The organism is Streptomyces sp. NPDC057565 (assembly GCF_042801455.1).
Taxonomy (GTDB): Bacteria; Actinomycetota; Actinomycetes; order Streptomycetales; family Streptomycetaceae; genus Streptomyces; species Streptomyces yanii.
The window spans coordinates 1-51,311 of sequence record NZ_JBHVFU010000054.1; the positions used below are offsets into that span (position 1 = coordinate 1).

The 51,311-nt window shown below is 68.2% G+C and carries 51 protein-coding genes and 4 pseudogenes; 29 read left to right on the forward strand and 26 right to left on the reverse strand.

Features of this window, described 5'->3' with window-relative positions; translation table 11 throughout:
• Positions 1-274: 274 nt before the first annotated feature.
• The 3 genes from ACFU8W_RS42020 to ACFU8W_RS42030 form a co-directional block, all read right to left on the reverse strand.
• A complete protein-coding gene (locus ACFU8W_RS42020; protein WP_384049556.1) occupies positions 275-457 on the reverse strand; it encodes a hypothetical protein in 183 nt (60 codons plus the stop codon).
• A 70-nt stretch (positions 458-527) separates the two neighbouring features.
• A complete protein-coding gene (locus tag ACFU8W_RS42025) occupies positions 528-773 on the reverse strand; it encodes a tetratricopeptide repeat protein (protein WP_384049694.1) in 246 nt (81 codons plus the stop codon).
• The gene (locus ACFU8W_RS42030; RefSeq protein ID WP_384049558.1) at positions 770-1,405 is read right to left on the reverse strand and encodes a MerR family transcriptional regulator; all 636 of its coding nucleotides are present in this window, start codon (positions 1,403-1,405) and stop codon (positions 770-772) included. The genes ACFU8W_RS42025 and ACFU8W_RS42030 overlap by 4 nt, the downstream gene beginning before the upstream one ends.
• Positions 1,406-1,562: 157 nt before the next feature.
• On the opposite strand from ACFU8W_RS42030, the gene ACFU8W_RS42035 reads away from it, so the two are divergent.
• Positions 1,563-2,903, forward strand: a complete 1,341-nt coding sequence (locus ACFU8W_RS42035; RefSeq protein WP_384049561.1) for a DUF3533 domain-containing protein — start codon at positions 1,563-1,565, stop codon at positions 2,901-2,903.
• A 112-nt stretch (positions 2,904-3,015) separates the two neighbouring features.
• The gene (locus tag ACFU8W_RS42040) at positions 3,016-3,540 is read left to right on the forward strand and encodes a MarR family winged helix-turn-helix transcriptional regulator (protein ID WP_384049564.1); all 525 of its coding nucleotides are present in this window, start codon (positions 3,016-3,018) and stop codon (positions 3,538-3,540) included.
• A gap of 302 nt (positions 3,541-3,842) precedes the next feature.
• Here the strand turns inward: ACFU8W_RS42040 and ACFU8W_RS42045 are convergent, their stop codons facing one another.
• Positions 3,843-5,252 (reverse strand): LCP family protein, encoded by a 1,410-nt coding sequence (locus tag ACFU8W_RS42045; protein WP_384049567.1) that lies wholly within the window; start codon positions 5,250-5,252, stop codon positions 3,843-3,845.
• A gap of 59 nt (positions 5,253-5,311) precedes the next feature.
• Between ACFU8W_RS42045 and ACFU8W_RS42050 the strand changes: the two genes are divergently transcribed.
• Positions 5,312-5,479: a hypothetical protein gene (locus ACFU8W_RS42050; RefSeq protein WP_384049570.1), complete on the forward strand. Its 168-nt coding sequence runs from the start codon at positions 5,312-5,314 to the stop codon at positions 5,477-5,479.
• Positions 5,480-5,598: 119 nt separating this feature from the next.
• Here the strand turns inward: ACFU8W_RS42050 and ACFU8W_RS42055 are convergent, their stop codons facing one another.
• The 4 genes from ACFU8W_RS42055 to ACFU8W_RS42070 form a co-directional block, all read right to left on the reverse strand.
• A complete protein-coding gene (locus ACFU8W_RS42055; protein WP_384049572.1) occupies positions 5,599-5,748 on the reverse strand; it encodes a hypothetical protein in 150 nt (49 codons plus the stop codon).
• A 168-nt stretch (positions 5,749-5,916) separates the two neighbouring features.
• Positions 5,917-7,089 (reverse strand): ATP-binding protein, encoded by a 1,173-nt coding sequence (locus ACFU8W_RS42060; protein WP_384049574.1) that lies wholly within the window; start codon positions 7,087-7,089, stop codon positions 5,917-5,919.
• 788 nt (positions 7,090-7,877) lie between these two features.
• Positions 7,878-8,675, reverse strand: a complete 798-nt coding sequence (locus ACFU8W_RS42065) for a hypothetical protein (RefSeq protein WP_384049577.1) — start codon at positions 8,673-8,675, stop codon at positions 7,878-7,880.
• Positions 8,676-8,789: 114 nt separating this feature from the next.
• The gene (locus tag ACFU8W_RS42070) at positions 8,790-9,404 is read right to left on the reverse strand and encodes a hypothetical protein (protein ID WP_384049580.1); all 615 of its coding nucleotides are present in this window, start codon (positions 9,402-9,404) and stop codon (positions 8,790-8,792) included.
• A gap of 381 nt (positions 9,405-9,785) precedes the next feature.
• On the opposite strand from ACFU8W_RS42070, the gene ACFU8W_RS42075 reads away from it, so the two are divergent.
• Complete coding sequence (locus tag ACFU8W_RS42075; RefSeq protein ID WP_384049582.1) at positions 9,786-10,049, forward strand: hypothetical protein; 264 nt, start codon at positions 9,786-9,788, stop codon at positions 10,047-10,049.
• Between the two features lie 243 nt (positions 10,050-10,292).
• Here ACFU8W_RS42075 and ACFU8W_RS42080 read toward each other — a convergent pair whose 3' ends face one another.
• The 3 genes and pseudogenes from ACFU8W_RS42080 to ACFU8W_RS42090 all read right to left on the reverse strand — a co-directional run.
• Complete coding sequence (locus tag ACFU8W_RS42080) at positions 10,293-11,177, reverse strand: helix-turn-helix domain-containing protein (RefSeq protein WP_384049585.1); 885 nt, start codon at positions 11,175-11,177, stop codon at positions 10,293-10,295.
• A 23-nt stretch (positions 11,178-11,200) separates the two neighbouring features.
• Positions 11,201-12,010, reverse strand: coding sequence for an alpha/beta fold hydrolase (locus ACFU8W_RS42085; RefSeq protein ID WP_384049588.1), 810 nt, complete (start codon positions 12,008-12,010; stop codon positions 11,201-11,203).
• A gap of 510 nt (positions 12,011-12,520) precedes the next feature.
• Positions 12,521-13,129, reverse strand: a pseudogene (locus ACFU8W_RS42090) (transposase family protein); the annotation flags it as partial.
• A gap of 69 nt (positions 13,130-13,198) precedes the next feature.
• On the opposite strand from ACFU8W_RS42090, the gene ACFU8W_RS42095 reads away from it, so the two are divergent.
• Complete coding sequence (locus tag ACFU8W_RS42095; RefSeq protein WP_384049590.1) at positions 13,199-13,405, forward strand: hypothetical protein; 207 nt, start codon at positions 13,199-13,201, stop codon at positions 13,403-13,405.
• A 66-nt stretch (positions 13,406-13,471) separates the two neighbouring features.
• On the opposite strand, the gene ACFU8W_RS42100 is transcribed toward ACFU8W_RS42095, so the two are convergent.
• From ACFU8W_RS42100 to ACFU8W_RS42115, 4 genes and pseudogenes are all read right to left on the reverse strand, one after another.
• On the reverse strand, positions 13,472-14,077 hold the full coding sequence (locus tag ACFU8W_RS42100) for a DUF4352 domain-containing protein (protein WP_384049593.1): 606 nt from the start codon (positions 14,075-14,077) through the stop codon (positions 13,472-13,474).
• 181 nt (positions 14,078-14,258) lie between these two features.
• The gene (locus ACFU8W_RS42105) at positions 14,259-14,864 is read right to left on the reverse strand and encodes a hypothetical protein (RefSeq protein WP_384049596.1); all 606 of its coding nucleotides are present in this window, start codon (positions 14,862-14,864) and stop codon (positions 14,259-14,261) included.
• A 156-nt stretch (positions 14,865-15,020) separates the two neighbouring features.
• Positions 15,021-15,267, reverse strand: a pseudogene (locus ACFU8W_RS42110) (prolyl aminopeptidase); the annotation flags it as partial.
• A gap of 105 nt (positions 15,268-15,372) precedes the next feature.
• Entirely contained in the window at positions 15,373-15,990 is a 618-nt protein-coding gene (locus ACFU8W_RS42115; RefSeq protein WP_384049599.1) for a CGNR zinc finger domain-containing protein, read from the reverse strand.
• Between the two features lie 87 nt (positions 15,991-16,077).
• Between ACFU8W_RS42115 and ACFU8W_RS42120 the strand changes: the two genes are divergently transcribed.
• The 5 genes from ACFU8W_RS42120 to ACFU8W_RS42140 all read left to right on the forward strand — a co-directional run bounded on the left by ACFU8W_RS42120 (position 16,078) and on the right by ACFU8W_RS42140 (position 19,929).
• A complete protein-coding gene (locus ACFU8W_RS42120; RefSeq protein WP_384049602.1) occupies positions 16,078-16,866 on the forward strand; it encodes an MBL fold metallo-hydrolase in 789 nt (262 codons plus the stop codon).
• A 132-nt stretch (positions 16,867-16,998) separates the two neighbouring features.
• Positions 16,999-17,415 (forward strand): ester cyclase, encoded by a 417-nt coding sequence (locus ACFU8W_RS42125; RefSeq protein WP_384049605.1) that lies wholly within the window; start codon positions 16,999-17,001, stop codon positions 17,413-17,415.
• Positions 17,416-17,564: 149 nt separating this feature from the next.
• Entirely contained in the window at positions 17,565-17,744 is a 180-nt protein-coding gene (locus tag ACFU8W_RS42130; RefSeq protein WP_384049608.1) for a hypothetical protein, read from the forward strand.
• Positions 17,745-18,069: 325 nt separating this feature from the next.
• A complete protein-coding gene (locus ACFU8W_RS42135) occupies positions 18,070-19,617 on the forward strand; it encodes an ISL3 family transposase (RefSeq protein ID WP_384049696.1) in 1,548 nt (515 codons plus the stop codon).
• Positions 19,618-19,761: 144 nt separating this feature from the next.
• On the forward strand, positions 19,762-19,929 hold the full coding sequence (locus ACFU8W_RS42140; protein ID WP_384049611.1) for a hypothetical protein: 168 nt from the start codon (positions 19,762-19,764) through the stop codon (positions 19,927-19,929).
• A gap of 93 nt (positions 19,930-20,022) precedes the next feature.
• Here the strand turns inward: ACFU8W_RS42140 and ACFU8W_RS42145 are convergent.
• Positions 20,023-20,279 (reverse strand): annotated as a pseudogene (locus ACFU8W_RS42145) (methyltransferase domain-containing protein); the annotation flags it as partial.
• Between the two features lie 210 nt (positions 20,280-20,489).
• On the opposite strand from ACFU8W_RS42145, the gene ACFU8W_RS42150 reads away from it, so the two are divergent.
• On the forward strand, positions 20,490-21,407 hold the full coding sequence (locus tag ACFU8W_RS42150; protein ID WP_384049614.1) for a pyridoxamine 5'-phosphate oxidase family protein: 918 nt from the start codon (positions 20,490-20,492) through the stop codon (positions 21,405-21,407).
• Between the two features lie 40 nt (positions 21,408-21,447).
• On the forward strand, positions 21,448-22,557 hold the full coding sequence (locus ACFU8W_RS42155) for a hypothetical protein (RefSeq protein WP_384049617.1): 1,110 nt from the start codon (positions 21,448-21,450) through the stop codon (positions 22,555-22,557).
• A gap of 170 nt (positions 22,558-22,727) precedes the next feature.
• Here the strand turns inward: ACFU8W_RS42155 and ACFU8W_RS42160 are convergent, their stop codons facing one another.
• Positions 22,728-22,952, reverse strand: a complete 225-nt coding sequence (locus ACFU8W_RS42160) for a hypothetical protein (RefSeq protein ID WP_384049699.1) — start codon at positions 22,950-22,952, stop codon at positions 22,728-22,730.
• Positions 22,934-23,155 (reverse strand): annotated as a pseudogene (locus ACFU8W_RS42165) (transposase); the annotation flags it as partial. The gene ACFU8W_RS42160 and the pseudogene ACFU8W_RS42165, both read right to left, overlap by 19 nt.
• Before the next feature lie 162 nt (positions 23,156-23,317).
• Between ACFU8W_RS42165 and ACFU8W_RS42170 the strand changes: the two are divergent.
• A complete protein-coding gene (locus tag ACFU8W_RS42170; RefSeq protein WP_384049620.1) occupies positions 23,318-24,346 on the forward strand; it encodes a LuxR C-terminal-related transcriptional regulator in 1,029 nt (342 codons plus the stop codon).
• 52 nt (positions 24,347-24,398) lie between these two features.
• Here ACFU8W_RS42170 and ACFU8W_RS42175 read toward each other — a convergent pair whose 3' ends face one another.
• Complete coding sequence (locus ACFU8W_RS42175; protein ID WP_384049623.1) at positions 24,399-26,249, reverse strand: hypothetical protein; 1,851 nt, start codon at positions 26,247-26,249, stop codon at positions 24,399-24,401.
• Between the two features lie 68 nt (positions 26,250-26,317).
• Positions 26,318-28,108: an amino acid adenylation domain-containing protein gene (locus ACFU8W_RS42180; protein ID WP_384049625.1), complete on the reverse strand. Its 1,791-nt coding sequence runs from the start codon at positions 28,106-28,108 to the stop codon at positions 26,318-26,320.
• Between the two features lie 158 nt (positions 28,109-28,266).
• On the opposite strand from ACFU8W_RS42180, the gene ACFU8W_RS42185 reads away from it, so the two are divergent.
• On the forward strand, positions 28,267-29,079 hold the full coding sequence (locus tag ACFU8W_RS42185; protein ID WP_384049628.1) for a phosphotransferase: 813 nt from the start codon (positions 28,267-28,269) through the stop codon (positions 29,077-29,079).
• A 21-nt stretch (positions 29,080-29,100) separates the two neighbouring features.
• Here the strand turns inward: ACFU8W_RS42185 and ACFU8W_RS42190 are convergent, their stop codons facing one another.
• The 4 genes from ACFU8W_RS42190 to ACFU8W_RS42205 are packed head-to-tail and all read right to left on the reverse strand — an operon-like array spanning position 29,101 to position 32,934.
• On the reverse strand, positions 29,101-30,357 hold the full coding sequence (locus ACFU8W_RS42190) for an MFS transporter (protein ID WP_384049631.1): 1,257 nt from the start codon (positions 30,355-30,357) through the stop codon (positions 29,101-29,103).
• Positions 30,358-30,370: 13 nt separating this feature from the next.
• Entirely contained in the window at positions 30,371-31,234 is an 864-nt protein-coding gene (locus tag ACFU8W_RS42195) for a hypothetical protein (protein WP_384049634.1), read from the reverse strand.
• Complete coding sequence (locus tag ACFU8W_RS42200; RefSeq protein WP_384049637.1) at positions 31,231-32,388, reverse strand: hypothetical protein; 1,158 nt, start codon at positions 32,386-32,388, stop codon at positions 31,231-31,233. The genes ACFU8W_RS42195 and ACFU8W_RS42200 overlap by 4 nt, the downstream gene beginning before the upstream one ends.
• 15 nt (positions 32,389-32,403) lie before the next feature.
• Positions 32,404-32,934 carry a hypothetical protein gene (locus tag ACFU8W_RS42205; RefSeq protein ID WP_384049640.1) on the reverse strand — a complete coding sequence of 177 codons (531 nt, stop codon included), beginning with the start codon at positions 32,932-32,934 and terminating at the stop codon, positions 32,404-32,406.
• A gap of 383 nt (positions 32,935-33,317) precedes the next feature.
• Here ACFU8W_RS42205 and ACFU8W_RS42210 point away from each other — a divergent pair, with 383 nt between their 5' ends.
• The 15 genes from ACFU8W_RS42210 (at position 33,318) to ACFU8W_RS42280 (ending at position 48,014) form a co-directional block, all read left to right on the forward strand.
• Positions 33,318-34,607 (forward strand): hydroxymethylcytosylglucuronate/cytosylglucuronate synthase, encoded by a 1,290-nt coding sequence (locus tag ACFU8W_RS42210; protein WP_384049643.1) that lies wholly within the window; start codon positions 33,318-33,320, stop codon positions 34,605-34,607.
• Positions 34,591-35,778 (forward strand): DegT/DnrJ/EryC1/StrS family aminotransferase, encoded by a 1,188-nt coding sequence (locus ACFU8W_RS42215; RefSeq protein ID WP_384049646.1) that lies wholly within the window; start codon positions 34,591-34,593, stop codon positions 35,776-35,778. Before ACFU8W_RS42210 ends, ACFU8W_RS42215 begins: the two co-directional genes overlap by 17 nt.
• Positions 35,775-36,596, forward strand: a complete 822-nt coding sequence (locus ACFU8W_RS42220) for a phosphotransferase family protein (protein ID WP_384049649.1) — start codon at positions 35,775-35,777, stop codon at positions 36,594-36,596. The genes ACFU8W_RS42215 and ACFU8W_RS42220 overlap by 4 nt, the downstream gene beginning before the upstream one ends.
• Before the next feature lie 51 nt (positions 36,597-36,647).
• Entirely contained in the window at positions 36,648-37,640 is a 993-nt protein-coding gene (gene blsE / locus ACFU8W_RS42225; protein WP_384049653.1) for a cytosylglucuronate decarboxylase, read from the forward strand.
• Between the two features lie 79 nt (positions 37,641-37,719).
• On the forward strand, positions 37,720-38,586 hold the full coding sequence (locus ACFU8W_RS42230; RefSeq protein ID WP_384049656.1) for a hypothetical protein: 867 nt from the start codon (positions 37,720-37,722) through the stop codon (positions 38,584-38,586).
• Positions 38,587-38,649: 63 nt separating this feature from the next.
• The gene (locus ACFU8W_RS42235) at positions 38,650-39,816 is read left to right on the forward strand and encodes an aminotransferase class I/II-fold pyridoxal phosphate-dependent enzyme (RefSeq protein ID WP_384049659.1); all 1,167 of its coding nucleotides are present in this window, start codon (positions 38,650-38,652) and stop codon (positions 39,814-39,816) included.
• Complete coding sequence (locus ACFU8W_RS42240) at positions 39,809-40,606, forward strand: dihydrodipicolinate synthase family protein (protein WP_384049662.1); 798 nt, start codon at positions 39,809-39,811, stop codon at positions 40,604-40,606. Before ACFU8W_RS42235 ends, ACFU8W_RS42240 begins: the two co-directional genes overlap by 8 nt.
• 210 nt (positions 40,607-40,816) lie before the next feature.
• Complete coding sequence (locus tag ACFU8W_RS42245; protein WP_384049665.1) at positions 40,817-40,975, forward strand: hypothetical protein; 159 nt, start codon at positions 40,817-40,819, stop codon at positions 40,973-40,975.
• Between the two features lie 127 nt (positions 40,976-41,102).
• Complete coding sequence (locus tag ACFU8W_RS42250) at positions 41,103-41,759, forward strand: hypothetical protein (RefSeq protein WP_384049668.1); 657 nt, start codon at positions 41,103-41,105, stop codon at positions 41,757-41,759.
• Between the two features lie 59 nt (positions 41,760-41,818).
• Positions 41,819-42,607, forward strand: coding sequence for a hypothetical protein (locus tag ACFU8W_RS42255; protein ID WP_384049671.1), 789 nt, complete (start codon positions 41,819-41,821; stop codon positions 42,605-42,607).
• Positions 42,604-43,356: a thioesterase II family protein gene (locus ACFU8W_RS42260; protein ID WP_384049674.1), complete on the forward strand. Its 753-nt coding sequence runs from the start codon at positions 42,604-42,606 to the stop codon at positions 43,354-43,356. Before ACFU8W_RS42255 ends, ACFU8W_RS42260 begins: the two co-directional genes overlap by 4 nt.
• 66 nt (positions 43,357-43,422) lie before the next feature.
• Entirely contained in the window at positions 43,423-43,710 is a 288-nt protein-coding gene (locus tag ACFU8W_RS42265; protein WP_384049677.1) for a phosphopantetheine-binding protein, read from the forward strand.
• Positions 43,703-45,265 carry an amino acid adenylation domain-containing protein gene (locus ACFU8W_RS42270; protein WP_384049679.1) on the forward strand — a complete coding sequence of 521 codons (1,563 nt, stop codon included), beginning with the start codon at positions 43,703-43,705 and terminating at the stop codon, positions 45,263-45,265. The genes ACFU8W_RS42265 and ACFU8W_RS42270 overlap by 8 nt, the downstream gene beginning before the upstream one ends.
• Before the next feature lie 17 nt (positions 45,266-45,282).
• On the forward strand, positions 45,283-46,728 hold the full coding sequence (locus ACFU8W_RS42275) for a condensation domain-containing protein (protein ID WP_384049682.1): 1,446 nt from the start codon (positions 45,283-45,285) through the stop codon (positions 46,726-46,728).
• A gap of 26 nt (positions 46,729-46,754) precedes the next feature.
• Entirely contained in the window at positions 46,755-48,014 is a 1,260-nt protein-coding gene (locus ACFU8W_RS42280; RefSeq protein WP_384049685.1) for an aminotransferase class I/II-fold pyridoxal phosphate-dependent enzyme, read from the forward strand.
• A 255-nt stretch (positions 48,015-48,269) separates the two neighbouring features.
• On the opposite strand, the gene ACFU8W_RS42285 is transcribed toward ACFU8W_RS42280, so the two are convergent.
• Positions 48,270-50,750 (reverse strand): Helicase associated domain protein, encoded by a 2,481-nt coding sequence (locus ACFU8W_RS42285; RefSeq protein ID WP_384049688.1) that lies wholly within the window; start codon positions 50,748-50,750, stop codon positions 48,270-48,272.
• A 340-nt stretch (positions 50,751-51,090) separates the two neighbouring features.
• A partial coding sequence (locus tag ACFU8W_RS42290; protein WP_384049691.1) for a hypothetical protein occupies positions 51,091-51,311 on the reverse strand: 221 nt, incomplete at its 5' end.

Genomic DNA, 51,311 nt, shown 5'->3' on the forward strand with positions numbered 1-51,311 from the left:
CTGATGACCAGGACGACAAGAGCCGTGTAAGGGGCGACTTTTACGCACGGTTCTGTGAGAGCCGAGGGGTGAGATCCCCCTCGGCTACTCGGCAGGGCTGTGGTAGCAGAGGTGTCCCGTCTCCGTCGATCTGGTCCCGGCCTCAGATGGTCTGGTCCGCGGAGGCTTTGTCATCGCTCATTGCCGAGTAGATGGTCACGAGCGATGCGACGTCCGTGGCGCGGGCGCGACGAGTCGGCGCTCTCCTGGATCGAAGCCACCGACGGGCGGTGGACTACGGTCGCGCGTCACAGAACTCGGCGTCGACGACCCGCTGCTCATGCACGTTCCAGTCCCCGTTGAAGTTGAGCGCCAGGGCGTGCCTGCCGTCCGCGGTGGTCAGGGCCTCCGATATCGAGCCCTGGATGCCGCCGTTGTGACCCCACACCTCGACACCGCAGGACAGCTTCAGCCTCATGAGGCCGAGGCCGTAGGAGAAGCCCGGCGCCTGTTCGAGGGCCGCCTGACGCCGAGCAACAACTGACCACTCAACAACCAAGATTAGCCGTTAAATTGACACACCCGGCCCAGGCGTCGGTGGGGTCGATGTCGAGTGCGGCGGTGAAGTCGGTGATGGCCTGGTCGTAGTGGTCCGCTTGCTGGTGTGCTTGGCCGCGGGCGCCGAGGGCCCAGGCGTCGGTGGGGTTGAGGTCGAGTGCGGCGGTGAAGTCAGTGCTGCAATCGGCCCTGGGTGCGATTCGAGTCCCGGCGGCACGGGCTCGCTTCCGAGTCAGGCCGGCTGAGCCAGGGTGCGCCTGTGGCGCAGCTCGCCCTCCTGGGCGAGTCGACGCAGCAGCGCCAGGACTGGTTCGAGCAGCAGGATCACGATGGCCGCTCGTTCGGCCAGCTGTTCCGGTGCGTCGATCCCGTCGAGCTGTTCGAGGTCGAGACGGGCGACGGACGCGGCAAGCCTCGCGTAGGGGAGCAGGCCGTCGTTGCTGTAGGGGACGCCGAGTCGGCTGAGTTCCTGGAGCCCCGCGGCTAGTGCGTGAGGGTGGGGTGAGTCGTTCGAGATGTCCCACTCCATGGCGCTGAGCAGTTGCTCCACCTGTTGGATCTGCTCGGAGTCGACCTCCGCGTCGCCCGACTCCGTCGGGATCGGTAGCGCGTGGTGCAGCACGCCGAGGGTGGGCCGGGATTCCTCCGGGTGGTCGACCGCCGCCAGCACGTCTCGGGTGGCCGCGATGGACAGGCCTCCGCGGGCAGTCAGCGCCCGGATCAGGCGCAGTCGCTGGACGTGTTCTTCGCCGTACTCGGCAATCGTGGCGCCCATTGAACGTCCGGGGGGCAACAGGCCCTCGCGCAAGTAGTACTTGATTCTGCCCACCGGAGTCCCGGATCGGCGGCTCAGCTCCGAGATCTTCATGCGTTCCCTCGACTCTCTGCTGGTGTCAGTGTCCCAGGTGCTGGAGGTTGACCCTCATTTTGGAAAGTGTTACTTTCTAGTACTGGAAAGTGCAAGTTTCCAGTTTGTCGCCCATACCGGCGGCCAGCGCATCACCGCGCACACAGAGGAGAAGTGCATGGCCAGTTCACCCACCCACGCCCGCACCAGCGCACGGCACTTGCTCCGGGGGCGCCGCCTGTGGATCGCTTCCACAGCGGTGATCGGCTTGCTGTCCTTCCTGCTCTCGCTGCTCTACCTCGGCGCGAACAGCAACCCTGTCGGGGCGATGCACGACCTGCCGATCGCTGTCGTCAACGCCGACCCGGGGGCCGTGCACGCGGGCCAGAAGATGAACCTGGGTGCGCAGATCACCAAGCGGGTTGCCGACGCCCCACAGCTCAAGGGCAAGGTCACCTGGAAACAGGTGGACCGTGCCGAGGCAAAGCGACTCATGAGCCAGGACAAGGTGTTCGGAGCATTGGTCGTCCCGGAGAACTTCTCCGCTTCCGTGCTGGGGCTCGCGGCCCCACGCAACGCCTTCCCGTCACAGCCGATGCTGGAGATCCTCACCAACCCCGCGGCCGGCAGCTTCGGCTCGAATATGGCCGAGCAGGTCAACCGTGAGGCCGCACACAACGCCTCGGTCGCTCTGGGTAAGCAGCTGGGCAAGCAACTGGCCCACCAGGCCGCCCGGGCCGAAGCGGCTGGGAAGCATGTCACGACACCGAGCGCCCCCGAGCGGCTGCTGCTCGCGGACCCGGTCAAGGTCGCCGTGGCCGAGGGGCACCACCTGGGCAACCACAGCGGATTCGGCCTGACCGCCTTCTTCTACACCCTGGTGCTGGTACTCGGTGGCATGCTCGGCGCGAACGTGATCCACATGCAGGTCGACACCGCTCTCGGCTACGTCGCCAAGGACATCGGCCCCTTCCGCACCGCCGAGCCCGTCCGACACCTGAGCCGCACTCGCCACTTCCTCGTCGGCTGCGCACTCATGGCCGGAGTCTCCCTGGTCACCTCGGCGCTGGCGATGGCCGCCGCAGTCGGGATCATTGGCATCGACGCCTCACACCTGCTGCTGCTCTGGATCTTCGGGGCCTGCGCGACGATGGCGATGGGTTGCACGGCGCTCGCCCTGCTGGCGGTTCTGGGCACCCCCGGCCCGCTCGTCTCGATGCTCGTGCTGATCGGCCTCGCCATCCCATCGGCGGGTGCCACCATCCCGCTGCAGGCGCTGCCGTCCTTCTACCGCTTCCTCGCCGAATTCGAACCGTTCCGCCAGGTCCTCGACGGGGTCCGGTCGATCCTCTACTTCAGCGCCCACCTCGACGCCGGACTCGGCCGAGCCTGGATCATGACCGGCGTGGGGCTCGCGCTCTCGCTGCTCCTCGGACTGGGCCTGACCCGTCTCTACGACCGCAGGGGCCTGCACCGCACCGCGCAGCTCGAGTCGGTCGCGTTTCCCACGGCTGCCTGATCCGCTCCCGGGGCAGGCAGCAGCGCTCCCGTGTCACGCCCGCCCCGGGATTTTTTTTCCCCGCGACCGGCTCCCCCCAGGGAGCTCCGCCTGATCCCTGAACGGCCCGACCATGCCTGCCCCTGTCGCCCGTCACGAGTTCCCGCCCCTGCTGGACCAACTGCACCGCACCCTCAGTCTGGCCCGGGCCAGACTGGCCGACGTCCTGGCCGAGTTCGGTCTCACCCTGGCCACCTTCGACACGCTCCGAGCCTTGCACCACGCGGGCCCGCCGTACCAGCTGGCCATCAGCCGGCTGGCAGTGTGTGGCTCCCTCAGTGCCTCCAGCATGACCCGGCGCGCCGACCGGCTGGAGGAACGAGGCCTGATCGTGCGGGAGCCCGGTCTGGAGGACCGCAGGGCCGTGTCTGTCCGACTCACCGTTGCGGGACGACAGCTCCTCGACGAAGTGCTCGACCGCTATGCCGAGGAAGAGCAGCACCTGCTGGCCCCGATGCCTGACAGCGAACGCCAGATGCTGACCGTCCTCCTCGGCCGCGTGGAGGACTCGATATCAAGCAGCTCACCGCGGCACTGGGCATGTCCTATGGAGGAGCCGCCCACTATCTGTAGCCAGGCGGACGGAGCCGGTTCGTGAGTGGTGCTATGCGGTTTCACCAGTTTTCGACCTCAAAGCCGACCTCGACCTCCGAAGCTGGTGCGAATCTGCATCTCAATGTCACCGGTTTCTGTGCTGGTGACACCAGTGCCCTCCAGCGTTGGTGTCAGGGCGGTGAGCTGGGGGTTCGCCGTGCGATGTGGGGTGGTGGTGACATCGGGGTGCAGTTTTTGCGGTGACGACTCGTGAGGTTGCTGCAGGTCGCGGCGTGTCCTTCCGGTGCAGATTCGCACCTGTCGCAGACGCGGAAGCACAGCTCGCTGGTCTCTCGATGTGGTGCCCTATCGCAGGTCGTCGACGTCCAGTTCGGCGCCGGCCACCAGGGTGACCTCGCCCGCCGGGGCGGCGGCGTCCTCGACAGCGTGCGCGCCGGGTACCTGGGACGCGAGGACCGCGGCCCGGTCGGCGAGGCCCGGGGGATAGGTGACCGTGGTGCGGCCGGGGTGCGGCGCGTTGCCGGTGCCCGTGACGGTGAACCCAGCCTCGCGCAGTCTCTCGGCGACCGCGGCGGCCTTCCCCTCGGCGTCCGATCCGTTGAGGACACGCACGTGCACGGAGGACGCGTACAGCGGATCTTTCGCGTCCGCCTCCAGGCTCTTCTTGTCGATCTCCCTGTCCTTGGCCAGGGCGGTGAACACGGTGGCGGCCTGCGGGTACTGCCACACCACATTGGCCTTGTCCGTCGGGACGTCGGCTTCGCGCGGATAGCTGGGAACGGTGAGGAACGTCAACCGGTCCTCGGGAACGCCCTTCAGCTCGGACGCGAGGCCGGTGAGGGCTTTCGCACCGGCCAGTTCGTCGTCCGTGGTGAGGGACTTGGTGAGGGACTGCAGCAACTTGTAGAGAGCGACGGGGTCGGTGATCTTCGACTTGGCCTTCTCGGCCAACGCCGACATGAACTCCTGCTGGCGGCCGATGCGTCCGGTGTCGGAGCCGTCGCCCACGCTGTAGCGGGCACGCACGTAGCCGAGCGCCTTCTCGTCCCTGATCGTCTGGCAGCCGGCCTCCAGATCGAGGTGGGCTTTCTTGTCGTGGATGGCCTGCTCAGGGCAGACCTCTATGCCGTCCAGGGCGTTGACCATGCCCTTGAACCCCTGGAATTCGACCGACATGAAGTTGTCGATGCGCAGACCAGTATTGGCTTCGATCGTCTTGATGGTACAAGCGGCGGCGTCGGCCACCTCGCCGCCTGTGCCGCCGAGCGAGAACGCCTCGTTGATCTTGAAGTGATGGACCTCGGAGGTCGTACCGTCGCCCTTGTCGCAGGCCGGTATTCGCACCCAGGAGTCGCGGGGTATGGACACGACCGCGGCCCACTTCCGGTTCGCGGGGATGTGCAGGACCATCAGCGTGTCGGAGTGCATGGTGCCCCCCTCCATGCCGCCGTACCGGGCGTTGGCCCCGGACCTGCTGTCGGAGCCCACGACCAGGATGTTCCGCGACCCGGGACTGAGGTTCTCCGGGCGGTCGTCGCCGAGCTTGCCGTCGAGGGCGGCGCCGTGGATGTTGCCGTCGAGGTCGTTGTAGATCCACGCACCGGCACCGCCGGCGCCGAGGACGCACACGGCGCCGATACCGGCGGTCCAGGCAACGATCCGGCCCCGCCGCGTCAGCCCGTCCGACTTCCCGCCCGCTCGCCTACGCGAGCGCCCGGCCGCCGGAGCACTCTTTCGTCCGCGTGTCCCACCCATGTGAATCGCCCCCCGCGCCCCGCCCCGACCACCCGGCGTGGCCGGACACCAGACGCCCCATGTCGATCACCGGACTTTATACGATCGTTTCGAACGTGCAGCTTTTGGTGCAGCGAGGTGCGATGTGTCGGTTTGGTGTCAGTGGGGTGGTGTCAGTGATGGTGCGTCAGTTCGTTGGGTTCGTGCTGGTGGTGTGGGTGGGTGACGCGGGTGTCGGTGACGTGTAGGTGGTGTGAGGCGTGGCTGTCGCTGTCGTGGTCTGGTACATCCCCGAGTGCCTCACTGTCATGGAAACGGTGTTTCTGAGCCACCCCTGCCGACCCCGGATTCGTAGCACCCAGGCCGTCTATACCGCCCAGTCGTATCCGAGGTCGGCGAGGGCGGCGAGTTGGTCGGCGGTGAGTCGGTGGCGGCGGGTTTTCTGGTTGGTGAGGAAGACGCCGAGTCGTACGGAGGTGCCGTCGGGGAGTTCTTCGACGTGCTGCCTTCCGACCACGGTCTTCCCCTCGCGCTGGATGTAGCTGGAGGGCTGCTACGCCCCGTGTGAACGTGTCGGAGCCCTTCCCTGCCCCAGCCTTCGGACCGCTCCGCGCCGATGCCTTGTGGGTCCGTACAGCCGGTTTCACGCCCAGGGCAGCGAGCCGCTGTTGCGGTTCGCTGCTGCTCAGCCCCGGCGGGCGCCCTGGACGATCCGGCCAATGACGGCCACGGCCTGTTCCGGGTGCCCCTCCAGCCACCTGCCGAGGTGTTCCCGGACGGCCTCAGCGAGGCAGGCGCGCACTGCGGTGTTGCCCAGCCGGCCCATCGTGGCGCCGAGGAACTCGGGACGGTCCAGCTTCACCGACACGACCGCCGTCAGGCCCTCGCCGATCCGGTCAGCGCCGAGATCGGGGTCCGCTGCCGTCAGCAGCTGCTGCTCTCGGGCGTACGTGTTGACCGCGGCCGCCACCCCGTCGCGGAAACCCGTCACGTGCGTGCCGCCCTCGGGGGTGGGCCGGCCGTTGGCGAAGCTCCGGACCCGCTCCGTGGGGGAGTCGCACCACCGGAGGGCCACCTCCACCGTCCCCGCCATGTGCGTGTCCTCCCGCTCAAAGCCGATGACGTCTGGGTGGACGGGGGTCCCGGCCCCGCGCTCGAGGAAGGCGACGAAGTCCCGTGCCCCGCCAGGGAACTGGAACCGTTCCGACCGGGACTCGCCCGGGGAGCGTTCGTCGGTCAGCGAGATGTCCAGGCCCCGGTTGAGGAAGGCCAGTTCCCGGAAGCGCTCCGCCAGCACGGCGAACGAGCACTCCACCGTTTCGAAGATGTCGACGTCGGGCCGGAAGGCGATGGTGGTTCCGCTTCCGGTCGCCGGCCCCGCGGCGGTGGGCGGGGTGACCGCGACGCCGCACGCGTACTCCTGGACCCAGCGGACCCCCTCGCGCCGTACCTCAGCTGTCAGGCGGCTCGACAGGGCGTTGGCGACGCCGAGCCCGACGCCGCTGCCGAAGGGGCTCACGGCTACGGCGTGGCGGCCGCCGGGTTCCGCCCCGGCGTGCAACCGGGTCAGCAGGGTTTCGAGGCTGGGCCCGCCGGTGTCCCCGGCGGCCTCGACGGGGACACCCGGCCCGTCATCGGCTACACGCACGCCGCCGTCGGGCGTGAGGGCGACGTCGACGGAGTCGGCGCGACCGGCCAGGACCTCGTTCACCGCCCGGCCGACGACCTCGAAAACCAGCTGGCGCAGACCGCGTTCGCTGGTCGAACCGACCCACATCCCGGGCCGCTTCCGAATGGCCTCCACCCCCTCAAGCACCTCAATGTGGGTGGCGTCGTACCTGTTGGTTTCCTTGCTCATGAAGTCCCCCTCCGATGATGTCCAGCAGAGTTCCCCACCCTAGGCCGATTGCCGGAAAACACCAGGTCAAAAGCGTTTCATCGAGGGCGTAGACAGGCGGTTGAGCGCCTGCCCGGAGATCGTCGGCAGGGAGACCGCGAACCACGGCCAAACCGCGGCCGGGGGCCCGCCGAGGCCGCGTACGACCCCGTTCCCGGCGGTCCAGAGGCCCCCGATTCCGATGCGTCACACGCCTCCCGGAGCACCGCGCTGGGAGTTCGCCAGGCGAACCACCATCGCGGCGACACCCTCCAGTGCCTTCACTGCATCGCCCTGATCCATGTGCTCGTCGTCCGCGGTGAGTGCAAGGTGTTCGCGAGACCGCTCAGCGGCAGTTACGGCTCCGCGTCAGTTGGGATAACTGGGAGGCGGCAGACGGAGCGTCCGCCGGTGATCTCGACGGTGGTGCTTCCCCTCGGCGGCTGCGCGGAGACGCTGCGTCTGCTGGCTCCTGAGGGCCCCTTTGTTTGCGCCTCAGAGACTGGAGCCGATGGCTGCCCGTCGCTATCCGCTGGATGTTCGTGGCTCAGGAGCTGTCGAGCTGGTCGCCCAGGGATACCAGCCGACCGTCACCCCTGTACGTACAGAAGCCCCCAGAGCGGTCAGCTCCGGGGGCTTCTCGTGTGGTGGGGCGTGCGCTGGACCACGCTTCGACGCTGTCGACCAGCGCACGTGCCCGTTGCAAGTGGCGCCTCCCTCTGAACGCCGTTGCCGGGGCTCAGCCCAGCCCCGTCCGCACCGGTACGGCGTCAGTAGCCTGGGTACCTACCCAGGAAGGCGCCGATGGCCAGGGTGATGACAAGGCCTTCGACGCCGAGTCCGAAGAGGAGGAGGACCACGGCGAGGGCTGCGTCCCCGACCGTGCTGGACCGCGTTCCGCAAACAGTCACGAAGTGAGGTTTGTTCGGGTGGTAGGCGACCTGGACGGTCGGGTCGCTGCTCCTGGTGTACACGCTGCGGCTCACGCCGTGCAGGTCCGTGTACACGTACGTCCCGAACCTGCCACCCAGGACGTGCGCGTTTCCGACTCTCCCTGCCTCCACGGTGATGCCGTGCCGGGGCAGGTACCACTTGCGGTACACACTGTCCGCCCCCATGGCGCCAAACGCGATGATCCCCGCACCGAAGGGGCCGACCAGCAGGATTTCGAGCGCGATGATCCACTCCCCGTGGATCCCGACGGCGAGTGCTAGGGCGAAGAAGAAGAGGCCGATGGCGAGCGCCCAGATCTTTCGCCTGCGCTTTCGCCGGTCCTCGCGGGACTCCGTCAAGGCACGGGCGGTGACCAGGGTCGAGCCGTCGACCGTATCGGCCTCCTCGGTGCGCATAGCCAGGGCCGCGTTGACGGCGTCGGCGAACAGGGTCACGGCGGCCTCGCACCAGGGCCTGCTCGTCTCCACCTGATCGACGGGCTGCCGATGCTGCGGCCAGACGAGCAGGTCTTCGAGACGATGCTCCAGGGCCGGCGCAACCAGCAGCTCGCGCGGAACCTGTCGCCCGGGTACGTCTCCGACCAGGAGAGGACGGTTCGGGCCTTCACCCGGCACGCCGATGTCCTGTCATGGCAGTGGACGCCGCAGCACGTCGACGAATGGTCGGCGGACCTCCGCTCCGTCCACGGCTGTGTCCGATCCAACTACCAGGGCTCCGTACGGCATGAATCACACCACGTCGGGCCATGGACTGTCCGTTGGCGTGGCACTCCTCGGAGGGCGTCCGTTGACGTAGTACTCCTCGGAGGGCAACGAGTCCCATTCAGTATTCGCGCCGTCGCGCGTCACCATGAACAACGGACGCGATCGCAGGACCTGCCCGACCAATTGCCCGCGCATGACGACCCCGGGATCATCCGGTCCTGCGTAGCCCTCGGGCATGTAGCGAAAGCGCACGTTCATCGCCTCGGCATACGCGATTGCGTCGCTCTCCAGCTCCGCCATGTCTCTCCCGACCAGCGGGAGTCCGTCGTACGCGACCTGGGGACCGTGCACGGCGTCGGCAGCGATGCAGAACAGCCCCACAGCTTGGCTCACATAGGCCGTGACGGCAGGTGGAGAAGGAGCGACCCCGCGACGGTGGACTTCGGCCTTCCAGGTTGGCGAGAAGATCGCGGGGCCGCGTGCACAATCGCTGACCTTCGGCTGACCGAGAATCTCAGCCGCCTCGACCACTTCGTTGACGGTCATACCGAACCGAAGTGGCCCGACGCCGACAGCCGGCGAATAGGACCACTCGTCCCGTTCGGTGACTCCGAAATCGGCTTCGGTCTCGAACGCCATAGTCGCTCCTCTAGAGACACCTGAGACTTGCCGTCGCCCATCATGCCAATCGCCGACCAGCAGACTGCCGGGTGCCGCCGAGCTCGCGCAGATCACTCAGCGCAAGCCCCATCTCGGCTCGGCCGCGAATACGCGACACCTGAACATGCGAGCTCACCAGTCCCGAGGCCGGGCTGGAAGTTTTCGTGTTGTTGTCCGGCGGGATTCTCGTTTCGGTGTCCAGGTGGGGGTGGATGCGGCTGAGTGGCTGATTGGCGTTGTCTTACGGGGTGTTTGGGTTGGTGGGGGAGGGCGTTGGGGCTGGACAGTGAGGTGAGGGTGGGTGGTCAGTGGTTGAGAATCGGCTGGTCAACAGGATGAACGCTCCGAACCTCCGGCGGCATGCACGTGGAGTGCACGGCATACTTCGGATTCACCGCGAACGGCAGCTCGGACGACGGTCGCGAACGGTTCATCAGCACGCCGATCTCGCCCACCTACGCCGCCCAGATCCTCCAGCTACAGGAGCAAGGTGCGACGGACGAAGACCTGAATCCGATCGTCGCCGAAGCCATAACCGAGTCCTATTTCACAGAATGGGGCACCCGAGCTGCGGGCCTGCGCGCCGATTTCACGCACGTGTCATCCCTCGATATCCAATTCTGACCACACTGAATTCACAGCCTGCTATAAACGTGTGACTGAGCCGAAGCACGACAGCTGTCACCAAGGCAGGCGTGTCGTCACCGGGCCGCCGGGCGGGTCACACCGAGCTGCACACCGGGGCCGCTGTGCAGCTGTCCTGTCGCGTTGAACCTGTCGGATTCCCACCCGTTCTCGTTTGTGCTGTCCGCTTCTCATCCGGGCACGTGCTGAGAGACGATGCCTCGTCTCTCGTGGGACCTCAGTTCAATTCGCCGGAACCTGATGGCTCGAAGACGTCGACGGTGTCAGGTCCGCGAACGAGGTCGGCCACGCGACGTCATCGATGGCGAGCCACGGCGCAGCGGCTACGGCGGTGGGTGTCACCCCGGTGAACGCTTTGACCTCGCGGTGGAGGTGGGCCTGGTCGACGTAGCCGCTTTCGGCCGCCACCTGGGCGGCGGCGTTACCCGCCGCGAGGAGATGGGCGGCGTGATCGAAGCGCACCAGCCGGGCGGCGTGCTTGGGCGTGAGGCCGATCTGGGACCGGAAGCGGGACCACAGGCGCTTACGGCTCCATCCCACCTCGCTCGCAAGGCTGTCGACGCGCACCCGTCCCCGGCTGGTGAGCATCAGCCACCAGGCAGCGGCGACCTCTGGATCAAGCGACGGGCGGGCGCTCATCCGTCGGCCAAGGGCATCCGCTGCGATCGTGAACCGCTCGTCCCACGACGTGGCGGCCCGCAGTCTTTCCTCGGCTCGCCCGGCGTCGCGGCCCCAGACATCCTCCAGGGTGACCACCGTCCCGCTGAGGTCGGTCGATGCGCCGAACACTGCAACCGCCAGGACCGGCGACAACCGGATCTGGAGGCACTCGATCCCCCCGGCCGCCCGGTCTCCGAGCCGAAGGTCGCCCGGTACCAGTCCAACGACCGTGCTGCCGCATTCGCGCCGGCCGTGGGCGTCGCAGACAAGGCTGTCGCTCAGGTCCACGAACAGAGTGACTGAGGGGTGCGCGACCATGGCGATATCCACGCGCGCCGGAGCACGTTGGCGGAACCCAGCCATGCTGACCCCTGGCAGCCGACCCGGTTGCCGGGGCACGGCGACCTCCACCGACGCCCAGTCAGGTGGTGATTCGGTGGACTTCACAGCACCAGGCTAGGCGATGGGTGTCAGCGGCCCGTCGCTGCGAAGCGCAGCAGCAACTCGCTGGTCGCCTCCGGCGCTTCGAGCATGGGGAAGTGCCCGACGTCGGGCAGCTGCTCGACTCGCGCGTTCGGCACCGTGTCGTAGTGGTGCGCCGAAGACGGATCCCAGCGGGGGTCGGCAGCGCCGAAGATCACCAGAACCGGGACGTCGAGTGCGGTCAGGCGCATGGGTACGCTCCGCTCGGCGATGTACGCGCTGTTTTGGCGCAGCACCGTCCTGAACGTGCGGTAACCGATGCCCCGTACGTCGGCGACCAGGTCGTTCGGGACGTCCACCGGGCGGTTGCACACCGCGGTCACCCCCCGGCGGAGCATCGCGTCGGAACGGACTCTCCATAGAAGCGGGCCGAGCGGCGGGTCGATCAGGACCCGAAGGAGGACGGGCTGCGGAAGGAGCGCGTCGGGACTCGGGCCACTGCTGATCAGTGCGAGCGAACCCACCAGGTCCGGGCGCTGTTCGGCGAGGGCGGTGGCGATGTACCCGCCGCTGGAGTGCCCGGCCACGGTGACCGGACGAAGGCCGAGCTCATCGAGCGCCGCGGCCAGCCTGGCTGCCTGCTCAGGCACGTCGTACGACGGCGCGGGCGGGGACTGACCGTGGCCCGGGAGGTCGATCCGGATGACGTGATACCGGCTGGCCAGTGCCGGCATTACCGGGCCCCAGGAGCTGCCCGAGGCCCCTGATCCGTGGATGAGCACTAGCGGCGGCGCCTCCCGCGGGCCGTCGTGGACCACGTGCATCCCGTGCAAATGCTTACCGTCGTAGATAGCCATACTCGGGAGGCTGCCGGGGCTGCCGGCCCTCGGTCTTGTACAAATGTCGTCACGGGGCCGAGCATCGCCAGGACTTCCGTCTCCACGGCGAGCGGGACTTCCGCGAAAGCCAGGCCGTTTGAGATCGGCGGCCATCGGCAGTCTCGAACTACCTGGCATTCATGCAGTTCAACGTGTCCCTAATGTACCAGTTGCACCGCGACAGGACAGCAGCTCAGGCGATCGGGCGGAGCCCAGGAGCCGGTGACACTACCGTGCTTCGCGAGCTGTTGGTGACAGGTAGCGCGCCGGCCTGGTGACAACCGCTGTGCTTTGCCCGATTGGAAGTTTTCGTGTTGTTGTCCGGCGGGATTCTCGTTTCGGTGTCCAGGTGGGGGTGGATGCGGCTGAGTGGCTGATTGGCGTTGTCTTACGGGGTGTTTGGGTTGGTGGGGGAGGGCGTTGGGGCTGGACAGTGAGGTGAGGGTGGGTGGTCAGTGGTTGAGAATCGGCTGGTCAACAGGATGAACGCTCCGACCAGGCCGGGAGTGCGCTCTGGCCGCGCTCCCGGCGGTGCGGGATGACGAGTCCGGTGCCCGGGTAGCCGCCGTCGGCGATCGTGAGGGCATTGCCGACGGCGGCCTTGGCGCCGGACTCCTCCCATGCCTTGCAGTCGTTGCGGTTCCCGGCGAGCGGCCGGCCGACCACAACGACCAGGCGCGTGTCGGCGTCGATGACGACCTGGTGGTTGGTGGAGTACCGGTAGTTCTTCGACCGCTCGGCGATGGTGTGGTCACGGGTGGGGACGAGGGTGCCGTCCACGATGAGCACGGTGTCCTCGGCGAACCGCTTGCGGGGCTGGAGCGCGAGCATCGGTCCGAGGTGGTCGATGATGCGGTCTGCCGCCGACTTGGATACCCCGAACAGCGGGGCGAGCTGCCGCATGGTCAGGTTCGTGCGCCAGTACGCCGCGACCAGCAAGGCCCGGTCCTCCAACGGAAGGCTCCATGGCCTGCCCTTGCGGACCGCGTCCGCACCCTCGCGCCGTAGCACCGTCACCAGCTTCCCGAAGGCGCGCGGGCTCAGCCCGGTAAACGGGCCTATCCAAGACGGCTCCGATGCCGTGATCACACCAGCCACAGCGAGATCATCCCAGCCGCCCTACTATCCGATCCGAAGAGATGAGCGCCATCGAGGGGGCAGATAGAGATGATCGCAGCACGCATGGCAGCAGCAGTGCTGATCACATGGGCCGCGCTGATCGCGCTCCTACTTGTGCCGTCGCCCCTGCCAGAGCATTGGCGCTACTACATCTACTCTCCAGCGAGCGTGGGCCTGTGGCTGCTGGCCATGCTCGTCGCACCCGTCGTGGTCTGCACCGTCAAGTGGCCGTGGATCAAGTCGGGCGGCAGGTGAACCCCGACTCGCATACGAGCCCGCTGACCGCCTGGTCATCAATTAACGGGACAGCCCTTAGCAAAGTCAGGAGTGAAGCTCCCATTCCTGCGGCTTGTCGAGGGAAGGAGGGGCGTAGAGGGCCTTGACGGGGCGGATGTCCTGGGGCACGACGAACATGATGTTCCCGATGACGCAGTCGCCTGGCCTGAGGCTGGAGTCGTTGACGAACTCCGGTTTCGGGCCGCCTGTAATGAACGTCGCGTCGTATCGGGTGCCGTCCTCGGCTTCGAGCTTCCAGGTGTTCGTGTTGGCGGTGATGTTCCCCTTCACCGCGCAGACCTTGACCTCCAAGGCGTCCCAGGCGTCATCCGGCGTACCGGCGCCCAACTCGTAGGGGGTCCGGTCGGCCCTGGTGGAATGGATGTAGTTCGAGACGGCGACGAGGACCTCGATATCGCCCTGGTCCGGTGAGCTGAATCGGTTGGTGAACGAGTCGCCGAGGATGAGCGCACCTTCTGCGGACGGCGTCGGCGCTGCTGAAGTCGCGGCGCTGGTGCTGGGTGTCGCACTGGCCTTCGGTTCAGTCGGCTCGGGAGCGACGGTTCCTGAGGCTGAGCAGCCGCATACGGTCAGGACGAGGATGATGGAGCTAGCGGCTCTGCTTAACACGATCCGTGCGGGCGTCAGCATCAAGTCTCCTGGGATTTAACAGAATTGAAGGTTTGTCAACCTATAGCGGAACTGTCAGCGTGTCGCTACGCACCCCAGGGTTGCTTCGACCAACGGTGCCGAAGCGGGCACGGCACTCGGAGGTGTCGCGTTGCTTGCAGGCGGCCCGCCTCGATCCTCCTGTCGTCAAACGATGGCGAGCTCAAGCGGCCAGGGCTATACCCTGCGCGTCACCGCCGTCCCCGCCATGCATCACGGGCTCCTCGCCCGCCGCCTGCGCCTGGCGCACGGCCATGGCCCGCGTGGTCAGCCGGTAGTCCCTCACCGCCCGCAGGCCGGCGTGGCTGACGTAGAAGCAGCGGCCCGCGCGTTTGGCCGCGGCAGCCGCCAGACGTGCCGCGTAGAACCGCTGGTCGCCCAGCGGAGGCAGCTCGGACTCCAGCAGTGTCCCGGCCTCCCGGCGCCGTAGCCCGCTGCCGTAGAGCAGGTCTGCGAACGCCGCATCCCGCCCGTCGTTGCGTCCCCGCCACGCCGGATCCTCGATCCCGTCCGGCAGCATCCCCCGCAGGCCGACATCCCTCCAGAGCCTCCAGGCCCGCGGCGTCAGCCACTTCACATCCGACGTCCGGACATCCGCCGGGGCCAGCTCCGGGACCTCCGCCATCGAGCCGTCCCGCGTACGGACCGAGCGCAGACGTACCGGGTTCACCGCGACGTATCGCCGTGCCGTCGCCCAGTCGTAGAGCATCCGCAGGGCCGCAAGCTCCCGCCCCTGGCTCTGTTCACGAGAACGGGTTCTGGCACACATTCCGTGAGCGATCTCAAGTCCGGCCTCACCGGACCCCGGTGAGGCGTGGTCCGCGCAGCTCACATGACGCGCGCGCCTCCTGCTGGCGAGAACCAGCGAGATCTTTCACGGAATGTGTGCCAGAACCCCGTTCTCGCGGACAGAGCCAGGTTGGCGGGGGTTGGCGGCGTTGGGGATGGAGCGTCCGCTGCCGCGCTGGTCGAACAGGACGATCCGGTAGGTAGTACCCGGGGTCGAACAGGCGGCGCTGCTCGGGCCGGGTGCCGGCGCCTGGGCCGGCGTGGACGACGAGCGCGGGCTTGCCGTGGGGGTTGCCGGAGGTTTCCCAGTAGACGAGGTTGCCGTCGCCGACGTCGAGCATGCCGCTGTCGTACGGCTCGATCGGTGGAAACAGGCTGGTCATCGCGGGGTGTCCTCTCCGTGTTTGGCCGGTCCTGATTCCGGAATCACCTGATAGAGACTCACGGAAAAGAAAATTATTTCCCGTGATGTTTTGTGGTGGGGTGTGTCACGCCGAGGCGCTGTTGCGCCGTGCGTAGGCGCGGGCGGCGCGGGCGCGGTCGCCGCAGCGGGTGGAGCACCAGTGGCGTCGGCCGTGGGTGCGCAGGAGGAACCGGTCGCAGGGGGCGGAGCCGCAGGCGGCGAGGAGGTCGGCGTCGGGGCCGGTGAGCAGGTCGGCGGCGTCGGCGGCGAGGGTGGCCAGCGCGTGGTTCACGGTTTGGTCGGTGGGGTGTGCCTGAATGCGGCGCAGTCCCTGCGCGCCGTCCCAGGCGAGCAGGGGCGCGGTGGGTACGGCCGTGAGTGCCTCGTTCACCGCCCGAAGGGACTCCTCGGGCGGGGTGGTGCCGTCGATGCGCGCGCCGAGCAGGGTGCGGATGTGGCCGCGCAGGGTGCGCATCCGCTGTGCGCACACCTCGTACAGCTGTACATCCGGAGTGGTCAGGTCGTGGGCGGCGAGCCAGCGCATGGCGGATTCGGGGGCGGCGAGCAGGTCGTAGCTCTGGCCGGCGGGCAGGGTCGCGGCGGTGTCGGCGAAGTCCAAGGAGGCGTGCCGGTCGGCACCCGGAGCTGGGGGCAGAGCGGTCTGCGCTGTGTCGGTGGCCAGGGCGTCGTCCATGCCTCTCATGGTAGCGCTTGCGTTTTTCCATGACGTCTGCTTAGCCTGGCATCACGGAAAACGCAGAGTTTTTTCGTGAGATACGAAGGAGACGTGATGTCCCAGCTCAACGCCGATCAGTTTCCGGTCCGCACGTTCGGCGGCCCGACCACCCTGTTCGAGTACGGCGGCCTGCGCTTCCTGACCGACCCGACCTTCGACGGCCCCGGCGACTACCCCTCGCCGGGCCCGATCCTGACCAAGACCGCCCCCTCCACCGCCACCCCCGCCGAGCTCGGCCCCATCGACGTGGTCCTGCTCTCCCACGACGAACACGCTGACAACCTCGATGCCTCCGGCCGGGCTCTGCTTGCCGACGTCCCCCTCACCCTGACCACCCCCGGCGGCGGCGAGCGCCTCGGGGAGAAGGCCAAGGGCCTGGTCGACTGGGAGACGATCGAGTTGGAGCGCCCGGGCGGCGGCACCATCACCGTCACCGGTGTCCCCGCCATCCACGGCCCCGGCCCGCGCGAGGAGGTCGAGCCCCTCTCCGGGCAGGTCGTCGGCTTCGTCCTGACCGGAGAGGGCCTGCCGACGGTCTACGTCAGCGGCGACAACGCCTCCCTCGACGCCGTCAAGGAGATCGCCGAGCGCTTCGCCCCGGTGGACACCGCCATCCTCTTCGCCGGCGCCCCCCGCTTCCCCATGCTCTACGACGGCGGACTGATCGTCCTGGACAGCGCGCAGGCCGCCGAGGCCACCCGGATCCTCGACGCCCGCCGTGTCGTCCCGGCCCACCACGACAGCTGGGCCCACTTCACCGAGGGCCGCGAGGACCTGGAGGCCGCCTTCACCACCGCCGGCCTTGCCGACCGCCTGGACCCGGACTGGATCCAGCACGCCTGAGCGGGGACCGCCGTTCAGGAACCAAGACCTCACACCGGTCGGGGCCCGCAACGCGCCGGGCCCCGACCTCGGGCAACAACCTCTGCGGCGTCCCACGGCGCCGCCAGCAGTACCACAGGAAAGGCCAGTCACATGTCCACCGAGACCAACACGGAGCTCGTGCGCCGCTTCTACCAGGCCCTCGAGCAGGGGGACTACGCCACGCTCACCGGCATGTTCCATCCGGACTTCGTCTTCTATCCCCAGGTCGGCACCCCCAGGCCGGGCGCCGCAGGGTTCATCGACGCGGAGAAGAAGCACGTCGACGCCTTCCCCGGCATCCGTCTGACGGTCGTCCACACCGTCGCCGAAGCCGACAAGGTCGGTGCCTACGTCGTGGTCGAGGGCAAGCAGGGCGGCGACTACTACGGCATCCCCCCACGCGGAGCGCACATGCGCTTCTCGATGTTCAACCTATTCACGTTCAAGGACGGAAAGATGATCGAGAAGCGCGCCCACTACAACCGGGCCGACATCATGGACCAGCTCACGGTCGGCTCCGCCGCATAGCGACACCGGACTCCGCGGGCCACGCCCCCCGCTTCACGCCACCCCCTTGGTGAAGCCGCTTCGCCTCCGCCGTCGCCGGGCCCGCCAACCACACCAGGCCGGGCGCCTCGGCGCCCGGCCCACCATCCAGCACCACCAGGAGCATCCCCATGGCCACCACCAAGGCCACCCGGCACGGGACCGCACCCGCGCCGCTCTCCCTCCTCGACACCGCGCTCACCGGCGCCGGCTACACCGCCACCTGCGATGTGTCGGTTTGGTGTCAGTGGGGTGGTGTCAGTGATGGTGCGTCAGTTCGTTGGGTTCGTGCTGGTGGTGTGGGTGGGTGACGCGGGTGTCGGTGACATGTAGGTGGTGTAAGGCGTGGCTGTCGCTGTCGCTGTCGCTGTCGCTGTCGTGGTCTGGTACATCCCCGAGTGCCTCACTGTCATGGAAACGGTGTTTCTGAGCCACCCCTGCTGGCTTTGTCCATGAGAACGGGTTCTGACTCACTTTCCGTGAAGCGCGCACGCTGAGTGACGGCTGGCGTTTGGCTCGACCTCCGGGAGGTTGCCTGAAAATGACCAGTGCCGGTCTTGGTGTGGTCGACAGTGCGGCGTCATGGAAGAGACATTGTTCCGGCTGGAGGAACTGTTGTTCCCGTCCGGCTTGGACATGGCGGTGCTGTCGGTTGATGTGAACGACGAGGCCGTAAGCATCGGGGCCCGGAGTACGGCGGCTGGGGCAGTGTGTCCTGACTGTGGGAGGCGGTCGAGCCAGATACACAGCTCCTACCTGCGGTTTCCCGCTGATGTACCCAGTGCGGGACGGCGGGTGGTCCTGTGTCTGCGGGTCCGTAGGTTCTTCTGCCCGGACGCTTCATGCGGACGGCGGACGTTCGTCGAGCAGATGCCGGGGCTGACCCGGCGGCACAGCAGGTGGACCGAGCGCCTGCGTTCGACGCTGGCCGCGGTCGGCCTCGCACTCGCCGGCCGGGCCGGTGCCCGGATGGCACGGGTTTTCGGCGTGTCCGTCAGCCGCAGCACAGTGCTGAGGCTGCTCGGTACGTTGCCCGAGCCTGAGGTGCCGTCCCCTCGGGTGGTCGGTGTCGATGAGTTCGCGACGCGCAAGGGTCGCGTCTACGGCACGGTTCTGGTCGATTGCGAGACCCGCCGACCGGTGGATCTGCTGCCTGACCGTGAGGCATCCAGCCTGGCCGCGTGGCTGGCGAAGCGGCCGGGGATCGAGGTGATCTGCCGGGACCGTGCTCCGTTCTTCGCGGAAGGCGCCACAGCCGGGGCACCCCAGGCAACCCAGGTCGCCGACCGCTGGCATCTGTGGCACAACCTCGGCGAAGCCGCCGAGCGGACCGTCGCCCGCCACCGCCAGTGCCTGCGCGTCCTCGTCCCTGAACCGGCAGGAGACGAGGGCGACGAGCCCATGCCCCTCGAAGGAACGTCGGGCTCGCCCTGGAAGAGCGACCGGTTCGCCAACCGCGTCCGAGTCAGGCATGCCACCGTCCACGCACTGCTGGAAGCCGGCCACAGCCGCCGGTCCATCGGCCGCCAGCTCCACATGACTCACCGCACGGTCAAAAGTCTTGCCGACGCTGCCAAACCCGAAGACCTCTTCCGCGGCCAGTGGCAGTACAACCGGCCCTCCGCCCTGGACGAGTACAAGCCTTACCTGGACGGCCGGTGGAGCGAGGGCTGCACCAATGCATGGAAGCTCTGGGAGGAGATCATCCCACTCGGCTACCAGGGCAGTTACGGCATCGTCAGCGCCTACATCAGGAAGAAGCGCACCTCACCCCGCCCCGTCACCGCACAACCGCCGGCACCCCGCGTAGTGACCAGGTGGATCCTCAGCCGCCCGGAATCCCTGTCCGAAATAGAACAACTCCGACTCAATGCAGTACTGGCCAACTGCCCCGAACTCGATGCCCTCACCGGACACGTCCGCTCCTTCGCCCAGATGCTTACCGAGCGCCAGGGCGAACGACTCCCCGAGTGGCTCGACGCGGTCCGCAAGGACGACCTGCCCAGCCTCCACACGCTGGCCGCGGGGATTGACCGCGACCGCGAGGCCGTCATCGCGGGCCTGACCCAACCCTGGAGCTCAGGCGTCGTCGAAGGCCACGTCAACCGGATCAAGATGCTCAAGCGCCAGATGTTCGGCCGTGCAGGCTTCGCGCTCCTCCGCAAGCGAGTTCTCCTCGCATAACTACCTGGCCGAGCATCACGAGCATCCGGATTCTGGTCGTGGATGTCGCGCGAGTGCCAGGATGCGTGTCGGAGCACAGACGGATACGGAGGGGAACGTATGCGACCGACGTTGGCAATGCGTGAGTGGAGTACACGGCGCAAGATGACTGCTGCTGCGACGCTGCAAATGCTGTGGCTGGGTGTGCTGATTACCGCCCTCATCATCTGGGACCTCTCGCTCTCCGTCTCCGTCACCATCGCGATATGGGCCGGTCCGGCCCTGGGAGGAGTGGTCGGTACCTGGGCCGCCTCGAAGACATCTGCTAGGTGACGATCAGTTACCGCTTCACGGAAAGTGAGCCAGAACCCGAGAACGGGCAGCAGATGTTCAGCTCCCTGGGCAGTACAGGGACGGTCACTGCCTTCCCACCTCCGTTCTGTGCGAGCAGGTCGGCGGGACCGCGCGGAAGGAGCAGGCGGCCACGATCCGGTCGAACGATGTTTCGGGCCAGTACCGTACAGCCCGTCCGCCACGGCGAGAGTCGGTGTGTAGCCGCAGCCGTACAGCGCGCTCGCCGCCTGGTCGAGCCGATGGGGGTCCACCTCGATGCTGGTGACGTCGGCAGAGCCGAGCCGTTCGCGGGCGAGCGCGGTGGAGTAGCCGGTCCCGGTGCCGATCTCCGCCGTCAGCGCTGGGTGTCTGCTGGCGCCGCTGCGCCTGCACCACCCCACCCACGAAATCCGCAGCTTCCGGCGGGTTTGATGGCGGCCGCGGCTCGGTGACACGTTCTCACACCATGCCAGTTCTTGCCTCCGGAAGCCTCTTGATCACCACTCGATCCGTGCCTAATGTCGCGTACACCGCTGTCGTACAAATCGAATCGGGGGAAGATGCCACGGGATTCCGATCGGCCGGCGATTTTTCATTCGGGTGAGCTGACTGCTCAGATCCGGGCCGGCCAGACAGTCGAAGCAGAATGTCTCGGACCAGTCGTCAAGCCGTTCCTCGCGGAAGGCGGACGATCACTCATAGATTCCGCACGCATTGCCGTGGCAACGACGATTGGTCCGAACGGCGCACCGATGCTGTCGCTGCTCGCCGTCGATGCCGGGGCATTCGGCGCGCTCGGTTCGTCGGGTCTCACGATCCCGCACGCGGCCGTCAGCCCCGAGGACGCCTTGTTCGACAACCTGCGACGAGATCGGCGGATCGGTCTCGTGTACCTCGATCCGCACACCCGTCGACGCTTCCGGGTCAACGGTGAGGTCGTGGACTCCCGCACCGACCCGCTCGAGGTGTCCATCCTCGAAGCGTTCCCCAACTGCAAGAAGTACCTGGTCCGTCAGCAGTTGACGACGTCAACGCAGGTCTCTCCGAAGGCGGCGACCCGCGGCCGGTCGATCACCCGGGTCGACGCCGCCCTGCTGTGCCAGACATCGCTGGTCTTCGTCGGCACCGCAAATCCGCAGGGCCAGCTCGACGCGGCGACCCGCAGCGGGGACCCGGGGTTCATCCGCGAAGTCGCACGGAACACGTTCGAGTTCCCGGACTTCGCCGGAAACGCCATGTACCAGACCATCGGCAACCTCCTGCTGGAGCCGCGGATGAGTATCGGCTTCGTCGCCGGTAACGAGTTCGTCGTGTTGACCGGCTCGTCGACCACGCACTGGGAGGACGAGGCGGAACGATCGGGAGGCAACGGCCGCTTCTGGCGCTTCACGCCGCGTTCCTGGCGGCGGGTACCGCTTCCGGTGCCGGTGGAGCTCAGCGGTTACGACCGGTCCCGACACACCCCCGTCCTCGATTGACCACCTACCCCTGACGCCCGCACCACTGGGAGGAATCCGCGTGTCCGCAGCGCACGACCTGACCGACAAGGGTCAGCCGCCGTCGCCCGGCCGAGTCTGGGAACTCTGCGAGTTCTACATCCTCGGCTTCGACGTCTCCCGGCTGCTCTACGGGGACGACGGCCGCCCACTCGGCGAGCGGTACGCCGCGGCCCGGGTACGCGAAGGCGTCCCCTATGCCATGCGCCGCTGCCCGTACTCCGGCTCTCGGTCCGGCTACGAGATGAACGTCTCAGCGCTGCGCAGCATGCAGGCCGATTGGCCCGACGTCCTCGAGGGCGTCGCGGAGATCCGCGAGGCCTTCCACCGTCGGTACAGCCACGAGGAGTTGGACTGGCGCTGGGTGTGGGTGTTCGGCCGGGTACTCACCACGCTCCCGACCCTGTACGCGCGGCGGTCCGGCGAAGGAAGCCGCACCGTCATTCCGCGGCGCATCGCCAGTCTGTACAAGCCGAGCCTCGGCATGGCGATGACGCCTGAGTACATCATGCTCGCAGGGGGCGACTACAAAACGGCGCCGAGTCCGGACGAATTCTTCCGGGAGACCGAGGACCGCGGGGTGTTCCTCACGCCGGACGCCGCGTGCTCCGGCCCTGTGCGTCATGTCCGGGAGTTCCTTGAGGTCTGTCTGGGGCCACGCCGCGCGCCGCGTTTCCGGTGGGTGGCGGACCTGGTCGACCTCGATGACCTCATCAGCTACAGCTGGGCGAATACCGAGCTCGAGCTCGCGAAATACCGCTTCCTGCTGGCTCTCTCCTTGCGTGATGGGCCGGACTGGCAGGACATCTTCGATTCACCGGCTCCGTCGTCGTTCGATAATCGCGCCCTGGACGAGCTCGCCGCCCAACTCGATGAAACCATCGCGTACCTTGGATTCTCCGAAAGAATCGTCGAACTCGGTCGACGCGACGTCACATCGTTTGCGGAATGGTGTGAGCTCTTCTCCGACCTGCTCGTGCCCGTGCTTGACATGGTCCACGATGGTTCATTGCGACCGACGCTGGACACGACGGACGTGCGTTTGATGGCCCGCCATCTCAGTCGCAGTTGGAGATCATCCGGTATCGACGCTGGACTTGAACTCGCTCGTGTACCCGTAGCGGGGCTCTGACCTCGATTCTTCCGGGGCTGATGGCGACGTTGCGAGCGGCTGGCTGCCCGATATGTCCCGCGCCGCGTCGGGACTGGCCGTCGCGTGACGCTGCGAGGGCGTCTGGTTTCACGGGCCCGAGGGTGGTGCGGTTCTCTCCTCTCCGGTGTCGTCGGGGTGGTGGCCGGCTGTCAGGTGAGGGCCGGGAGCTGAGTGCCCCGCTGCCAGGCGGTGGTGAACGCTGCTGCCCAGGGCCAGGTGCGGTCGAGGTGGCGGGTGCGCCTGCGGGCGTGGGCGGTGAGCCGGGCGGGCAGGTGGTAGAACTTCGTGCGGAGTGTCTCTGGCTCCGCGGTGGCGAGTTCGGGCTCGTCGTGGAGGAGGAGCCGGGTCCATGCAAGGTGCCGTTGCGCTGCCATCGCCGGAACAGGTCATAAGCTCGGTCCCACGGCCCGTAGCGCTCAGGGAGATCCCGCCACGGCGCCCCGGTCCTGGTCCGCCACCGTATGCCGTCGATCAGCTGCCGATGTGTCCAAATCCGAGGGCGGCCGGGCTTCTTTCCCGCTGGCAGCAACGGCTCCAGACGCTCCCACTGGTTGCCCGTCAGATCACCACGTCCCACGGCTCGCGATCATCCACGACCTTGATCAACTTTCGCAACAAGCCCTAGTATGATCAACGCATGACCTTGATCTACTTCTGAGACAGACGCTAGGTAGGTACTCAACCCATTTCGGTGTGCCGGTCATCATGGTTCCGGCCGACCACGGCCCAGGGGGATGCCATGACGATGCCACACGCCGTGACAGCAAGTGCCGAGAGGCTCTACAGACTGCTGGTCGAGAGCGGCGGCTCGGCACCGCGCGACACCCTGCTCGGCGGCGAGTCGTCGGTCGGCGCCGACACGTTCACCGAAGCCGACATCGACATCCTCGTTGCCCTGCACCTGGTGATTGTGGAGTCCGGGACGGGCGTGGTGTCGGTGCTCAACCCGCGGCTCGCGGTCACCGTTTCCGTCGCCCAGCGCGCCGCGGAGATCAGCAGGCTGCACACCGAATCGGAGCAGGTTCGCGCGGGGATCGAGGGCCTGCAGGAGGCCTACGACTCGCTGGGTGGCCTTGGCGACCAAGCGCAGGCGGTCGAACGGAGCAACGACCTCCAGCTCGTCCGCTCGCTGCTGAGCCACGCCGCGCAGAACTGTGTCAGTGAGGTGCTCACTGCCCAGCCCGAAGCGCTACAAGAGAGCGCCATGGCCGACAGCCGTCCGCGCGACCTGGCTCTGCTGCAGCGCGGTGTACGGATGCGGACGATCTATCCGCACACCGTTCTGTCGAGCCCGGGGGTGCAGCGCCACTTCTCGATCATGCAGGCGGCCGGGTCCGAGATCCGGACCGCCTCTGGGATCATCGAACGGGTCGTCATCTTCGACCGCGAGGTTGCCTTCCTGGCCGACCGGAGGGACCGCGGGGGCGGCGCCGTCATCATCCGCGAGCCCGCAGTCGTGGAGTACCTGTACCAGTCACTCGAGCAGACCTGGCGGCTGGCGACGCCGTTCGTCTACACCCGGGTCGGCTACGGGGAGACCATCGACGACATCAAGGCCGGCATCCTCCGGCTCATGGCGGCGGGTGCCAAGGACGAGGTGGTGGCCAAGCGCATGAACATGTCCACGCGCACCTGCCGTCGTCACATCTCCGAGATTCTCGCCGAGCTGGGAGCCGACAGTCGTTTCCAGGCCGGCATGCTCGCCGCCAGGCTCGGCTGGATCGACACGTCCTGGACCGAGGGCGCCCGGCAGGACACCGCTGTGTGACAGGTCTGCCGCGGTCCGCGCAGATCGGCGATTGCACTCTCATGGAAGATCCTCAAGAGAGAGCCGGGCCCGGCCGGACCCCGAGGTTGTGGCGGGCGATGCTGATGCTCAGGTCCTGGACCGCGTACACCGTGTAGTAGTACATCTGCGGGACGACCGACGCGCCCAGGGTCAGGGTGAACCCGTCTGTGAACACACCGTCCGTCTCGATCGCGGTGGAGCGCAAGGGGGCGTGGAGGGCGTAGTCGGTGAGATAGGGAGGGGCATAGAAGCCGTAGTGCACGGTGCCGTTCCGTGCCTGGGAGATTTCGAGCTGCACGGTCACCGACGCACCCATGTACGTGCTCACGGGTGACCTGGTGATCACGGCCGGAGCGTGAGCGGGACGGAAGTCGCCATCGCCGCAGCGCAGGCACCCGACGACCTCGACGTCCGGGATGACGCGGCTCTTGCCCGTCCGGAGGAACTTCTGCGCGATGTCTCCGCAGGTGTCGCACGCCACCTGTTCGGGCGTCGAGCGCACCACGCTGCGATCGGCCCAGTAGTCGGGGTAGTCCATCATCGGATCGTCCGGGTCGGCCGCGATCCTTTGGGCGATGGAGCGGTCCAACGCAGCCAGATCACGCACCAACTGGGCATGGATGCGCTCCGACTCGGTGGCGGAGGTCCGGCACAGCAGCCGGGTGTACTTCTTCAGGAACTTGGCGCAGGCCGCCTTCGACGGGTGGTCGGCGGGGAGGATCCCGCTCTCCGCCCACCCCACGGCCCGGTCGAGCGCGACGGACAGGAGCCGGTCGGTCTCCTGCTGTCGCCGATCGCCGGCGCCGACGACTGCCATGGCCGCCGCGGGACCGTTCGGCTTCCACTGCACTCCGTGACGCAGGAAGACGCCGTACGGGTTGACGTCGCCGATGCTGGCGTTGAGCACGGCCGCCATGTCCTCGTCCGGGTCGTGCTGGGCGAGAAACCGCGCCGACTCCGGCATTCCGGCGTTGCTGTTCGTGACGGCGGCGACGACGGTCTGCGCGGTGCCGTCGATGGCCGCCAGCACCATCTGGTAGCGCACGGCATAGGAGCCGGTGTCGGGGAACGGGCCGCTGTGGCAGGAGTTCAATATCAGTTCGGCCGCCACGAACTCGGAGAAGCGGATGAACCTGAGCTTGTTCTCGGGGTCCGGGTAGCCGTAGCCGAATCGGGGCCGCAGTGTGACGGGGCCCTCGGGCGCGTCGACGTCGCTGACTCCGGACAGCGCCCAGTCGCCCAGGAGCAGGACCTGATCCTTTCCATGTGACTGGAACTGCAGGCGCCGCCACGGCGCCTCGGACAGGAATCCGCGGATGTCGCGGGTCTGGAAGTCCTCGTAGGACAGCACCGCTACGTCCTTCGGCGGGTCGTCCACGACGTCCTGGCTGGTGAGCAGCGCCTGCCGGGTGACGTCCGGCCTCACCCGGGCGTACTGCTTCGCGATCATCCAGCTGACGGACGCCAGATCTCTGCCGGTCAGCACGGAGACCCCTGGGCGGGGGGCGGAGTAGCCCACGAGGGGCGCCACGATCGTCGACAACAGGTTCTGGTAGAGACCGCAGATGAACAGCGAGCGCGCACCGGACGCCATCGCCGGGTCCGTCGTCCAGGTGCGTGCCAGCGGGCGGAGCAGGATCCGGACGGCATCCGCCTCGGGGGTGTTCCCGAGGAGGTCCAGGCCCGTGCCGGCGGGTTCCGGAACCTGGACCGTGCCGTAGAGATCCTCGGCCCTGCCGGCCGACGCACGCAGGTCGGGGCGGTCGGAGGCGAGGAAGGGAATCGCCTTCGACTGTCCGTCAAGAAGGCGAGTGGCCGCCTGCGACAGGGCGGCGGTGGTGTCGCACGGATGGAACATCTCGCTGCGCTCGATGGACGTCACGGCGCATCGCCTCTCTCGTGTTTCCGTATCTGGTTCAAAGGAGGTCTCCCTTCAAGGGAAGTCGACCTTCAAAGGAAGTCCACCTCACTCCTGGCCGCGTCGATCTCGGCGGCGAGAGCGGACAGGACCGGGTGGGCGACCACCGTGCGGTATTCCAGGACGACCCCGAGTTCACGCTTGATCCGGCTCTGCATGCGGAAGGCGAGCAGGGAGTGGCCTCCGAGCTCGAAGAAGTCGTCATTGCCGCCGATGCCCTCGGTGCCCAGGAGCGACTCCCACAGGTCCGCCAGGAGACGCTCGGTCTCGGTGGCGGGAGCGGTGTGGTTCTGCCGGCGTGCGTGGTGCTGGTCGAGGAGTTCCTTCAGTCGCCGCGCATCACGCTTGCCGTGGTCGTTCGCCAGGATCTCGGTCAGGGTGATGAAGTGGCCGGGCACCATGAAGTCGGGCAGTTCGGCCTCGGCGTAGGCGCGTAGTTCCTTCAGGGGGAGTGAGCCGTCGGGGACGACGAACGCCACCAGGCGGCGATCGGAGCCCTCGCCGGAGGGCAGTACGACGGCCTCGTGCACCTGGGGGTGGCGGCGCAGCCCGCGTTCCACCTCGCCGGGCTCGACGCGGTGGCCGCGGATCTCGGTCAGGGAGTCGGCCCGGCCACGGAACTCCAGGCCGCCGTCGGCGCGTTCGCGCACCATGTCGCCGGTGCGGTGCAGCCGCGCCGGGCCCGGGGCGAACGGGTCGGGCACGAAGTGCTCGTCGGTGAGGTCGGCCGCGTCGAGGTAGCCACGGGCGACACCGGGGCCGCCCACGTACAGTTCCCCGGTTTCGCCCGGGGCGACAGGACGCCGGTTGGGGTCAAGGACGTACACGGTGACGCCGTGCAGCGGGCGGCCGACGGGAACGTCGTCGAGCTCGGCCTCGACGGCCGTCACCCGCTGCGCGGTGCAGGCGGTGGTGATCTCGGCGGAGCCGTAGAGGTGGTACAGCTCGCCCTCGAACGCCCCTGCCAGCAGGTCCTGGCAGACCGACGGCAGGAGAACGTCGCCGCCGGCCTGGAGGACGCGCAGCGAGGCGAAGGCGTCCCGGTCCTCCCGTACGACGTGGTGGACGACCGCGGTCGGGACGAGCATCGCCGTGATGCGCCGGCGCTTCAGCTCACGCTGGAAGTCCGCGGCGAGCAGCTCCGGAACCGGCGGCAGCACGGTCACTTCGGCGCCGTGCGCGAGCGTCGTCCACATGTCGAAGTGGAAGGCGCCGGACGACGGGCCGGAGATCTGGCCGATGCGATCCTCGGGAAGTAGCCGGGGCAGGTCCGGATCGGTGGCGAAGGACACAATGTTGCGGTGTTCCAGGGTGATGGCCTTCGGCGTCCCGGAGTACCCCGAGGTGAAGACGACACTCGCGGCGCCGGCGGGCGTGGCGGGGTCGTCGGCGCCGGTCCGCACCCCGGTGGTCGGCTCGCTGCGGTATGGCAGTACGTCGAGGGCGAGGGCGCTCAGGAGGTCCTGCCGTTCCGGCTCGATCACCACAAGCTTCGCGCCGCTGTGCGTGAGCATCCGGTCCCGGCGGGCGTCGGGGTACCGGGTGTCGACGGCGACGTAGACGGCACCCGCCTTGAGTACGCCGAGGGCGGCCACGAAAACATCGACGGAGCGCTCCAGGCAGAGGCCGACGCGGTCCTCGGCTGCGATGCCGTGCCCGCGCAGGGTGTCGGCGAGGGCGTCGGAGCGCCGGTCCAGTTCCACGTACGTCAGCGTCTGCTGGTCGTCGGAGACCGCCGGCCGGTCGGCGAAGCGGGCGACAGCGGCAGCGAAGAGGCCGGTCAGAGTCTCGGCGTCGGCAGCCGGTTGGGCGGATGCGGTCACGGCGATATCTCCTGGGAGGTTCGGGGGCGGGGTGGCTCGGCCGTGTCTGAATTCGGAATTCCCGATGCGGCAAGCATGGTTAGGCGTCTGGTCGCGCGACAACGCGAGAGTGCTGACAACAAGTGCGTGGGGAACTTGACGTCGCCAGGGGGGATCGGTTGAACCGGCAGGCGAGTGACGGGCGTTATCATCGCAAGGTGATTGAGGACGGCGCCACTGACCAGGGCAGCGTGACCACGGTTCGGCGGGTGGGTGACACGATCAGGCGTCCCGTGAGGGAGTGGACGCCGGCGGTGCATGCGCTGTTGAAGCACTTGGAGACGGTGGGTTTCCGCACAGCGCCGCGCGCCCTGGGTATCGACGGCCAGGAGGAGATGCTGTCGCTGCTTCACGGAGAGCCCGCCTTCAAGCCCTGGCCTCCCTGTTTGCAATCCCCGGACGGGCTGGTGGAACTCGGGCATTGGCTACGGGACTACCACCACGCCGTACGTGACTTCCGGCCGTCGCCCGGCGCTCGCTGGCAGCTGACCGAAGAGGAATGGCAGCCGGGCATGGTGATCCGGCACGGCGACCTCGGCCCGTGGAACTCCATCTGGGACGGCGACCGCCTGACCGGTTTCATCGACTGGGACTTCGCGGCACCCGGATACGCCATCGACGACCTGGCGCAACTCGCGTGGTACGCCGTGCCGTTGCGCCCGACCGATCCCGAACGGGATCCGGGCATCACCGGCATGACGATGGTGCGTACCCGCCTTGCGACTCTCTGCTCCGCCTACGGTGCGCAGCCGCAGGCCGTGTTGGACGCCCTGGCGGGGCTTCAGGAACGCGAAGCCGAGCGCATCCGACGCCTGGGCGCGCGCGGAATCGAACCGTGGGCCGACTTCCTGGCACGGGGCGATGCGACGGAGATGAGCGATGAGGCCCACTGGCTTCAGGAGAACCGTGGCCTGCTGCTCGGCGGGGCGTGAGAGGGATCCGCTCCTCCTTGTTCACCGGTCGGAGCTTTCGAGCGCCGCGGGGAGCACCGGCGCGACCGCGGTGGTCGGCGGGTCGGCCCACAGTTTGCGGCTCCGCCAGGACATGAGCGCCGCGAGGCCAGCGAGGACGGCCGCGAAGACGAACGCACCCCGGTAGTCGCTGTGCACGATGACGAAGCCGCCGGCCTGCGCCCCGATCGCCGTGCCGCAGATGGACGCGGACGTCATGATGGCGAAGCCGCTGTTGCGTTGCGTCTCCGGCACCGTTCGCGCCACGAGGTCGTACTCCGTCGCGATCACGGGCACCACCAGGATGGTGCCCGCCGACAGGGCCAGCACCATCGTGGTGAATGAGTTCGCGAAAGCGGGTACCACGTACGACACGGCCAGGCCCGTGACACCGATGCAGTACAGCGTCTCCTTGGGCATCCGCCATGTTCTGAGGGCGTACGCGGCTCCCGCGGCCAGGCCGATGCCCCCGGAGATGGCCCACAGGGGACCGGTCAGCGCCGCCGAACCGATCGACACCGCGAACGCTGGAAGCGCGACCTGCTCCACACCGCCCGCGATCGCCTCGATGACCATCCGGACGGTCAGCGCGCGAAAACCGAGCTGCCGCAGCGGGGCGAGTGCGCCATGTGATTCGGGTTCTTGACGGTCGTCCGATTCCGGCAACCGGGGGACGGAGCGCATGACCGGGAGGAACGACAGCCCGACGGCCGATCCACCCAGGAGGACAGCGCCGGCGGTTATCGCCGACTGAGCGCCGCCGAGCAGGACGAAGCCGGAGAGCGCCAGCGGACCGAGGATCGCGAACAGTGATCCGACCATGGCCTCACCAGTGAAGATCGCGTCCCGCTCGCCGTCCTGCGCCCGATCCGTGACCATCGACCGCAGCGCGGAGCTGATCGGCGGTGTCGACAGTCCGGCCAACAGACAGAGGACCGCGTTCAGCTGCACGAAGGACGGGGACTGGAGGGACAGCGTCCCCAGCGCCAGCAGTTGCACGATCCCGGTGAGGCGCAGAGCGAAGGAGCGACTGCGCCGGTCCGCCAGGTGGCCGAGCCAGGGAGCCGCCACCGCGACCCCGAAGTTCAGCACCGCGACGTAGAACCCGCCAAGAAGGGCGGACCGACCTGCCGCGTCGGTCCACAGCACCAGCGCGACGGAGGTCATGTACAGGGGCAGTCGACCGAGGAAGGCCAGGAGAAACGGCAGACGCACCCAGTCGACCGAGGCCAGAACCCTCAGCTGGTTACCAGTCTTCATCGTGATTCCATTCTCAGGACGTCAAGCTGTCACGGAAACCGAGGGCGAGTGCCCGGAGACTTCTCCCGAAGACGGACTGGACGACCTGCTCCGGCCACCAGTCGAGCGGCAGATCCTCAAGGTTCGTCATGGTGATCCGCTCGCCCACCGGCGCGTCCTGGACGACGCACGCCCGTCCGCTCGGTGCGGGCAGACCGAGGGCTGCCAGGTAGGGGGCGTCAGGGCCCAGCGCGGCGCGAACGGCGTCGACCATGTGGGCCCCCTCCACGATGCAGGCGCCGTCGGGGAGTTCGCGGTAGCGGGCGAGATACCACGTGAACGCGATGAGGATGTCGTCCTCGTTCTGGAAGCCCCGCGGGTGGTCGATGTCGGGCTGGAACGGGGCGAAGATCCCATACAGGGTCGATGTGTCGACCGAGACGGCGGACGCCGGGGGGCGGGTGTTGACCTCCACCTTGCTCGGTAGGCCCAGCTGGTCCGCGAGTTCTCTCGTCGCGGCCGCCACCGCGTCCGCGACATGCGCGAACTGCTCGGCTCGGCGCGGGTACTTCAGCTGTTCCTCGGCCAGATTGATCCGGACGACCACGTCGCTCTGCTTGCCGGCCGCGACCAGCATCGGGAGCAGGACCTCCCAGACGACGCTGACCGGCAGCCGTCGGACATCCCCGGAACTCTGTCCGATGCACGGCTGCGCGACGAACGCCGGGGCGGTGAGCAACTCGTCGATCCCGTCGCCCAATGACCCGAGAACGATCCCCGCGCCCTGATCGCCGGGGCAGGGGCGGAGGCCCGCGTCCCGCCACATCGCCGGCGTCCCCTCGCCGACCGCCGTCATCCTGCGGCCGACCAGGCCCCATTGCCGCATCGTGTCGGTCACAGCAGATCCAGCCCGGCGGGATCCAGGCGGTCGATTCTGGCGCCGAGGCAGAAGCTCGGCCAGCCGGTGCGGGCGAGCGTCGTACCGTGGTCGTTCAGCGACGACAAGGCCGTCCCCGCGCCCGGCTCGCCGTCCGCGACCATCCATTCGTCCGTGCGCGTCCACAACAGATCCAGGTCGGCCAGGCGGTCGATGCCGACGCCCAGGCAGAAGCTCGACCGGCCGTCACGGACGAATGTCGTACCGTGGTCGTTCAGCGACGACAAGGCCATTCCCGCGCCCGGCTCGCCGTCCGCGACCGTCCATTCGCTCTTCCGCGTCACGCCGGGCGTGAAGCCGTCGAGGGCCGGCGCCCAGTCGCCCTTGGCGAACCGGCCGAGGACGGCCGCGACCGCGCGCTTGATCTCCGCCATCGCCGTCGGCGCGTTCTCGGCGGCCCCGCACCACACGGCCTCCCAGACCCGGTAGGCCTCGAGCCGCCCCGCGCTGTCCCATCGCCGCGCCGGTTCCCGTCGGTAGGCGTACCCGATGCCGCAGTACAGACCGTCGGGGCGCTCGTCGAGCTCTTCCAGCAGCTCTAGACATGCCGCGTGCTGCAGGCGACCGGTCTCCAGCGACGAGGCGACATTCTGCGGGTGGTCACGACCGGTTCCGGCATTGGTGAGCATCGGGTACCACACCGAGGTCGGATCGAGAGCGGCCACGGCCGCGTCGAGGTCGGCGACGAGATCCGTGATCGCCACGGCGGGCTCGCCGACCAGCATGACGCTGCCGGTGCTGCCGGTGCTGCCGGCGACGGCCGGCCTCGTGGCCGCTCCGACGACGACATCACCGAGGGATGTGCGGGCCCGGTCGAAGCCGTCGTGAGCCGCTCCGAGGCGGCCGGTCTCGGCGAGCGGGCGGTACCAGTGCTTCTCCACGCCCGCCGGGGAGTTCACCAAGTGCTGCGACAGCGTTTCGACCGTGTCGAAGCAGGCCGGCGTGAAATCGGTCCAGGCGTCGCGGGACAGCTCGTACTCCGCCGCGGTCAGGAGTTCGGCCATGATGAGTGAGTCGACGTCACCGTGCAGTGGACTCTCGGCCGAGAGCGTGAGACCCAGGTTCTTGGAGAGCCAGCGGATCACCCAGTCACGTTCGATGTACCCGTCAGTCATGATGCTTCCTTCCTGTCAAGAAGCCGCGCGGGCGGCAGGGCGGGCGGACCGCGCGATCGACTCGAGCAGTGTTCCGGGGTCCTGAGTCACTTCGATGTCGTCGAAGAGCGATACCTCGGCGATCTCCGGCAGACCGCGGAGCAGGTGACTCGCGTTGGACGCCATGGGCTGCCGCGTGACCAGCTTGATGGGCTTGCGCAGCGCGGACGCCCAGCCCATCTCGACGTGCGTCCCGTCGGTACGCAGCAGGTCGTCACCCAGCACGGGCAGCACCGGGACGAAGACGTCGCACCGGCGCATCCAGTCGAAGTCCCGAACCGAGACCTGCTGGGGGGAGAACAGCGGGGTGTCGACGCCGAATTTCTCGGCCACGTGGGCCGAGAACACGGTGCCGTTGGCTTCCTGGATCGACTCGATGATGCCGTGAAGGGCGCGGCGAAGTGGCGAGTAGAACCCGTTGTCCTCGATTGCGTACTGAATGGGCCCGCCGACGAAGACATTGATTCCCGTGAGATCGACGCTTACCTGGACCGGGGCAGCCTGCAAGGTGTCACCTCTTGAGTGGAATGAATAGAAAGAACGGGAGATTCGAAGCGGCACTCGATCCAATACGGGCCGCATGATTCCGGGAAGGTTCGCGGGCATGCGTGAAGCACTCGAAATGTGCTGCAGAAGGAAATGCCGCTCTCCCGACGCCAATTGTCATCGGCGCTGTGGTGCGGATGACGATAGGAGCGATTACCGGGGACTGTCAACAAGCAAAACCTTAGCCGGTCAGGCAGCCGGAGAACGGCTCTGTCAGTGTCAGCAAGTCTGTCGGCCACTTGTGGCCAGTAGCTTTCCGTGGACTCATTCAGCGGGAGTGTGGAGTATCTCTACGGGCTGCTGCAAAGGCAGTCGCAATGTTTCTGCATCTCATGGGGGGATCCATGACCAGTAGCAGGTCACATTTCTCGGCCCATGGAGAAGAACCTGTCGTCGCCGTCGCCGGCGTGCAGTTCGGTTGGGGCAGCGTCGGAAAGATCGCCGCTGTCATGGACGTATTGCGTGCCAGGCACGGTGACCGGCTCGGCTTTGTCGGACTGGCCTCGGCGCTTGGCCGGCCGGTGCTGGGCGCGCATCCGGTCGACGCCTGGCTGGACGTACCGGCCGACGAGGGGGAGCTCGCCGCGCTGGTCGCGACCCGTCGCATCTCGGCGGCCCTGGTGGTGCTCGATCCGGAACTCGCCTCCCGGCTCCAGTCGGTGGGAGTGCCGGTGGTGTACCTGGACAGCCTCCCGTTCCTCTGGACGGAGCGCGACGAACTGCCCGTCGATGTCGAGGCCTACTGCGCGCAGTTGTGCCCGGCACTGCCCCAGGCGTGCTGGTCGTCGCTGCGGCGTATCCGATCGCTGCACTGGGTCGGGCCGGTGGTCGGCATGGCCGGGCACGACGGGCCCGTACCGGTGCCCGGCCGCGCGGTCCTCAACCTGGGTGGCCTGGAGTCCCCGTTCCGGGACGGAGACGACAACGCCTACCTGTCGCTCGTCCTGGAGAGCGCCCTCACAGCGCTGCGGGACCAGGGCTTCCGGGACGTGATCACCACGGGCAACGTGGACCTCGACCGGCTGCCGCGGACGCCTGCGTCGACGGGGCTCTCGATCCGTGGGGGACGGCTGCCGCGCGGTGAGTTCCTGGAAGCGCTGCGTACGGCCGAACTGGTCGTCACCTCGCCCGGGCGCACGACCCTGCTCGAGACGGCCTCACTGAACCAGCGCTGCGTGGTGCTCCCACCGCAGAACCTCAGTCAGATCGTCAACGCGGCCGATGTCGCCGGTCAGGTCGATCCCCGGATCGTGGTCGGCTGGCCGACGGACGTGGTGGACGAAGCCGTGCTCGACACGCACAAGGCACGCGGCGAGGCGGAAGCCGTCCGCTACCTCTACGGGCGCATCGCGGCCGCCGCCCAACAGCGGTCCGAGCACAGCTCCTGGCTCACCGCCCGGCTGAACGAGGCCATCGAGGCCTCCGGCCGGCCCGACGCCCGGATGGCGGCATTCTCCGGACCGACCGGGGGCGACGGTGCCACCGAGGTGGCCGACATCGTGGACCTGATCATCGAGCGGACGCGGATCGGGCACGCGGACGTCTGCCCCCCGGCCGCAGCAACTTGGCGTATTCACAACCAGCTTGGCGACATGCGAGAGATGGAGACACCTGCCCATGCGGCATCCCGATGAACTCAAGCAGGACCGGTCCCTGGCGATCAACGGCGGCACCCCCCGGTTCGACGAACTCCCCTGGGAGGACACCGGAATCGTCGCCGAGGCGGCCGACGACGTGGCCGCGCTGATCCGCACCCGGCGCACCGTCTACTGGGGCGGAGGCCCGCACAGCAAGCGCCTGGAGGCGGACTTCGCGGCGCTGATCGGCCGTGACCGCGCCTTCTTCCATCAGTCCGGGACCGCCGCGCTGCAGACCGCGCTGTTCGCTCTCGGGGTCGACGAGGGCACGCCGGTCGCGTTGAGCGACTCGGGATTCGTGGCCAGCCTCAACGCGATTTACCACCTTCGAGCCCGCCCGGTCTTCCTGCCGACCCATCCCGACACGCTGCAGTGCGTCGACGACGTGGCGGAGTGGACCGACGGAACCCCCGTGCACACGGCTCTGATCACCCACTTCTTCGGCAACGTGGCCGACGTCGAGGCCATCCGGAGCTCCTCGGGCGCGCAGTACCTCGTCGAGGACGGTGGCCAGGCACACGGCGCCACACTGCGCGGAAAGCCGGTGGGCTCGTACGGCGAGATCGGCTCCTTCGCGGGCTCCACGAAGAAGCTGGTCACCGCGGGGCAGGGCGGCCTCAACGTCTATGACGGCCCGGACATCGACTGGCGGATGCGCACCTACGGGCACCACGGCAAGTCCGGCAACTTCGAGGGTGTCTTCCCCGGGTACAACTTCCGCGGCGGCGAGATCGAGGCGATCCTGGCCCACGCCGCCCTGCGGCAGCTGCCCGAGCGGGTCGCCGCGCGCAACGCCACGGCGGACGCCATGTTCGAGATCTTCGACGACGCTGGGATCCGCACGGCTCGGCCGGCCGTCGGCCTGGACTGCACGCCGGCCTGGTTCGATGTGGCGCTCGTCCTGGACGAGGAGTGGGCCGGTCACCGCGACTGGCTGGTGGACGCGCTGGTCGCCGAGGGCATCCCGGGCTGGCACTACCCCGCCCTGATCGGCATGCCGTGGGTCAAGCCCTGGATGACCTCGCGGGGTTGGTGGGGCGAGCGCGAGGAGCACATCCTCGGCACCGAGCGCGCCCTGTGGGACCGGACCCTGGTACTCGGCACCCAGATGAGCCCTCAGGACGCCCGGAGGATCGCGGCCGCCACGGCGGAGCTGCTGAAGGGATGAGTGCAGGCGAGCTCGCCCGGGCGGCGGAGGTGTTGCAGCGGTGCGGAGACCCGGACGTACGCGACGTGCGCCTGCTGCACGGCGGCAACTGCGCGGTCTACATCGGCTCCGAACTCGTGCTGCGGGTGGGCCGGTCCTGGCCGCTGGACACTGCGCAGGAGCTGAGCTGCTGGCGGGTGGCCCGCGGCAACGGTGTGCCCGCGCCCGAGGAGGCGGGCAGCGGAGTGCTGGCCGACGGATGCCCCTACTTGGTGTATCGGCACGTCGCGGGTGCGCCGGTGGAGAGCCGGTCGGGCCTCGCCGCGGCGGGTGAGACGCTCGCGTCGTTGCATGCCGTGCCGGGGCACCGGTTCCCCCAGGCGACCCACAACCTGCCGCGCCGGAGGGCACGTTACGACACCGCCCTGCGCGCAGGCAGCACCGTGGGGATCCCTGGCGGGTCCTGGGCCGACGCCCTGCTCCGACAGGCGGCCGAGGACTGGCGGACCAGTCGCGAGGTGGCCGGGCACGGCGACTTCCGCTCGCCCAACCTGGTCTCCCGGCGGGGGCGGGTTGCCCTGGTCCTCGACTGGACCGACGCCCGCGCAGCCAGCCCCGAGAGCGACCTGGGCCAGCTCGCCCCCAACCAGTTGGACCACCTCCTGCCCGGCTACCGGGCCCACGCCCCACGGCAGCCCGACCTCGACCTGGTCGCCGGTCACGTCCTCGCCCGGTACGTGGCGCTGGAGGCGGGCGGTGTCTTCCCCACCGGCACCAGTGCCCGGATCGCCGACCTGGTGAAGGAACGGCTGCATCGCGGGAGGTGGGGCCGTGGCTGACCCCGACCCGCTGTCCGATTCCCGAAAGCACCCGACCCAAGGAGAGACACGATGAGTGGCGATCGTCACCGCTATCTGTTCATCAGGATTCTGGAGGCCTGCAACGCGGACTGCTTCATGTGCGAGTTCGCGCTGTCCCGGGACAGCTACCGCTTCACCGTGGACGACTTCGCCGAGCTTCTGCCGCAGGCCGTCGACGCCGGAGTGGGCTACGTCAGGTTCACCGGCGGCGAGCCCCTGATGCACCAGCAGGTCGTGCAGCTGGTCGAGGCCGGGACCGCGGCGGGCATGCGGATGTCGCTGATCACCAACGGCTTCCGGCTGCCCCAGATGGTCGACACCCTGGCCGCTGCCGGACTCGCGCAGATCGTGGTCAGCATCGACGGTTCCTCGGGGGCGACCCACGACGTCTACCGTCGGACTCCGGGCTGCTTCGACCGCGCGCTGGACGGACTGCGCGCGGCCAGGGCCGCCGGCATCCTCACCCGGGTCAACACTGTGGCGGGGCCGCACAACTACGACCAGCTGCCCGAGCTGCAGCGGGTGCTCACCGAAGCCGGCGTGAGCCAGTGGGAGCTGTCGGCACTCAAGCTGGAGCGCACCATCACCTACCCCTCGCGCGAGGACGTGCTGCGGGTGTGCGACCCGATCTACACCGCCGATCCGGAGCAGGTCCTGGTCCCGCTCGGTAAGCGGTTCTACGGGGACACACCCGAGGAGCAGGACGCCTTCTTTGACCAGGGCGTCACCCCGCGGGCCTCGCTCCCGCTCTGCTACGTCACCGACGACGTGATCTATCTCGACCCCAAGCAGGGCCGCGCGTTCGGCTGCAGCTGTCTGCCGCACCGGGACGGCGACGGGCCCGGGGGAGCACCGCTGCGGGACGAGCGGGGACGCGTGTTCCTCGACAGCCCCGCGCTGCGCAAGCACGCCGAGCTGTTCCGGACCGAAGGACCGCTCGTGTGCAACGGCTGCTCGACCACGGCCGCGGGCTACAGCGACGACATGGCCCGGCTCGGAGCCGTCCCGGCCTGGCACTACTGACACCCACCAGCCTGCTCACCCTGCCGGCGTTTCCCTGCTCGCCTCCCCGAGCGCGTCATCACCCACCGAGGAGCATGCCTTGACCACACCCGACGGCGGGCCCTCGCTCGTCCTCCACGCACGCCCCGACGACCTGCAAGCTGCAGCCGACCTGGAGTTCGTGGCGGCCCACCTGGCCGAGTTCCGACGGGCCGGCGTGGACGACTCCGCGACGGCCGCCCTGGTCGTGGGAGATCCGGACCGGTGTGCCGAACTGATGGCGGCCGGCCTGCCCACCGTCTACCTGCAACCCGCCGGAGCCGCCCCCGGCGACCCGGGTACGGCCGACGTCCGCGCGACCATCGTGAGCTGGCAGGTGCCGGACTGGCTGACCCCGTCGTGCGGCCGGGAACGGCAGTTCGCCCGGTCCGAGATCCAGGTGTCCAACGTGGCCCCGCCTAGGCGGGGCCGGTCGGCCGGCGGAGGCGGCCCGGCCGTCCAGCTGACCGGCGGCTGCCCGAACCCGGAACAGACCGAGGCGGCCCTGCGCTCCGCGCTGCGTGACCGGGACCCGGCCACGGGGCCGATTCCGGTCCTGACCGACTTGGCCGCGGCGGACTGGACCTGGTTGACGAGCCGACTCGGCGAGTTCGCCTTCGCACGGATCGGTCTCGCCGACTGGCCCCGCGCCCTGCGCCGGGCCGACCTGCTGGTGGCCGAACCGACCTTGCTGGCGACGACGTTCGCCCAGTCCGCGAACCTGCCGCTGCGGTTGCTCCCCGCCGTCGGCATCCGGCAGTCGCGTGTCCGGGAAGCCCTCGGCGTCCTGGCCGGCGGAGCCGGTGACCGTACGGACCTGACCGTGACACCGGACGTCTGGCCCGTGGACACCGGCCGGGCGGGAGCTCTCGGCGGCGCGACGCAGCTCGCCCGTCAGATCCGGCAACTGTGTCTCGCACCGGTCTGATCCCGCACCGTTCCCCCTGCTTCGGCCGTCCGACCGAAGCCGTTGAATCGTCCAAGGAGCACCATGTCTGGCACCGCCCTGTCCGTGAGCGCCGTTGACCTCACCCAGCACGAGATCCGGGCCCTGCGCTCGGAGCACAACCTGGCCGACGCCCACACCCACCAGTCCCAGTCCTCGGGCCAGCGCCAGATCGTGGCGTCGCTGCCCCAGCTCTGGTACGAGTCGGAAGCGGGCAAGCAGAGCACCTTCGAACAGCGCTTCATCGACACGTTCTTCCGCTTCCGCGGCCAGCACACCGCGCTCGGCCTCGACCGGACGCTGCTGACCTACGCCGCCTCCATCTCCACCGTCATCGCCGGCATGTACCTCAAGCGGCGCGGCGCGCGCGTGTCGTTGATCGAACCGTGCTTCGACAATCTTCGCGATCTGCTGGTCAACCTCGACATCGAGCTGGTGCCGCTGCCGGAGCAGGTGCTGTCGTCCGCGGACACCGTCTACGACCGACTGGCGCAGCAGCCCCGCACCGAGGTCGTCTTCCTCGTCGATCCCAACAACCCCACCGGTCACAGCCTGCTGACCGGCGGCCGACGGATCTTCGAGGAGGTGGTCCGGTTCTGCCGGGAGAACGACCGTCTGCTGGTCCTCGACCTCTGCTTCGCCGCGTTCGCGCTCGGCTCCCCCGGTGGGCGGATCGACGTCTACGAGATCCTGGAGGCGTCCGGCGTCAGCTACATCGCCATGGAGGACACCGGCAAGACCTGGCCGGTGCAGGACGCCAAGTGCGCCTTGATCACGGCGAGTGCCGACATCTATCCGGAGCTGTACAACATTCACACCAGCGTGCTGCTGAACGTCTCCCCGTTCACCCTCAATGTGCTCACCCAGTACATCAAGGACTCCGTGGCGGACGGGTTCGCGTCCGTGTCCGACGTGCTGTCGACGAACCGGGCGCTGGCCCGGGAACTCACCCGTGGCACCGTGCTGCACCACCAGGAACCCGCCGTCCCGGTCAGCGTCGCCTGGTTCGAGCTGGCCGACAGCGCCCCCAGCGCGACCGAACTGCAGCAGGAACTGGCCGACGCTGGTGTCCATGTGCTGCCAGGCACCTTCTTCTTCTGGAGCCGTCCGGAGCTGGGCGAGCGGTGGATCCGCGTGGCGCTCGCCCGTGACCCGGAGGAGTTCGCCGCCTCCATGCGCCGACTGCGCGAGGTAGTGCTGCGTCATGGGTGAGTGGCGTCCGGGCGGGGTCATGGCTCCGCTCATCACGCCGTTCGACGCCGACGGACGGGTTTCCCCGGCCTGTGTGCGGGCCCAGGTGGCCCGCGTCCGCCCGCACGTCCGGGCCGTGGTGCCCACCATCAGCTGTGGCGAGGGCTGGCAGCTGGATCCGGAGAGCTGGCGCACCGTCAACCTCGCGGCCCTGGAGGCGGCCGACGGCCTGCCGGTGCTGACCGGCATCCAGTGCGCCGACCCGGACGAGGTGCTGGCCCGGGGCCGTTGGGCGGCTCGGCACGGTGCCGCGGGAGTCTTCGTGGGGCCGCCCTGGTCGGCCGGCCGCGGCCGGCGGGAGGTGTACCGGGCGTACGCGCGGATCGCGGCGTCCCTCGACATCCCCGTCCATGTCTACAACGAGAGCGTGGTCAGCGGCGTCGAGCTGGACCTGGGGACCCTGGTCGCGGTGTGCTCCCTGCCCGACGTCGTTGGCGTGAAGGAGTCCAGCCGAGCCCCCGAGATGACGCGGTCGCTGGTGCACGCGGTCGGGGATGTCGACGTGTATCAGGGCTGGGAGGACCTCCTGACCGCCACGCCCGGGGTCGCCGGGCTGATCGGACCGCTGGCCCTGATCGAGCCGGAGCTCTGCGGCCGGTTCGCCGCCCGCCCGACCCCCGTGCTCCAGGACACGGTCACCGACACCTGTCGCCGACTCGGCCTGTTCGATCCGGACTATGTCGCCCGGACCAAGCAAGCCCTCGTACGCCAGGGGGTGTTGCGGACGGCAGCCCTGGCGGATTCGAGCTGAGCGGCGGTCGGCCGTCGGTAGCTTCAAGTTCCGTGAGCACTTGTGGCCAGTACCCGCGTGTTGCGGTGCAGTTGGGCGCTGGGTGATTCTTGAGATGTACGGAAATACTTCGTCCGCTGAACCGGTCAGTGCCTTGAGCGTGATATCCGCACTCCGTTTCAGAGGTTGAGCTCGGATAAATCAGAGAGCTTTTATTAAGGGGAATCAATCATGTCCGCGAAGTTTTCGTCTGCTCTTGTCGCCGCGCTTCTCGCCGTTTCCGCGGTGGTCGTTTCCGTGTCGGGGAGCAGTCACCCCGCCCCCGTGCGTGTCGATGCTTCGGCGGCCGCCGAGGCCGTCATGTCGCCGACCGACACCGGCTGGCAGTAAGGGACGAGGGCGGGCGGCCGGCGCCGGCACCCGAGCACAGGAGAGGAACACCGTGGACGGTTCTGGAGGGGACGTGCCCGGGAGCGGACTCCCGCGGCCGCCGTTTTCGTCGGCGGCCCGGCCACTCATGGAATTCATCGCCGCCCGCTCGGTCGACGGCGTCTCGTCGGCGGCCCGCTGCATCGAGGTCCACGACTTCCACCTGGCGGTCCACAGCGTCCGAAGAGCGGTCCGGCTGATCGACTTCGCCGGATCGGTGGCGGCGCTCGGCCGGGAGTTCCCGGACGGCCGGGAGCACTCGGCCGTGGACGGGTGCCGCACACCCGAGGACAGTGGCCCGGCGAAGGTGGTCAGCATCGTTGCCGGGAACAGACGGGCTGCAGGAACGGCCGGTCCGGGGCCGCAGCGTCAGTGCCCGTCGATCGGTCGCGAAACCGAACTGCTCGGGCGGCTCCGGCAGGTGGCGGCGGAACTCTGGGATGCCTTCGGCGGCGCGGTCGAGTCGGTCGGCGCCACCGACTGGGAGCGGCTCGGTCGGCTGACCGAACGCCAGGCCCCCGTCGCTCCGCAGGACCGCCGCCTCGCGGAAGCCGCCGAGATCTACCGGGTGTTGGTCGAGTTGAACGCCGCCGCGCTGCGCTGGGAGCGGATCCACTGGTGCGACACGTCATCGGGGAGCGACAGCTGGTGCGAGGCGTCCGGCATCAGCCCGCTCTTCCCGGTGCTGCCGCCGGCACCCGGCATGCCCGCACCGGGGACCTACCAGGGAGCCACGAGCTGGTGAGGGCCACGCTCTCCCGTCCTTGAAAGTCGGGCCACCTTACAGATTGGGCTCATAGGCTGATGGAAAAGCCCCAGCTCCTTGTATTCGACTACCCCGGGCGCCGGGACACGAAGCATGTCAGTGACCTGCGGCTGGAAGACGACGGATTCGATGTTCGCTATGCGATGAACAGCGAACTGCCCGATGAACTGTACGCCGAGTCATATGCTCGGGCGCTGGTCAGGAATTCCGGCGTCGAACCGTCATCGGTGGCCGGAGTCATCGGGTATTGCATGGCGGGACATCTCGCTCAGGAGGCCGTGGCGCAGCTGACCGCCGTGCGGGGAACCGCGCCACCGCTGATCCTGCTGGACAGTGGGCCGTGTCCGGCGCAGGCCGTCGAGGAGGAGTGCCGTACCGCGTTCGCCGCGTTCGGCGGCGACGAGGCGGTCGCGGTCCTCGACGCCGCTTCGGACGGCCTGCTCTTCTCCGCCGCCGCACTGCGCGACGACCCGCGCCGGACCATCGAGGAAGTCCGGAAGATCCTGCGGAGTTTCGCGATGGACACGATGGCCGACGACGGGGCGAGCATTGAGGAGATCCAGGACTCGGCCGAGCTGTTCATCGAGCACTACGTCGGCTGGATCACCCATCTCGTCGCCGCTCACAACAACGCCGCTCCGCGGTGGAACGGCGACGTACTCCACATCGTGTCCCGTGACCATCCGTTCCGGGGCGACTGGCCGGGCGCCTCGACGATGACGTCGGTCGTTGTCGACAGCGTGGGGAACGATCCGGTCAGCGAGGCCGCCACACGGGACTCCATCCTTTCCCGTCTCCGTCGAACCAGTTCCCTGGGGACGGCGTGACGACGGGGAATCCCTGGCTGCCGTTCGGCACCCGTCCGGAGGCCGGCATCAGGCTCCTGTGCCTGCCGCACGCGGGTGCCGGTGCCACCGCGTACAGGAGTTGGGCGCAGGGTCTTCCGCCCGAGATCGCGGCCTGCCCGGTCCAGCCTCCCGGTCGTGAGCGACGACGCGGGGAGGAGCCGTTCACGAGCGTGGAGCCGCTGGCCGAGGAGCTGGCGGGGGTGATCGCCGACTCGGTGCGAGCGCCGTACGCCCTCTTCGGTCACAGCACGGGTGCGCTGTGCGCCTTCGAGACGCTGCGTGAACTGCGACGGAACGACGGTCCGTTGCCGGTCCATCTGTTCGTGTCCGGGCGATGCGCCCCGCAGACTCCCCTCACGAGGCACGACCTGGCGGACATGGACCCGGCCGAGTTGGCCGACCTGCTGCGTCGACTCGGCGGCACACCCGAGGAAGTCCTCGCCGAGCCGGATCTGCTCGCTCTGCTCCAGCCTCTGCTGGCCGCCGATTTCTCCGTCAACGAAGGCTACGCGCACGCGGTGGAACCGCCCTTGGACATTCCGGTCACCGCTTTCGCCGGAATCGACGACCAGGGCGCGGATGTGTCCTCGACTGAGCCCTGGGCGGTACACACCGCGCGGGAATTTGTGCTGCACGCGTTGCCCGGCGGACATTTCGCGATCTTCGAGTCCGCCGCGGCCGTGCACTCCCGCATCGCCGAGGCACTCGCCCTGTACCGCGGAAACTGACCGACCATACACGGCGATCGCCGGTATGCCGCATATTGCATTTCAGACACAGTGAGGAGTATGCCCATGACGGCCGGGCGCGAGGATTTCGTGGAGGCTCCCTACGAGGCTCCGCGGGACGAGCTGGAAAAGCAGGTGGCGGCCATCGTGGCCGAGGTGCTCGACGTGGACCGAGTGGGCCGCGACGACAGCTTCTACGACTTCGGCGGAACATCGCTGCAGGCGATCCGCATCTGCACCCGGATCGAACGCGGCCTCGGCATGAAGGCGCTGCCGCTCTGGTTCTTCTCCAACGACGTCCTGCACGAGTTCGTCGAGGAACTGCGGACCAAGGCGGAGAAGGCACATGGCTGAGCCGGGCGGCGCCGCGCCGCTGATCCACGCCTCGTTCTCCCGCCACGCGGCCGAACAGCCGGACGCTCCTGCGCTGAACCTCGACGGTTCCGCCATCAGCTACGGGGTCCTCGACGCGGCCTCGGACGCCTACGCCGCGCTGCTGGCCGCCCAGGGGGCGGGCCCCGGACAGATCGTCCCGCTCGTCCTGCCCCGCTCTCCTCAGCTCGTCGCCCTGGAGCTTGCGGTGCTCAAGTGCGGAGCGGCCTACGCGAACATCGACCCGGACTGGCCGGCCGACCGCCGGGCGGCGATCTTCGCGCAGACGGCACCGAAGGTCGTCGTCACCGGACCCGCCACGGCGGTTGAGGCGGATGCCGAGGTCCTCCGCGTGGAGTTCGAGGACCTCACCGAGCCGGCGGCCAGGGCCTCCGCCTTCACCCCGGCTCACGTCACCGCGGCCGATCCCGCGACGGTGTTCTTCACGTCGGGCACCACCGGCCGTCCCAAGGGCGTCGTCGTCCCGCACCGTGCCGTCACGCGGCTCTTCGGACCCCACGGCCTGGAGGGTTTCGGGCCGGGGCACATCACACCGCAGGCGGCGGCCATCGCGTGGGACATGTACGCGTTCGAACTGTGGGGCCAACTGAGCACCGGTGGATGCGCGGTTCTCGTTCCGCAGGGGCACCTGCTGCCGAACATGCTTCGGGAGTTGATCCACACCGTCGGCGTGGACACGGTGTGGCTGACGACCTCGCTCTTCAACCTCTTCGTCGACGAGGACGTGGACTGCTTCACCGGGGTGCGACAGATGCTCATCGGCGGCGAGAAACTGTCCCCCGGACACGTGCGGACCTTCCTCGGTCGCCACCCGTCCATACCGCTGCGCAACGGGTACGGGCCCGTCGAGAACTGCATGCTCACCACGACACATCTCGTCCGTCCGCAGGACTGCGACATCGCCGAGGGCATCCCGGTGGGCAGCGTCGTGCCCGGCACGACCGTGCTGATCCTCTCGCCGACGGACACGCCGTGTGCCGCCGGCGAGACGGGCGAGGTGTGCGTCGCGGGAACCGGTCTCGCCGTCCACTACCTGGACGAGCCGGAGATGACGGCGAAGAAGTTCCCCACGGTGGAGATCGACGGTTCCCCGGTACGGATCTATCGCACCGGTGACTTCGGTCTCGTCGACGACGAGGGCGTGCTGCAGTTCCGTGGCCGGCGTGACCGTCAGGTGAAGATCAGCGGATACCGCATCGAGCTGGCCGAGATCGAGAACGCCGCCCGGGGGATCGAGGGCGTGCGCGAGTGCATTGTGGTGCCGCTCAGCGCACCGGACGGTCAGGTGACTGGACTGGCGCTGTGCTACGTGGCGCAGCCCACGGACGGTTCCGGGGGCGCCGACGGCCTCCTGGGCGAGCGAGAGGTGCGTAAGGCGCTGTCCCTTCTCCTGCCCGACTATCTGGTGCCGCGGGTGATCCGAAGGCTGGACCGCTTTCCCGTGACGGCGAACGGCAAGGCCGATCAGGCCGAGTTGCGGCGGCTGGCGGCGGGTTCTCGGCGCGGTCGGCCTTGAACGGCGGGGAGCGGCGGGTGCGGACCGGTCCGGGCGTCTACCCGATGACGGTCGAACAGCAGGCGATCTGGCTGGACGACCATCTGCGGGACGGCGATTCCCGTTACATCGAATCATGGGTCCACCGGTTCGAAGGCGACCTCAACCGGGGCGCTGTGCACTGGGCACTGGAGCGGATCGTGGCCCGCCATGAGGCGCTGCGCAGCCGGTTCGGCCTGGACGACGACAGCCTGGTGCAGCGGGTGCTCCCCGAGGAGCGCGGGCTGGAGCTGGAGACCGTGTCCTGCGCAGCCGCGTCCCTCGGCGACACCTTGAAGGAACTGGTGCGTCGTCCGATGGACGTGGCCGAGAGCCCCATCAGGGCCACGTTGGTCGAGGTGGCGCCGCAGACGACGGTGCTCGTCGTCCAGCTGCACCATCTGGTCGTCGACGACTGGGCGCTGCAAACCTTGGAACGGGAATTCGAGGAGCACTACCAGGCCTACGTCGAGCGGCGCCCCGCGGCGGTCTCTCCCGTGGAACTGCAGCCGGGCGCCCACGCGTTGGCCGAGCGGTCGAACCGGAACGACCCGTCCGTACGGGCCTATTGGCGGGAGAACCTGCGCGAGCTGTCCCCGGAGGCGACCAGCACCCTCGCCGTCGACGACACCGGGGCACCGGCGGGCGCGGGCGGCGAGCACTCGGACCGCGGGGAGCGCGTCACCTTCGCCGTCGACGCGGCGGCGGCTCAGCGCGTACGAGCCGTGTGCCGCCGGCTTCGTGTCACGCCGTTCACCGTGTTCGCGTCCATCGTGTCCGTGCTGCTGCACTCGGCCGGGGGCGCGCGGGACGTGATCGTGGGCACGCCTGTCTCGCACCGTGACTCCGCCAGCCACGACCAGCTGATGGCTCCGATGAGCGCGCTGCTGCCGCTGCTGGTGACGGTGGACTCCGACGCGTCCTTCGCGGACCTGGTGGCCCACGTGCGCACCCGCGGGCACGAAGCGATCACGTACAAGGACATCTCGTACGGCGAACTGGTCGGCATGACACGACGACGCGGCGAAGCCGGCGGCCGAGGCATGGTCCGCACGGTGCTCGTGGTCGACGACGCCCAGCCGTCACGGATGCGGCTGCCCGGGCTGACGGCCCAGCGCGTCTATGTGCACTCGGGTGTCTCGAAGTTCGACCTGTGTTTCACCCTCGTGGCAGAGGGCCAGGAGTACCTCGGATTCCTGGAGTACGCGGTCGACCTCTTCCCCGCCGGTGTGGCCGAGCGGGTCACGGATGACTTCGTGGCCCTGCTCGACAGGGCGTGTGGCAACCCGGACGGAACGGTGGCGTGGCTGCTCGACGGCATCGGGGAGGGGGCACGCCGACAGCGGACCGCAAAGGAATTCCGGCCGGAGCACTCGGCGGAGGGAACTTCACTCGGCCACGCCGCGGACATCCTGCCTTGCATCGACAGAAAGGACATGACGTAGTGGGGCTCTCTCGGGCGGGAAACAAGATGGCGAGGCTGTCGGGGCTGCGGCTCATCATGGAGGACATCGCCACATCCATGGGCTCGGCCACGGGCCGGGGGTGGCTGAATCTCGGCATAGGAAACCCCGCGGACATACCGGAGGTCAGCGACACTTGGCGGCGCATGACTGCCGAGGCACTGGATGACAGCTTCGGGACGGTCAGCTGCCAGTACGGTCCGTCCCGGGGTCTGCCTACGCTCGTAGACGCGATCGTCGGCTACTTCAACAGGCACTACGGCTGGGACATCGGACCCCAGAACGTCGTGGTGGGGCCCGGCAGCCAAATGCTCTGCTTCATCGCCGCGACGCTGTTCACCGGGCCTGGCGAGGTCCGTGACACACAGCTGGTGCTGCCCATGACGCCGGACTACACCGGCTACCAAGGGCTTTCCCTGGTGCCCGGAGGAATCGCCGGGGTGGAACCGGTTCTGCACCGGCTGGACGAGCGCTCGTTCCGCTATCTCTTCGACATGCCCGCCGTCGAGAGGCTGACCGACGTCGGGCTGATGCTGCTGTCCACCCCGAGCAACCCGACCGGCCGATGCGCGACGCCCCACGAGATCCGCGGCCTCGTCGCCGCGGCCGAGGCCCACGACGTACCTCTGATGATCGACAACGCGTACGGCGCGCCGTTCCCCCGCATCGGCGAGGTGACGACGCCCCCGCTGCGACACGATCGCGTCATCAACGTCTTCTCGCTCTCCAAGACCGGACTCCCGGGAGAGCGCCTCGGATTCGCCATCGCGGACGAGCGGTACATCTCCCCGATCGTCTCCTTCATGGCCAACTCCGCACTCCACGCGCCACAGCTGGTCCAGGCCGCGCTGGCCCGCGCCCTGAATTCGGACGTCCTCGATTCCCTTGTGGCCCTGGAGATCGGCCCCTTCTACACCCAGCGCAGGAAGTTCGTGAAGTCCCTGCTCCTGGATCGACTTCCCGCCGATGTCGCATGGCGGCTGCACGAGGGCGAGGGCGGCATGTTCTTCTGGGTCTGGGTGGACGAGGAGTGGTTCGACGACTTGGCGCTGTACGAGGCACTGAAGGCCAGGGGCGTCTTTGTCGTACCGGGTCGGCACTTCTTCACCGATCCCGAGCACAGCCAGGGGCTGGGGCTTCATACTCGTCAGTGCTTCCGTGTCAGCGTCACTCCCGACGCCGACACACTCACCGCCGGCGTCGAAGTAATCGCGGAAACGCTGGGCGACATGCGTGCCGGAAGCATGCGGATACGCGACAACCGCTGAACTTGATTTTTTTGCCCGTAGGGCGAGGTCCTGAGGAGGGTGCGCAGGCACCGCTCGAACTCTTCGGCGGCCAGTGATGATGTGCGGGTTTTTTGTCGGTGGTGGTTCGGCAGTGTGATGTCAGTGCTGCAGGTGTGGGGTTTCTGCTGTTCAGCTTGTTGTGGTTGGTGATTCGAGTGGTGACACGAATGCCGGTCTGGGGCTGACGCTTTTGGCGATGATGCAGGTCAGTTGGTTGCCGGTCGGTATGACGTGTCAGGCTTCACCGTCCTGCTGCGGCTGCTGCGCCCAGTGGTATCCGAGTTCGGCGAGGGTGGCGAGTTGGTGGTCGGTGAGTCGGTGGCGGCGGGTTTTTTGGTTGGTGAGGAAGACGCCGAGTCGTACGGTGGTGCCGTCGGGGAGTTCTTCGACGTGCTGCCTTCCGACCACGGTCTTCTCCTCCCGGGCGATGTACTGGGCGAGGGCTGCTACGCCCCGTGTGAAGGCGTCGGAGCCCTTCCCGGCCCCAGCCTTCGTGTTGGTTCGCGCTGATGTCTTCTGGGCCCGTACAGCCGGTTTCACGCCCACCTCGCCCAAGCGGCGTTGCTGCTCCGGGTTCAGACGCGCCCAGTCCCGTACCTGCCGCGCGAGCCAGCGTCCGATGTCGTCGCCACGATGCGTCACCCCAGGCACGATCTCCTCGAGGCCGGCACCGCCCGCGAGGAGCGCGGTCAGCCCAACCCAGTGGCGTTGCCAGTCAACGGTCCAGCCCAGTGCCCCGGGGTTCCAGTCCGGGTCGATCGCGGCGAGTTGCTCGGCCCGCCGCGCTGCGCGCTCTGGTTCCTTGCCGAGCCCGCCGGGCCGCCGGAGGTTGGTGAGCCATTGCCCCACGGGTTTGTCGAGGGCGGTGGCGTGCCGGGGCGCGGCCAGGGTGCCGGCCTTCGCGTAGTAGGCGCGGGCGGCGGCGAGGTTCTCGGCGAACGCCGTGTCGGCGGTGTCCCAGATCATGCCGAGTTCTTCCAGCTCGTCGGCGCGTTTGCTGGACATGGTCCCTGCTCGGAACGCCCGCCTCTGGTCGGACAGCCACCTGCCCAATGGGTAGGCGCCTTCCTGGTGTTCGTACGGGACGTCCAGGCTGCCTTCCCGGTCCCGATATTGCTGCGCGGCGTTGTAGCCGCGCAGCCAGTCCTGCTTCTCCGGCTCGATCACCTGGAACGTGACCCACTTCGCGACCATCGCGGGGTCCCTGGGGACTGCGAACCGGAGCAGCAGCCGTGACTCCTCCTCACCCTCCTCCGGCTCCGGACCGATGGTTTGCGACGGATCAACGACCTGTTTCTGGTTCTCCTGTGGAATAGCGAGCATCTCGATGGCACGTTCATCGTGCGCCCGAAGCCCTTCAAGGACCTTTACCAAGGGGCGATACGACGAGGACGTGAACATGTCTTCCGGCCGCTCACCCGGCGCCAAAAACACGGGCACGATCAGCGTCGCAATCTTGCCCTGCCCGGGTTTCTGACGCAACGCCCGGCCAATAGCCTGCACGATATCGACCGCGGACCCCTTGGGGTCCAACAGGGCCACACTGTCCACCGCCCGGATATCAACACCCTCACCCAGCACACGGCAGTTCGACAACACCGCACGCCCCGCCCTGCGCCCGAAATCAGCGAGCACGGAGCGCCTGTGGTCCATCTCGTGCTCGCCGCTCAGCCAGTTCGCCCACACGCGTTCCGGGTACCGCTCCGGGGCCGAAGCGTGCAGCCGGGCCGCGACCTTGGGCAGTCCCTTCGCGAACGCGGACGCCTCGATCGTCCGGTGATGGAACGTGATCGTGGTCTGCAGCCGATGCTCCGCCATCGTCTCCAGCAGTGCGGCCTGCAGCGCCCCCATTCGCTCACCGCGCAGCTGCTCTTCCCGCTTTTCCTCGCTCGCGAGCCGGGCCGGGGTGACCACAGGATCGGTCAGCTCGACCACCACGATCTGATACCTGGCCAACAGCCCCCGCGACACCGCGGACGCCAGCGACAGCTCATAGACCACGGGCCCGAAGATGCTCGGATCGTCCATGGAACAGGCGAGCTCGCGTGGCAGCCGGTCCCACCCTTCGACTGGTTCCCCGGTCTCCGACACGGCGCGTTCGATCTTCCGGGGCGGGCGTTCTTTCCAGATGCGGGGTGTGGCGGTCATGTAGAGCCGGCGCATCGTCGGGATGACGTCCTGGTCATGGATCGCGGCCCAAGCCTTCCCTGCGGATCCACTTGTTCGGTGGGCCTCGTCGACGACCACGAGGTCGAAGACGTCCATGGGAAGCCCGTACGCGCCCTCGTGCGCCTCGGCCAGCACCGGCAGAGAGGCGTAGGTGGCGTAGACCGTCACCGGCCCCCGGCCGTGCCACAGTGCCAGCTGCGGCGGGCTGGTCGTGGACCGCACATCCAGGTCCCACAGGTGCGGGTCGTCATCGAGCGAACACACCGCCACCGCGGGCCCGGTGTGCCCGGCCAAGCGCCATTCGCGCACGGTCTGCGTCAGCAGATCCAGGGTCGGCAGCAACACGAGAACCCGCCCATTACGGGCGAGCCGCAGCGCGGAATGCGCGGCAATGAACGTTTTTCCCGTACCGCACGCCGCTACCACCGTGGCCCGCAGACCATTACGTGGAATCCGCTTCCCCGGAGGAATATCAAGACCACGCACCACAGCGTCAACAGCTTCAACCTGATGAGGCCGAAGCGGAATCTCTTCTGTGCTCGTCATATCTGTACTCCAGAATTCACGAGAGGGGCGGCAAGTCCTGACGGAGGGGGTAGCGGTTCCTTCGGGATGTTACACACTGCATTCCGTGATGCATCATCATGATGATGCATGGGCATCACTCTAGCGCAACAGGGCCTGAGGGCAGGAAGTTTCGGGTAATCTCATGCATGCGCTGATCGTTCTTCAGGAAGTGAAAGACTGTCACGCATCGGATGGAGCGAAGCGGAGTCCGGTGCACCCCATCCGGCAGGGCCGGCCCCACTCCCGGGGGTGACGTCACGTCACCGGGCGGGGGTGCCGTGTTGTTCGGGATGCTACACAAGCCTGCACTGATGCACCCTCACCCCAGTAGCCAGCCGTTCCGGCGAAGCCGGAACCAGGGCGTGGAAGCGAAGCGGACACGCCCGCCCGTCAGGAATTTAAGCGAAGCGTAATTCCAATTCCCGTGCGAAGCACGGGAATTAAGGCGTGAAACGCCGTCAACGAATTGCGAAGCAATTCGTTCGCTGAGCGAAGCGAAGCGTTTTCGCTGCACAGCGCGCAGCGCTGTGGCACCCGCTC

What these genes read in the sequence shown, in the direction of transcription:
- ACFU8W_RS42020 (WP_384049556.1), bottom strand. Translation starts at nt 457, where the DNA reads ATGAGGCTGAAGCTGTCCTGCGGTGTCGAGGTGTGGGGTCACAACGGC.
- ACFU8W_RS42030 (WP_384049558.1), bottom strand. Translation starts at nt 1,405, where the DNA reads ATGAAGATCTCGGAGCTGAGCCGCCGATCCGGGACTCCGGTGGGCAGA.
- ACFU8W_RS42035 (WP_384049561.1), top strand. Translation starts at nt 1,563, where the DNA reads ATGGCCAGTTCACCCACCCACGCCCGCACCAGCGCACGGCACTTGCTC.
- ACFU8W_RS42040 (WP_384049564.1), top strand. Translation starts at nt 3,016, where the DNA reads ATGCCTGCCCCTGTCGCCCGTCACGAGTTCCCGCCCCTGCTGGACCAA.
- ACFU8W_RS42045 (WP_384049567.1), bottom strand. Translation starts at nt 5,252, where the DNA reads ATGGGTGGGACACGCGGACGAAAGAGTGCTCCGGCGGCCGGGCGCTCG.
- ACFU8W_RS42050 (WP_384049570.1), top strand. Translation starts at nt 5,312, where the DNA reads ATGTCGATCACCGGACTTTATACGATCGTTTCGAACGTGCAGCTTTTG.
- ACFU8W_RS42060 (WP_384049574.1), bottom strand. Translation starts at nt 7,089, where the DNA reads ATGAGCAAGGAAACCAACAGGTACGACGCCACCCACATTGAGGTGCTT.
- ACFU8W_RS42070 (WP_384049580.1), bottom strand. Translation starts at nt 9,404, where the DNA reads ATGGCGTTCGAGACCGAAGCCGATTTCGGAGTCACCGAACGGGACGAG.
- ACFU8W_RS42075 (WP_384049582.1), top strand. Translation starts at nt 9,786, where the DNA reads ATGCACGTGGAGTGCACGGCATACTTCGGATTCACCGCGAACGGCAGC.
- ACFU8W_RS42085 (WP_384049588.1), bottom strand. Translation starts at nt 12,010, where the DNA reads ATGGCTATCTACGACGGTAAGCATTTGCACGGGATGCACGTGGTCCAC.
- ACFU8W_RS42095 (WP_384049590.1), top strand. Translation starts at nt 13,199, where the DNA reads ATGATCGCAGCACGCATGGCAGCAGCAGTGCTGATCACATGGGCCGCG.
- ACFU8W_RS42100 (WP_384049593.1), bottom strand. Translation starts at nt 14,077, where the DNA reads ATGCTGACGCCCGCACGGATCGTGTTAAGCAGAGCCGCTAGCTCCATC.
- ACFU8W_RS42105 (WP_384049596.1), bottom strand. Translation starts at nt 14,864, where the DNA reads ATGTGTGCCAGAACCCGTTCTCGTGAACAGAGCCAGGGGCGGGAGCTT.
- ACFU8W_RS42115 (WP_384049599.1), bottom strand. Translation starts at nt 15,990, where the DNA reads ATGAGAGGCATGGACGACGCCCTGGCCACCGACACAGCGCAGACCGCT.
- ACFU8W_RS42120 (WP_384049602.1), top strand. Translation starts at nt 16,078, where the DNA reads ATGTCCCAGCTCAACGCCGATCAGTTTCCGGTCCGCACGTTCGGCGGC.
- ACFU8W_RS42125 (WP_384049605.1), top strand. Translation starts at nt 16,999, where the DNA reads ATGTCCACCGAGACCAACACGGAGCTCGTGCGCCGCTTCTACCAGGCC.
- ACFU8W_RS42130 (WP_384049608.1), top strand. Translation starts at nt 17,565, where the DNA reads ATGGCCACCACCAAGGCCACCCGGCACGGGACCGCACCCGCGCCGCTC.
- ACFU8W_RS42135 (WP_384049696.1), top strand. Translation starts at nt 18,070, where the DNA reads ATGGCGGTGCTGTCGGTTGATGTGAACGACGAGGCCGTAAGCATCGGG.
- ACFU8W_RS42140 (WP_384049611.1), top strand. Translation starts at nt 19,762, where the DNA reads ATGACTGCTGCTGCGACGCTGCAAATGCTGTGGCTGGGTGTGCTGATT.
- ACFU8W_RS42150 (WP_384049614.1), top strand. Translation starts at nt 20,490, where the DNA reads ATGCCACGGGATTCCGATCGGCCGGCGATTTTTCATTCGGGTGAGCTG.
- ACFU8W_RS42160 (WP_384049699.1), bottom strand. Translation starts at nt 22,952, where the DNA reads ATGGCAGCGCAACGGCACCTTGCATGGACCCGGCTCCTCCTCCACGAC.
- ACFU8W_RS42170 (WP_384049620.1), top strand. Translation starts at nt 23,318, where the DNA reads ATGACGATGCCACACGCCGTGACAGCAAGTGCCGAGAGGCTCTACAGA.
- ACFU8W_RS42190 (WP_384049631.1), bottom strand. Translation starts at nt 30,357, where the DNA reads ATGAAGACTGGTAACCAGCTGAGGGTTCTGGCCTCGGTCGACTGGGTG.
- ACFU8W_RS42200 (WP_384049637.1), bottom strand. Translation starts at nt 32,388, where the DNA reads ATGACTGACGGGTACATCGAACGTGACTGGGTGATCCGCTGGCTCTCC.
- ACFU8W_RS42210 (WP_384049643.1), top strand. Translation starts at nt 33,318, where the DNA reads ATGACCAGTAGCAGGTCACATTTCTCGGCCCATGGAGAAGAACCTGTC.
- ACFU8W_RS42215 (WP_384049646.1), top strand. Translation starts at nt 34,591, where the DNA reads ATGCGGCATCCCGATGAACTCAAGCAGGACCGGTCCCTGGCGATCAAC.
- ACFU8W_RS42220 (WP_384049649.1), top strand. Translation starts at nt 35,775, where the DNA reads ATGAGTGCAGGCGAGCTCGCCCGGGCGGCGGAGGTGTTGCAGCGGTGC.
- blsE (WP_384049653.1), top strand. Translation starts at nt 36,648, where the DNA reads ATGAGTGGCGATCGTCACCGCTATCTGTTCATCAGGATTCTGGAGGCC.
- ACFU8W_RS42235 (WP_384049659.1), top strand. Translation starts at nt 38,650, where the DNA reads ATGTCTGGCACCGCCCTGTCCGTGAGCGCCGTTGACCTCACCCAGCAC.
- ACFU8W_RS42240 (WP_384049662.1), top strand. Translation starts at nt 39,809, where the DNA reads ATGGGTGAGTGGCGTCCGGGCGGGGTCATGGCTCCGCTCATCACGCCG.
- ACFU8W_RS42245 (WP_384049665.1), top strand. Translation starts at nt 40,817, where the DNA reads ATGTCCGCGAAGTTTTCGTCTGCTCTTGTCGCCGCGCTTCTCGCCGTT.
- ACFU8W_RS42250 (WP_384049668.1), top strand. Translation starts at nt 41,103, where the DNA reads ATGGAATTCATCGCCGCCCGCTCGGTCGACGGCGTCTCGTCGGCGGCC.
- ACFU8W_RS42255 (WP_384049671.1), top strand. Translation starts at nt 41,819, where the DNA reads ATGGAAAAGCCCCAGCTCCTTGTATTCGACTACCCCGGGCGCCGGGAC.
- ACFU8W_RS42265 (WP_384049677.1), top strand. Translation starts at nt 43,423, where the DNA reads ATGACGGCCGGGCGCGAGGATTTCGTGGAGGCTCCCTACGAGGCTCCG.
- ACFU8W_RS42270 (WP_384049679.1), top strand. Translation starts at nt 43,703, where the DNA reads ATGGCTGAGCCGGGCGGCGCCGCGCCGCTGATCCACGCCTCGTTCTCC.
- ACFU8W_RS42280 (WP_384049685.1), top strand. Translation starts at nt 46,755, where the DNA reads ATGGCGAGGCTGTCGGGGCTGCGGCTCATCATGGAGGACATCGCCACA.
- ACFU8W_RS42285 (WP_384049688.1), bottom strand. Translation starts at nt 50,750, where the DNA reads ATGACGAGCACAGAAGAGATTCCGCTTCGGCCTCATCAGGTTGAAGCT.